Here is a 57,671-nt window from a genome sequence, read left to right on the forward strand (position 1 = left end):
CGGTATCGGGAAGGTCCGTCGCCGGGTCGTCGATCTCGTCGTTAACGTCATAGCCGTCGTTGACATCACTGCCCTCGTAGCCATCGTCAAGACCGTCGTTGTCCGTATCGTTGCCCGTAAAGGCCTGATCAGGGATGCCATCAAAGTTGAAGTCATTACCCTCGTTGTTGTCGGCGACCATGTCGTTGTCACTGTCATCGTCAAGGTAGTCCGGCATGTCCGTACCATCGGTATTCTCCGGTGTCAGTCCGCCGATATAGGCAGAGTTCACACCTTGGTTGGCCTCATAGGTGGCCTCGTCGTCATCGTTCGGGGCGATATAGGTCGCAGTGGGCTGTGCCTCAATATTATCTGGAATTCCATCGTCGTCACTGTCTATGTCCAAATGGTTCGGCCGGCCGTCTCCATCACTGTCCAACGGGTCGGTCAAGGGGTCATCATCCCCATCTATATTGTGGTCCTCGACAGTGTCAAGGATCCCATCGTTGTCGTCATCAAGGTCGACGCTGTCCGGTACCCCGTCATCGTCGGTATCGTCTCCGGGGCCATCGGGGTCCAGGTAGTCGGGGGTGCCGTCATCGTCCGTGTCATCGTTGGTCGGGTCTCCGTCATCATCGATATCCTCATCAGGGGTGTCGATGCCGTCTCCGTCATCATCGAAGTCACGGTAGTTCACATCCTCAGTGCCATCGGTATCGGGAAGGTCCGTCGCCGGGTCGTCGATCTCGTCGTTAACGTCATAGCCGTCGTTGACATCACTGCCCTCGTAGCCATCGTCAAGACCGTCGTTGTCCGTATCGTTGCCCGTAAAGGCCTGGTCGGGTACGCCATCAAAGTTGAAGTCGTTGCCCTCGTTGTTGTCGGCGACCATGTCGTTGTCACTGTCATCGTCAAGGTAGTCCGGCATGTCCGTACCATCGGTATTTTCTGGGTCAATTCCTTCGTCTCCGGTGCCTTCATATGCGTTGTCCAATCCATCATAATCGTCATCAGCTCCAGTTGGAGGTACGTATCCGGCTGTTGTTTGTCCTTCTACATTATCTGGAATTCCATCATTATCGGAATCAATATCTCTAAAATTGGGTAACGGGTCAGTATCACTATTTATAGGAGTGATGCCTTCACCTGCGCCTGGGTAAGACTCATAATGGTCATCCAATCCATTCTTGTCCTTATCTATTCCACAAGGAGTCTGAATATAACCCGGGTCTTGGGCTTCAATGTTATCTAAAATACCATCGTTGTCCGAATCAATATCCTTAAAGTCTTTGATATAATCACCATCCGTATCGATAGGAGTCAAGCCCCCACAGCTACCGGGAGTTTCTTCGTATGCATCATCCAATCCGTTACCATCCATGTCTTTTCCCGAAGGGGGAATATATCCGGATGTGGTTTGTGCTTCAACATTGTCTAGAATTCCGTCATTATCTGAGTCTATGTCCTTATAATCTGGAACGTGGTCATAATCGGTATCCACGGGAATCAATCCTCCACAACTTCCAGGAGTTTCTTCATATGCATCATCCAACCCATTACCATCAACATCCTTACCTGAGGGCGGGATGTATCCATTTGTAGGTTGTGCTTCTATGTTATCGATTATTCCATCATCATCGGAATCTACATCCAAATAATCGGGAATGGTATCTCCATCTGTATCGGTAGGGTTGGTCCAATAGCAATCATCACCGTCCAAATTTTCATCCTCAACGGTGTCGATAATTCCGTCGTTGTCTGAATCTATATCCTTGTTATCGGGAACACCATCACCATCGGTGTCGGTATAATACAATTCATCTGCTTCCGAATTGATTGCACTAACCGGAGTTGCAATACATAGACAAAAGGCAATGAATACCGATGAAAAAAGACTATATGAAAGCTTTTTCTTAAGATTTAAGAAAGTAATTTTTTCCATAATGATAGTTTTGGTCAACTAATCACCATGGCATGAGCGTTCTCGAACATGTAAGAAAATGGGGCTCTTCTTAACTTTTAGTGGTTTTCTTTGGTACTACCGACCACCTTTTGTACGCATAATTAGTGCATTTAGGGTGCATCACCTATTTTAATCGACAAAAAGCGTATTCTTCGTTATTACTTGCCACTATTATTTATACGCACTGTATTACAAAAAGGATTATGGCCTAGTAAAAAACCAAAAATTCCACTGTGCGAAAATTACTCTACTTTTTTGTTTTTAGGGCAAGTTTTTTCCTGTTTTTTGTCATCATAATATCAACAATAGCATAGAATATTCATTATTCATTTAATAAGAGATAATTACGCTATTTTTGCCGAAATTTTGTAGATGGATTTTGACAAGGAAATAGCAAGGCGAAGAACTTTTGGTATTATATCCCACCCTGATGCGGGGAAAACCACGTTAACCGAAAAACTCCTTTTGTTCGGTGGTGCCATTCAGGAAGCTGGTGCTGTTAAAAACAACAAAATCAAGAAATCTGCCACCAGTGATTTCATGGAAATTGAACGACAACGGGGTATTTCTGTCGCGACCTCCGTTCTTGCATTTATCTACAATGACAAAAAAATCAACATTCTTGATACTCCAGGTCACAAAGATTTTGCCGAGGATACATTTAGGACACTTACGGCTGTTGATAGTGTAATTGTGGTCATAGATGTTGCCAAGGGTGTAGAGGAGCAGACTGAAAAATTGGTCGAGGTATGTCGAATGCGTAATATTCCGATGATTGTTTTTATCAACAAATTAGACCGTGAAGGAAAGGATGCTTTTGACTTATTGGATGAGGTTGAACAAAAATTAGGCCTCTCGGTTACCCCACTTAGTTTTCCCATTGGAATGGGTTATGATTTCAAGGGAATCTATAACATTTACGAAAAGAACATAAATCTGTTTAGTGGTAATAGCAAGCAGAATATTGAAGATACTATCGCTTTTGATGACATAGAGAATCCAGAATTGGAGAAAATTATTGGTGAGGCTTCTGCTGAGGAACTTCGTGATAATTTGGAGCTTGCCACCGGGGTCTATCCTGAATTTGATAAAGCGTCTTACTTAAATGGAACTCAACAACCTGTATTTTTTGGCTCGGCCCTGAATAATTTTGGTGTACGTGAGTTGTTGGATTGCTTTGTGGATATTGCTCCACCACCCCGAGCTAAAATGGCTGAAGAACGTATGGTTGAGGCGGATGAGAAGGATTTTTCGGGATTTGTTTTCAAAATCCATGCAAATATGGACCCCAAACATCGTGATCGCTTAGCCTTTATCAAAATAGTGTCAGGAACGTTTGAGCGTAACAAACCGTATCTGCATGTTAGACAAGATAAAAAACTTAAGTTTTCAAGCCCCAATGCGTTTTTTGCTGAGAAAAAAGAAATTGTTGATATTTCGTATCCAGGTGATATTGTTGGGTTGCATGATACTGGGAACTTCAAAATTGGAGATACTTTGACCAGTGGTGAAAAATTGCATTACAGAGGCATTCCAAGTTTTTCCCCAGAACATTTTAGGTATATCAACAATGCCGACCCCATGAAAGCCAAACAGCTTTATAAGGGTATTGACCAACTTATGGATGAAGGTGTTGCTCAGCTGTTCACATTGGAACTTAACGGCAGAAAAGTTATTGGAACTGTAGGAGCTCTGCAGTACGAGGTTATTCAATATCGATTGGAACACGAATATGGTGCCAAGTGTACTTATGAAAATTTTCCGGTCCACAAAGCTTGTTGGGTAGATGCAGAGGACCCAAATGGGGAAGAATTCAAGGAGTTTAAAAGGGTGAAACAAAAGTTTTTGGCCATAGATAAGCGAGGTCAAATGGTGTTTTTGGCAGATTCGGCATTCTCGCTTCAAATGACGCAGCAGAAATATCCATCTGTAAAGCTGCGCTTTACTTCGGAGGTCACGGCGTAACACTAATCTTGATTATTTAGCCGGTATCTAAATCATTGAAAACAAGGTACATTTCTACTTTTTTTGTACTTTATCCCTTATAATCACTAAATAACCATTATTATGACTGCAGATTCTACCAATAAACCACCTGTATGGTTCTGGGTGGTAAGTGTTATTGCTCTTTTATGGAATATTATGGGTGTAATGGCCTATTTGGGCCAAGCATACATTAGTATTGAAGATTTAGAGCAAATGACCCAAGCTCAACGAGAACTTTTTGAAGCTCAACCCGCATGGGTTACCGCGGCATTTGCTATTGCTGTTTTTGGCGGAACGTTGGGTTGTATTGCTCTTTTACTACGAAAAAAATGGGCTAAACCTGTATTTTTAATATCCTTAATAGGGGTTCTTGCGCAATTTGTCTATGGCCTTTTTCTAAGTAATACTATAGAGGTATACGGTAATCAGGCCATTTTTATGCCGATTTTGGTTATCGTGGTTGCAGTATTGTTGCTTCTTATTGCGAAAAAGGGTATCGAAAAAGGATGGTTGTCCTAACTACACAATCTCATTAACAAAAAAAGCCTGACTAAATAGTCAGGCTTTTTTTGTTTTATGCTTCTCCCGTAGGTCCAAAATTCATAGGAATGGGAGGTTGCTCATAGTCCTTAATAGTCCCGTGTGCTTTTTCAAACCTTGAGACATTATCGCTCAAAGCCTTTAAAAATTTCTTGGCATGCTGCGGGGTTAAAACAATCCTGCTCTTCACTTTTGCCTTTGGAGCACCGGGCATCATGCTAATAAAATCCACAACAAATTCGGATACTGAGTGATTTATGATCGCCAAATTGGAATAAATCCCCTCAGCTGTTTTTTCGTCCAGTTCTATATTAATCTGCTTCTGATTTTTATCGTTCTCGGCCATTATCAATTTCGATTTAAATAAAAAAAGAAAACCCTGACAGTTGCCAGGGTTTGTATATTAAAATTTGAATTCCTCTTTTCGGGCCATAATCTCATCGTATTCTTCTTTTGATCCTACAATGATACTATCGTAATCCCTCATACCGGTACCAGCAGGAATCTTATGTCCTACAATAACGTTCTCCTTCAATCCTTCCAAAGTATCTACTTTACCACTTACAGCAGCTTCGTTCAATACTTTAGTGGTTTCCTGGAACGATGCTGCAGAGATGAACGATTTTGTCTGAAGCGAAGCTCGGGTAATACCTTGCAAGATTGGAGTTGCCGTTGCAGCAACTGCATCTCTTGCCGTAACCAAAGTTTTGTCTTCTCTACGCAAAATTGAATTTTCATCCCTAAGCGCTCTAGCAGAAATAATCTGACCAGCTTTAAGGTTTTCGGAATCTCCAGCTTCTTCAACCACTTTTTGTCCGAAAATCTCATCATTCTCACGGATGAAGTCATCTTTGTGCACCAATTGATTCTCCAAGAAAGTAGTGTCACCAGAATCTTCAATACGTACTTTGCGCATCATCTGACGTACAACAACCTCAAAGTGCTTATCGTTAATCTTCACACCTTGCAGTCGATATACTTCTTGAACTTCGTTTACCAAATATTGCTGTACTGCAGATGGTCCTTTAATGGCCAAGATATCTTCTGGCGTAATTGATCCATCAGACAATGGCATACCGGCACGAACGTAATCGTTCTCCTGTACCAAAATCTGGTTGGACAATTTCACCAAGTATTTCTTGATCTCTTCTGTTTTGGACTCGATGATTATCTCACGGTTACCACGCTTGATTTTTCCGAAGGAAACTACACCGTCAATTTCAGAAACAACAGCTGGATTGGATGGGTTACGTGCTTCAAAAAGCTCGGTTACCCTTGGAAGACCTCCTGTAATATCCCCTGCTTTAGCAGATTTACGTGGAATCTTCACCAAAATCTTACCTTCTTTAATCTTATCACCATCGTCCACCATAATGTGTGAACCAACAGGTAAGTTGTAAGAACGCAAGGTTTCTCCTTTACCATCCTTGATCAATAGGGTTGGGATAAGTTTCTTGTTTCTAGATTCAGAAATTACCTTTTCTTGGAAACCAGTCTGTTCGTCAATCTCCACTTGATAAGTAACCCCTTGCTCAATATTCTCATAGGCAATTTGCCCAGTGAACTCAGAAACGATAACTCCGTTATATGGATCCCACTGACAAATTACAGTGCCGGGTTTGATCTTGGCTCCATTTTTCACAAACAACTGTGAACCGTAAGGGATGTTATTTGTACTTAGCGTTATACCAGTATTGGCGTCTACGACCTTGATTTCGGAGGTTCTGGAGATTACAATATTGGCCTTTTCGCCTTCACTGTTTTCGCCAACCACTGTTCTAAGGTCTTCGATTTCCGCAACACCTTCAAATTTGGCTTCAAGTTTGTTATCCTCAGAAATGTTACCTGCAATACCACCCACGTGGAAGGTACGCAAGGTCAACTGGGTTCCTGGTTCACCAATGGATTGTGCCGCAACAACACCAACAGCTTCACCTCGTTGAACCATTTTATTGGTCGCCAAGTTTCTACCGTAACATTTTGCACAAATTCCTTTTGGTGCTTCACACGTTAATGCTGAACGCACTTCAATGCTTTCGATTGGAGCCGCCTCAATTCTTTTCACATCCGCTTCAGAGATTTGCTGACCTGCAGTCAACAACAACTCCTCATTTAATGGATTGTATACATCGTGTAATGAAACTCTACCAAGAATTCTTTCTCCAAGAGTTTCAACTACCTCTTCATTCTTCTTCAATGGCTTCACTTCAATACCTCTCAAGGTACCACAGTCATCAATATTGATGATCACATCTTGCGAAACATCTACCAAACGTCTTGTTAAGTATCCAGCATCCGCAGTTTTCAAAGCGGTATCCGCTAGACCTTTACGAGCACCGTGAGTCGAAATAAAGTATTCCAAAATCGATAATCCTTCCTTAAAGTTGGAAAGAATCGGGTTTTCAATAATTTCACCACCACCTGCAGTCGATTTTTTAGGCTTGGCCATCAAACCACGCATACCGGTCAACTGACGAATCTGCTCTTTGGAACCCCTTGCACCAGAATCCAACATCATATATACCGAGTTGAACCCTTGTTTGTCTTCACGAATTCGCTTCATAGCCAACTCTGTCAACATTGCATTAGTGGAGGTCCAAACATCAATAACCTGATTGTATCTTTCGTTATTGGTGATAAGTCCCATGTTATAGTTCATCATAATACCATCAACCTGCTCATTGGCGTCATTGATCATATCATGCTTCTCTGGTGGAATAATAATATCACCTAGACTGAAGGACAGACCTCCTTTAAAGGCGTTATCATAACCCATGGTTTTGATTTTATCCAAGAACTCTGCGGTTGCAGGAACATCGGTAACAGCAAGTATATCCCCAATAATGTTTCTTAAGGATTTTTTATTCAAAACGGTATTGATGTATCCAGCTTGTTCTGGTACAACACTGTTGAACAATACACGACCAACTGTAGTCTTGATAATTTGGTTTACAAGCTCTCCTTCTTCATTAAAATCCTTAGCTCTAACCTTGATACCAGCATTCAATTCAACTTTTCCTTCGTTGAATGCAATCTCTACCTCTTCTGCAGAATAGAAAGTCAATCCTTCACCTAATACAGGCTCTTCTTTGGTAGATTTTTTCTCCTTGGTCATATAGTATAGACCCAAAACCATATCCTGCGAAGGAACGGTAATTGGAGAACCATTTGCAGGGTTCAAGATATTTTGTGAAGCCAACATTAACAATTGTGCTTCCAAAATAGCTTCAGGTCCCAATGGTAAGTGAACAGCCATCTGGTCGCCATCAAAATCCGCATTAAATGCCGTACATGCCAATGGGTGCAAACGGATTGCTTTACCTTCAATCAGTTTTGGCTGGAAAGCCTGAATACCCAATCTGTGCAATGTTGGGGCCCGGTTCAATAATACCGGATGTCCTTTAAGGACATTCTCCAGGATATCCCAAACTACAGGTTCCTTTTTATCTATAATCTTCTTGGCCGACTTTACTGTTTTTACAATACCTCTTTCAATCAATTTTCTGATTACGAAAGGTTTGTACAGCTCAGCAGCCATATCTTTTGGTAGACCACATTCGTACAACTTCATTTCAGGTCCAACCACAATTACCGAACGAGCAGAGTAATCCACACGTTTACCTAATAGGTTTTGACGGAAACGACCTTGTTTACCTTTCAAGGAATCTGAAAGGGATTTAAGTGGTCTGTTTGATTCAGTTTTTACGGCAGAAGCTTTTCGCGTATTATCGAAAAGTGAATCTACTGCTTCTTGAAGCATACGTTTCTCGTTTCTCAAGATTACCTCAGGAGCTTTGATTTCCATCAATCGCTTTAAACGATTGTTTCGGATAATTACCCTACGGTATAGATCATTCAAATCTGAAGTTGCAAAACGACCACCATCTAATGGAACCAATGGACGCAATTCTGGTGGAATAACGGGAACAACCTTCATGATCATCCACTCTGGGTTGTTTTCCCGGTTATTCTGAGATTCACGCAAGGCTTCAACAACTTGAAGTCTTTTTAAGGCTTCGGTCTTACGTTGCTTAGAAGTTTCAGTGTTTGCTTTGTGTCTTAGACTATAGGAAAGTTCTTCCAAGTCGATTCTTGACAACAAGTCAATCAAACACTCAGCACCCATCTTAGCGATGAACTTGTTAGGATCGGAATCTTCCAAATATTGGTTTTCTTGTGGAAGTGTTTCAAGGATGTTCAAATACTCCTCTTCCGTCAAGAAGTCCATTTTGTTGATTTCTTCTCCTTCAGGGCCTTTGGCTTCACCCGCTTGTATGACCACATATCTTTCATAATAGATGATCATATCCAATTTCTTGGAAGGTAATCCCAATAGGTATCCTATTTTATTTGGAAGTGAACGGAAATACCAGATGTGCGCAACTGGAACCACAAGATTAATGTGTCCAACACGGTCTCTACGTACTTTTTTCTCAGTTACTTCCACACCACAACGATCACAAACAATTCCGCGGTAACGGATACGCTTGTATTTTCCACAGGCACATTCGTAATCCTTTACAGGGCCGAATATACGCTCACAGAACAACCCATCGCGCTCAGGCTTATGGGTTCTGTAGTTAATGGTCTCAGGTTTTAAAACCTCTCCTCTTGACTCTGCCAAAATAGACTCTGGCGAAGCCAATCCAATAGAAATTTTGTCAAACCTTTTTGGTGCGTTATTATCTTTTATTCTAGCCATAATACTATGGAGATGATATGATTAAAAATGCTTAAATTTTGTTCTATTCTTCCAATCTGATATCCAAACCTAATCCCTTAAGTTCGTGCATCAATACGTTGAAAGATTCTGGCAATCCAGGTTCTGGCATAGTCTCACCTTTTACAATGGACTCATAGGTCTTGGCCCTTCCGATAACGTCATCGGATTTAACAGTCAAGATTTCACGTAGGGTAGCTGAAGCTCCATAAGCTTCCAATGCCCAAACTTCCATCTCACCAAAACGCTGACCACCAAACTGGGCTTTACCACCCAATGGTTGTTGCGTGATCAACGAATAAGGTCCAATAGATCTGGCGTGCATCTTGTCATCTACCATGTGTCCTAATTTCAACATGTAGATCACACCAACTGTTGCTGCTTGATCAAAACGTTTACCAGTACCACCGTCATACAGATGCGTGTGTCCAAATCTTGGCACTCCAGCTTCATCTGTATATTCGTTGATTTGATCCAATGTGGCCCCATCGAAAATTGGAGTTCCGTATTTTTTGCCCAGCTTTAAACCTGCCCAACCAAGAACAGTTTCGTAAATCTGACCAATGTTCATACGTGATGGTACCCCCAGCGGATTCAATACGATATCCACAGGTGTTCCATCTTCCAAGAATGGCATATCTTCTTGACGAACAATTCGTGCAACGATACCTTTGTTACCGTGACGACCTGCCATTTTATCGCCAACTTTCAACTTACGTTTTTTAGCGATGTAAACCTTGGCCAATTTCATGATACCTGCAGGAAGTTCATCTCCAACAGAGATGGTAAACTTGTCTCTTCTTAGGTTTCCTTGAATGTCGTTCAACTTGATTTTGTAGTTGTGCAACAAATCGGCAACCAAAGCATTGGTAGTATCGTCAGTTGTCCAGCTTCCACCAATCAAGTGAGCGAAATCATCAACGGAGTTCAACATTTTGATGGTGTATTTCTTTCCTTTTGGAAGTACTTCTTCACCCAAATCGTTCATTACACCTTGTGATGTTTTCCCGTTGATCAATCCAAAGAGTTTCTCAATGAGAACATCCTTCAATTGCTGGAACTTCACTTCATAATCCATCTCCAATCTGGTGATGGCTTCTTTGTCCTCAGAGCGCTTACGCTTGTCCTTTATAGAACGAGAGAACAATTTTTTATCGATAACGACACCTCTTAAGGAAGGTGAAGCTTTAAGTGAAGCATCTTTTACATCCCCAGCTTTATCACCAAAGATGGCACGAAGTAATTTTTCTTCTGGTGTTGGGTCAGATTCCCCTTTTGGAGTAATCTTACCAATTAAAATATCACCAGGCTTTACTTCGGCTCCGATACGAATCATACCGTATTCGTCCAAATCCTTAGTAGCTTCTTCAGAAACGTTAGGGATGTCATTCGTCAACTCCTCAGCACCTAATTTTGTATCCCTTACTTCCAAGGCATACTCATCAATGTGTATGGATGTGAAGATATCTTCGCGAACTACTTTTTCAGAAATCACGATCGCATCTTCAAAGTTGTACCCTTTCCATGGCATAAATGCCACTTTCATGTTTCTACCTAATGCCAATTCACCTTTCTGGGTTGCATAACCTTCACAAAGTACTTGACCTCTTTTTACCTTATCGCCTTTTTGGACAATAGGTTTTAGGTTGATACTGGTACCTTGGTTGGTCTTTCTAAACTTGACCAACTCGTAGGTTTTAGAATCTTCTTCGAAGCTCACCAAACGTTCTTCTTCTGATCTAGAATACTTGATAGTGATTTTTTGAGCATCAACATATTCAACAACACCATCTCCTTCAGCATTGATCAATACCCTAGAATCTGTAGCTACTTGTCTTTCCAAACCAGTACCCACAATTGGAGATTCTGGTCTAAGTAATGGAACGGCCTGACGCATCATGTTTGATCCCATCAAAGCACGGTTCGCATCATCATGCTCCAAGAAAGGAATCAATGAAGCGGAAATGGAAGCAATCTGGTTAGGGGCAACATCGGTGTAGTTTACCTCAGATGGGTCAACAACCGGGAAATCGCCTTCTTCACGAGCAATTACTTTGTCTTCCTCGATTTTCCCTTTGGCATCCATTGGAATGTTGGCCTGGGAAATCTTCATTCCTTCTTCTTCCTCAGCACTTAAATATGTGTATTCTTTAGTATTAACAACACCATTTTCCACTTTGCGGTAAGGTGTTTCCAAGAAGCCCATTGGGTTAACCTTGGCAAATACTGAAAGTGAAGAAATCAAACCAATGTTTGGTCCTTCAGGCGTTTCAATAGGACAAAGTCTTCCGTAGTGCGTATAGTGAACGTCACGAACCTCGAAACCTGCTCTTTCACGTGAAAGACCTCCAGGTCCAAGTGCGGACAATCTTCTCTTGTGTGTAATCTCTGCCAATGGATTGGTTTGATCCATAAATTGAGATAGCTGGTTTGTTCCAAAGAACGAGTTGATCACAGAAGACAAGGTCTTTGCGTTGATCAAATCAATTGGCGTAAACACCTCATTATCACGAACGTTCATACGCTCACGAATGGTACGTGCCATACGGGCCAAACCAACACCAAACTGAGAGGACAACTGCTCACCTACGGTTCTTACACGACGGTTAGACAAGTGATCGATATCATCAATCTCCGCTTTGGAGTTGATCAACTCAATTAGGTACTTGATAATGGTAATGATATCTTCCTTGGTCAAGACCTGCTTGTCCATTCCAATATCCAACTGCAACTTCTTGTTCATTCTGTAACGACCAACTTCACCTAGGTTGTAACGTTGATCGGAGAAGAACAATTTGTCGATAATACCACGCGCCGTTTCTTCATCTGGCGGCTCGGCATTACGCAATTGTCTATAAATATGTTCTACCGCTTCTTTTTCAGAGTTGGTAGGGTCTTTTTGCAATGTATTGTGAATAATTGCGTAATCAGACTGTGCGTTGTTCTCTTTGTGAAGTAGAATCGTCTTCACATCGGCATCGATGATTTCATCCACGTGCTCTTTTTCAAGAACGGTATCACGATCGAGGATGATCTCATTACGCTCGATGGAAACCACTTCACCAGTATCTTCATCCACAAAATCTTCATGCCAAGTGTTCAACACCCTGGCAGCCAATTTGCGACCCAATACTTTTTTAAGACCGGCTTTTGAAACCTTTACTTCTTCTGAAAGGTCAAAGATTTCCAAAATATCTTTATCCCTTTCAAATCCGATGGCACGGAAAAGTGTGGTTACCGGTAATTTTTTCTTTCTATCAATATAAGCGTACATAACGCCATTGATATCGGTTGCAAATTCAATCCAAGATCCTTTGAAAGGAATTACCCTGGCTGAATACAGTTTGGTTCCGTTTGCATGGAAAGACTGCCCGAAGAAAACCCCTGGCGATCTGTGCAATTGGGAAACTACAACTCTTTCTGCACCGTTGATCACGAAAGTTCCACTTGGAGTCATGTACGGAATGGTACCTAAGTACACATCTTGTACAATGGTCTCAAAATCTTCGTGTTCTGGATCAGTACAATATAATTTTAAGCGTGCCTTTAACGGGACGCTATATGTAAGCCCACGCTCTATACATTCTTGAATGGAATATCTTGGTGGATCTATAAAATAGTCTAGAAACTCAAGTACAAACTGATTTCTTGTGTCTGTAATGGGAAAATTTTCCATGAAGGTATTGTAGAGACCTTCATTTCCTCTTTCGTCAGATTTGGTTTCAAGTTGAAAAAAGTCTTGAAACGATTTAATCTGAATGTCCAAGAAATCCGGGTATTCCGGTATGTTCTTAGCGGATGCGAAATTTACTCTTTCAGTAGTGTTTGTGAACATCAATGGACAAGTTTTGATCGTGAAATATTACATTGGGCTGTGTATGACTTTATACACTCCTCTTAAATAGGCTAAGGCCTAACCATTATTATGGAAAGACCTTAACCAAATTTGTATGGTAAAAGCTATTATTTAAGCTCAACTTCCGCTCCTGCTTCTTCCAATGATTTTTTGATACCTTCTGCCTCATCTTTGGCAACACCTTCTTTAACAGCTTTTGGAGCGCTGTCAACGATGTCTTTAGCATCTTTCAATCCAAGACCAGTCAATTCTTTAACTAGTTTTACTACTGCCAATTTAGAACCACCGGCAGCTGTAAGGATTACATCAAATTCTGATTTTTCCTCAGCGGCTTCAGCTTCACCACCACCAGCAGCACCGCCAGCAACAGCTACTGCAGCAGCAGCAGGTTCAATACCGTATTCTTCTTTTAATATGTCGGCCAACTCATTTACCTCTTTTACTGTAAGGTTTACCAACTGTTCTGCAAAATCTTTTAAATCTGCCATTTTTCTATCGTTTAATCAAATTTTTAAAATATACTTAGTTTATTGTGCGCGAATTATTTTTCAGATAATGTTTTTAGGATACCGGCCAATTTACCGCCACCAGATTTAAGTCCAGAAATAACATTCTTGGCTGGTGATTGTAACAATCCGATAATATCTCCAATAACCTCTTCTTTAGACTTGATGTTAACAAGTGAGTCAAGGTTTTCATCACCTAAATAAACAGCTTCTTCTATAAAAGCTCCTTTAAGTAACGGTTTATCTGATTTTTTTCTAAAGTTTTTGATAAGTTTCGCAGGTGCATTTCCCGTTTCAGAAAACATCAAAGATGTATTTCCTTTTAAAACATCAGGAAGTTCACCAAACTCCTTATCAGAAGCTTCCATTGCTTTTGCAAGCAAGGTGTTCTTAACAACTGCAAGTTTTATATTGGCCTTGAAACAAGCTCTTCTAAGATTAGAAGTTGTTGTAGCATCCAATCCTGATATATCCGCCAAATAAATATTGGCGTTATCAGCCAACTGTGCAGTCAAATCTTCTATTACGATTGCTTTTTCTTCTCTTGTCATAATTAAAATATTGAACTACCAGTTACGAAACTGCTTTTGGATCTAGTTGAACACTAGGACTCATGGTACTTGACAAATAGATGCTCTTCATATAAACACCTTTTGCCGCAGCTGGCTTCATTCTAACCAAAGTATCTAACAACTCTTTGGCGTTTCCTGCAATTTTATCTGCAGAGAAAGAAGCTTTTCCTATTGCTGCGTGTACAATTCCAGTTTTGTCCACTTTAAAATCGATCTTACCGGCCTTAACTTCAGATACTGCTTTTGCAACATCCATGGTTACTGTACCGGTTTTTGGATTGGGCATTAAACCTCTAGGACCCAAAACTCTACCGAGTGGTCCAAGTTTTCCCATAACGCTTGGCATGGTGATAATCACATCAACATCTGTCCAACCGCCTTTTATTTTTTCCAAATATTCATCCAACCCAACAAAGTCAGCGCCTGCTTCTTTAGCTTCTGCCTCTTTGTCCGGTGTCACCAATGCTAAAACTTTTACGTCTTTACCTGTTCCATGCGGAAGGGTAACAACGCCACGCACCATTTGATTTGCTTTTCTTGGATCTACACCCAAACGAATTGCAAGGTCAATGGAAGCGTCAAATTTTACATTAGTTATTTCTTTTACCAAAGCTGATGCTTCTTCCAAAGAATACAATTTATTCTTGTCTATTTTGGAGTAAGCGTCTTTTTGCTTTTTAGTCAATCTTGCCATTATAATTGCTTTAAGATTTTAAAAAGGTCTTTTACCAGATACTTTAAGTCCCATAGATCTAGCAGTACCAGCAACCATACTCATTGCAGATTCTACCGTAAAAGCATTCAAATCGACCATTTTGTCTTCAGCGATTTGCTTTACTTGATCCCAGGACACATTTCCTGATTTAACCCTGTTAGGTTCGCCAGATCCTTTTTTAATCTTAGCCGCTTCCAACAATTGAACTGCCGCCGGTGGTGTCTTTACAACAAACTCGAAAGATTTGTCTTTGTAAACGGTGATAACAACAGGTAATACTTTACCTGGTTTGTCCTGCGTACGTGCATTAAACTGCTTACAGAACTCCATGATGTTAACACCAGCAGCACCTAAGGCGGGTCCAACCGGTGGCGACGGATTCGCAGCACCTCCCCTAACTTGTAATTTAACTACCTTATCTACTTCTTTTGCCATTGTTTTTAATTAAATTGAAAGTGTGTTAATTGGAAGCAACACAACTTTATATGTAACAGCTCTTATTATACTTTTTCTACTTGCATATAACTGAGTTCCAATGGTGTTTTTCTTCCGAAAATCTTAACCATCACCTCTAGCTTACGCTTTTCTTCATTGATTTTCTCAACGGTTCCATTGAATCCGTTGAAAGGACCATCAATAACTTTTATGGTCTCACCCAATACAAATGGAATGGCAATGTTATCCGTATTTACGGCCAGCTCATCCACTTTTCCTAACATTCGGTTCACCTCAGATTTCCTTAATGGAACTGGATCACCACCTTTGACCTCTCCTAAGAAACCAATCACATTGGTAATGGAACGGATAATATGCACCATTTCTCCACCCAAATTGGCTTTGATCATTATATATCCAGGAAAGTAAACTCTTTCTTTGTTGATTTTCTTTCCGTTACGGATCTGCACTACTTTTTCGGTAGGAACAAGAACTTCTTCTAGGTAATCGCCAAAGCCATTACGCTCTACTTCACTTTCAATGTAGCCTTTGATTTTATTCTCCTGGCCACTGACCGCTCTTACTACATACCATTTTTTCTCCAGAACCTCAGACATATCCAACTACCCTATTATGTTATCAAAATACAATCGAATCAACTTACTGAAAAGAGAATCCACTCCCCATGTTGCCAAGGCAAACAAAATTGAAAAAACAGCAACAACAACCATAAGGTTTGATGCTCTTTCCCTGTTTAACCAGGTAACATTGCTCTTTAATTCTTCAAATGATTCTTTTATGTATGTGAACATAGTATTATCATATTTTCTTGCACGGGAGGAGAAACTTCTCTTCTCACAATGCTTACTGTTCTTTTTTCCTGCACGGGAGGAGAGACTCGAACTCCCGACACCTGGTTTTGGAGACCAGTGCTCTACCAACTGAGCTACACCCGTTTATATTTACACTGAAAGGTATTCCGCAAAAACGGAACACCCTTTAGTGCAATACTTTATTGTAAATGATTAATCTAAAATCTCGGTAACCTGACCAGCACCTACTGTTCTACCACCTTCACGGATAGCGAAACGTAGACCTAAACTCAATGCGATTGGTTGAATCAAATCTACATTGATAGTCAAGTTATCACCAGGCATAACCATTTCAACTCCATCAGGAAGACCAATGTTTCCTGTTACGTCAGTTGTTCTTACGTAGAACTGTGGACGGTAGTTGTTGTGGAATGGCGTGTGACGACCACCTTCTTCTTTTTTAAGGATATATACCTCAGCTTTGAATTTAGCGTGTGGCTTAACGGAACCTGGCTTACAGATTACCATACCTCTTTTGATATCGGTTTTTTCTATACCTCTCAAAAGGATACCAACGTTATCACCAGCTTCACCTCTATCCAAAATCTTACGGAACATCTCAACACCAGTAACTGTAGAAGTCAATTTCTCAGCACCCATACCAATGATATCAACAGCATCACCTGTATTGGCAACGCCAGTTTCGATACGTCCTGTAGCAACTGTACCACGACCAGTAATTGTGAATACGTCTTCAACAGGCATCAAGAAATCTTTATCAACATCTCTTTTTGGAAGTTCGATCCACTCATCAACAGCGGCCATCAATTCCATTACGGTATCAACCCACTTTTGTTCACCGTTAAGTGCACCAAGGGCAGAACCAGAGATAACAGGTCCGTTGTCACCATCGTACTCATAGAAAGAAAGCAATTCTCTTACTTCCATTTCAACAAGTTCCAAAAGTTCCTCGTCATCAACCATGTCAACTTTGTTCAAGAAAACAACGATTCTTGGAATACCAACCTGACGTCCAAGTAGGATGTGCTCACGAGTTTGTGGCATAGGCCCATCAGTTGCAGCAACAACCAATATAGCACCGTCCATTTGAGCAGCACCTGTAACCATGTTCTTTACGTAATCCGCGTGACCTGGACAGTCAACGTGAGCGTAGTGACGGTTTTCTGTTTGATACTCTACGTGAGAAGTGTTGATGGTAATACCTCTTTCTTTTTCTTCAGGGGCATTATCAATAGAATCAAAGCTTCTAAGCTCTGACAATCCCGCATTAGCCAATACGGTAGTAATAGCAGCGGTCAACGTAGTTTTTCCGTGATCCACGTGGCCAATAGTACCAATATTTAAGTGCGGTTTGGAACGATCAAAAGTTTCCTTTGCCATTTTTAAATAATTTTAATCTTAGTTTATATTAGTGTACAAATCGTTTTGAGCCAATGACGAGATTTGAACTCGTGACCTCTTCCTTACCAAGGAAACGCTCTACCCCTGAGCTACACCGGCGTAAAGTGCTGAATCAACTACTTTAAAATAGTCTTCCATAATATTGGAAGAGATTCTTGCTTTCGCAAGGATGACTTAAGAGCGGGAGACCGGGTTCGAACCGGCGACATTCAGCTTGGAAGGCTGACGCTCTACCAACTGAGCTACTCCCGCATTTTTTTTATTTGGGCAAAAACCCAAAAACACTTCAATATTTCAAAAAAACTTCTCAAAACAAACTTTCTCTCAAAAGCTTGTTTGTGGGGAGAGCAGGATTCGAACCTGCGAAGACGTAGTCAGCAGATTTACAGTCTGCCCTCGTTGGCCGCTTGAGTATCTCCCCGCCTTATTTTCAATATGTTACGAGCCGATGGAGGGACTCGAACCCACGACCTGCTGATTACAAATCAGCTGCTCTAGCCAGCTGAGCTACATCGGCATTTTATGGCCTTTTTTCCATAAAAAAAGCCCGCTATTTCTAACGGACTGCAAATGTATATATTTATTTTTTTAATCAAAATAAATTTACAAAAATTTTACTCAGGCATTTGCCCTCGATTTTTCTTTCTTTTTTACCAATTGTCTTTCCAAAGAACTACAAGCTGAGTCAATCGCTTCTTCAAAAGTTTTACATTGTTTTTTTACAATAAACTTATCACGGGGAACAAGCACTTTGATTTCAACCATCTTATTTTCTTTTGCACTTGTATTATCGACCTTCAAATATACATCCGAACTTATGACCTTGTCATAGAACACCTCCAATTTATCCATTCGCTTTTGGATAAAATCCATTAGCTTACCATCAGCTACAAAATTTACCGATTGTGCATTTACCTTCATAAGATTTAGTTTTTTGGGCTACCTTTTGGCAGACGAGTTATACAATTTAAGGAACTGGCTATTCCTTACTTCTTGGATGGGTCTTTGCATGAACCTTTTTCAGTTCAGCGATGCTATTGTGTGTATACACTTGGGTAGATGCCAAACTAGAATGACCCAATAGCTCTTTCACAGCGTTCAAATCAGCTCCCCTATTAAGCAGATGTGTTGCAAAGGTATGTCTCAGTATATGGGGGCTCTTTTTAACCTTAGGGGACACCAAACTAAAATACTTATTTATAGTTCGATATACAAGTGTTTCATAAATTTTAAGTCCTCCTTTTGTTAAAAACAGATAAGACGAACCCATGGTCTTTTCCAGCTCGCTTCGCTTGTTCAAGTATTGCCCAAGCACTTCAATTGTAGATGGTAGAAGGGGTAGTATTCGCTCTTTATTTCGTTTGCCCAGTACTTTTAAGGTTCTATTGGCTTCATTATAATCCGTTAGTTCGAGGTTGATCAATTCGGCCCTTCGCATTCCTGTGGCATATAATAATTCAATAATAAGTCTGTCCCGAACACCTTCAAAATCATTTTCAAACGGGATTTCTGAAAGTATTGTTTCCATTTCTTGTTCGGAAAATGGCACTTCAACCTTATGATCGGTCTTAAGAGCTTTATGCTTTGCCAAAGGAGAAATAGTAATTTGCTCAATTTTTTGCAAAAACCTAAAATAGGCCCTGAGGGAAGAAATTTTTCTGTTGATGGTCCTATTGGATATGTCTTGCTCAACCAATGAAACGATCCAACTTCTTATAAGGGAATACTCCACATGATCAATGGAGTTAAGTTCAAAAACCTCTATAACATAAGTTGAAAACGCCTTTAAATCCTTTTTATAGGCCTTTATGGTATGCTCCGAGTAGTTTTTTTCGAGTTTTAAATAGGATATGAAAGCTTCTAGGGACATATACCCAAAGTTACCCAAATAAGCCTAGGTAATCCAATAAAAAAATCCCGCTCCAAATGGAACGGGATTTTTATATTTTTTGCTACAAAAACTTAAATCTCTTCTTGATCTCTAAGTCCTTGGATATATTCAGCTTTTTGAACTTCTGCTCTACGTTTTACTGAAGGCTTCGTAAACTGCTGCCTTTTTCTCAACTGACGCATAGTTCCCGTCTTGTCAAACTTTCGCTTGAAACGCTTTAAAGCTCTATCGATGTTTTCTCCTTCTTTTACTGGTATAATTAACATGGGCTACAACCTCCTCTCTTTTAAATTTTGGTGTGCAAATATACAAGTATTAATTAGTAATGGACAAAATTACTTTAGAATATTTCTTGAAATGACCACTTTTTGAATTTCGGTAGTTCCTTCGCCTATAGTACACAGTTTGGCATCTCTATAAAATTTTTCGACCGGAAAGTCTTTGGTGTATCCATATCCACCGTGAATCTGTACAGCTTCGTTGGCAACTTTTACACAAACTTCGGAAGCATACATTTTGGCCATTGCACCATGCTTGGTCATTTTTCGCCCAGCATCTTTCAAAAAAGCAGCTTTATGCAAGAGCAATTCCGATGCCTCTATTTCTGTGGCCATATCAGCAAGCTTAAAAGATATTCCTTGAAACTCGCTTATCGGTTTGCCAAATTGTACGCGCTCTTTGGAATATTTTAGGGCAGCTTCATAAGCTCCCTTCGCAACACCTAAAGACAGCGCTCCAATTGAAATACGACCGCCATCCAACACCTTCATGGATTGGATGAACCCATCTCCTACTTCACCTAATCGGTTTTCATCTGGAATTCGGCAGTCAGAAAATATCAATTCTGCTGTTTCACTGGCCCGCATGCCTAATTTATCTTCTTTTTTACCACTTGAAAATCCAGGGGTTCCTTTTTCAATAGCAAATGCGGTCATCCCATGGCTATCTCCTTTTTCTCCCGTTCTGACAATCACAACGGCAATATCCCCACTCTTTCCGTGGGTGATAAAATTTTTGGCTCCATTTAATATCCAAGAATTTCCATCTTTAACCGCTGTGGTGTTCATTCCGCCCGCATCAGAGCCTGTATTATGTTCGGTAAGTCCCCAAGCACCTAACCATTCAGCCGTGGCCAATTTTGGTATCCATCTTTGTCTCTGCTCCTCATTTCCAAAGGATAAGATATGATTGGTGCACAACGAATTATGCGCAGCTACTGAAAGGCCAATGGCCGGGTCAACTTTTGAAATCTCTTCCAAAATGGCCACATACTCGTGATATCCAAGCCCTGAACCGCCGAGTTCTTCAGGAACCAAAACACCCATAAATCCCATTTCACCAGCTTTCTTAAACACTTGTATGGGAAAGGTTTGCGATTCGTCCCACTCCAAAACGTGTGGTGCAATGTATTGTTGCGCAAACTCTTTTGCCGACTCAGCGACCATCTTTTGGGTCTCTGAGTAATCAAAGTTCATTGTGGACAAAGTATCCGTAACCATTAGTTCAATTTTATAGGGTCAAATATAGCTTAATTCTGTCAATCCTTTCCTTTGGAAATGAGTCGACATTCAACAGTTTATCCAAAGAATCGAACGCCCCATTCTGCTCTCGATAAGAGACTATCCTTTCTGCTAGATTTCGGTTTATATATACCAAACGCGACATTTCTTTAACTGTTGCTTTGTTGATATTGATTTTTTGGATTGAAGGCGAGTCAATAACCTTAAATTGAAGTAACGCACGTTGAACAACTTCTGGCTCTAGGCCATAGACATCGAACAATTGCTCATCGACTAAAAATCCGCCTAGCCTATCCCTAAACTTTATGATTCGTTCGGACAGCTTTTCCCCTATGCCATTGATGACTCTTAAATCTTTGGCTGTGGCCACATTAAGGTCTGTTAACCTTATAGCTTTCTTCAATCCAATTTTGGAATACGTTTTGGTTGCTTTTTTCTTTTGAACCCATTCCGGAAATTTAAATGATGGTGATATAACCTTCAATAGAGAGTCGGATATTTGCGTCACTTGTTGAAATTCTTCTACGGAGTTAACAAACTTTCCTGTTTTACGAAAAGTAAATAGTCTGTCAAGTTCTTCCATGGTCATTCCCAGATTGTAGCCCTTATAATCTGAAATGTAATTTGGGTTGAAAGAAAAAGTCTTGGTGGCATCTTTTTTTAATGCCAAAAGTCGAAGACTGTCCAGTTGTGATTGCACCAAGGCATCAACAACAACTTTTGACTCCTCATTAAATGGTTTTGCTTTGATGTAAAAATATACACCCTGGAGTATTGCTATAAGGAGCAACAAAAAGAAAATCCCACTTCGTTCGTGCTTGTTGAACTTGAAGTGGGATTTGAAATTATTCAATGTTTAGAGTTATTTGCTCTTTACAAAATTCTTTATATCTGTAAGATACTTATCCATCTCTTCCCTTACTCTTGGGAACAAGAATAACAATCCTATCATATTCGGGAATACCAATGCCAAAATCATGGCATCTGAGAATTTAATCACCGCATCCAAAGTGGCACCAGCTCCAATGATTACAAATAATAAGAACATCACTTTGTAAACAATATCAGCTGTTCTTCCTCTTCCAAAAAGGTACTTCCATGACTGTAACCCGTAATAAGACCAAGAAATCATGGTTGAAAAGGCAAAAAGAATTATCGCAATGGTCAAAACATATCTAAATCCAGGTATCACGGAATCATAAGCCATCGACGTTAAATCAACACCGCCAACATATGTTCCTGATTCGTTAAGCAATACCGTGCTGCCAACCGCATTTCCATAATCAAAAGCACCAACATCCATATTGAAGAAAATAATAACCAACGCTGTCATGGTGCAGATGACCACCGTATCAATAAAAGGTTCCAAAAGTGCAACAACACCTTCACTAGCCGGATATTTTGTTTTAACCGCGGAGTGAGCAATGGCTGCAGAACCCGCACCTGCTTCATTGGAAAAAGCTGCTCGTTGGAACCCAACAATAATCACTCCAACAATTCCTCCAAGACCTGCTGCTGGTGTAAAAGCTCCACCTATAATCATTCCAAAAGCATCGCCTAATATATTCAATATTGGCAAATATGATGACCAAAGAGGCTAAAACATAAACTCCTGCCATGAACGGAACTATTTTCTCCGTTACACTGGCAATCTTCTTGATACCACCAATAATTACAATTCCGACCAAAATTGCCAAAACCACTCCAATGATAACACCCGTGGCTCCACCTTCAAGATTAAACATTGTTGTAAGTTGCACGGCTGCTTGATTGGATTGGAAAGCATTACCACCTCCAAAAGAAGCGCCAACACATAAAATAGCAAAAATGACGGCCAGTACCTTTCCAAGACCTTTCAATCCTCTTTCCTTCAATCCTTTTGAAAGGTAATACATGGGTCCTCCATAGACCGTTCCGTCTTCCCCTACATCTCTATACTTAACTCCTAATGTACATTCCACAAATTTGGTGGACATGCCTATTAATCCACAGATAATCATCCAAAATGTTGCACCTGGACCGCCTAAGGCAATCGCCACCGCAACACCAGCAATGTTACCAAGTCCGACCGTACCAGAAACAGCGGTTGCCAGCGCTTGAAAATGGCTTACTTCACCTTCCTTGCTTTCATCTTTAATTGTGCGGGGTAAATCTCCATCAACAACATTCAATTCCGTTTTTTCCACACTATGATGATCTAATTCATCATACTTACCTCTAACCGTGTTAATGGCCAAACCAAATTTCGTGATATTGGGAAATTTGAATCTTATCGTAAAAAATGTTGCTCCAATTATTAAAAGAATTAAAACTACAGGTAGATTATATCCACCCACTGAAATTGGAGTCAAGACAAATCCTTCCCACCACGATGCAAAGGGCATAAAGGCATCATTGACTCTTTCGTCCAAGCCTTTTTCTTGGGCACTAGATACTAATGGAAATAAAAGTGTAATTAACGCAAGAAGTCGATACTTCATAATGTATTATTTGGTTATGTTAATTTGATGTATAGCGGGCAATATCCTAAAAAAATTCAACGGAATCAAATTTAAAAGTTATAAAACTAACCTATTTGAAACATTTGATTCAGTTTTCTTATCTGCTCTGGTCTACCTAAAACAATTACTTTTCCTTTGGGTTCCAATACCAAATCGGCCTCTGGATTTATGATGTAATTTCCATTAGGTTCTATGTAACCAATTATTGTGCATCCAGTTTTTCTTCGTAGGTCCAAATCGCGTAGTGAGTTGCATTCAATCTGATCTGTAAAATCCTCTATTTCCACCTCTTCAAGGTTAGTGGTATGTTCGCCTTCTACGGATAACTTATTAATAAAGGTTACCAAATCGGGCATTACAACCAGCGACGCCATATAATCACCTCCAATTTTATCTGGCATTATGACTTTGTCAGCTCCAGCCAATTGAAGTTTGGACTGCGAAGTAACTTGGGAGGCCCTGGTAATTATAAACAGTTTTTTGTTCAGTTGACGTGCAGATAGTACAATGAACAAATTTGCTGCATCATCAGGAACGGCTGTAATTAGGTATTGCGCTCGTCCAATGCCAGCGGCTAACAAGGTTTCGTCTTCATTAGCATCTCCTTCTACAAACAATACGTCATTTTCATAACGTTCTATGATCTCTTTATCTCTTTCAACAACGACAAAAGGCCTTTTGTACGCCTTCAATTTTTCCGCAGCCTGCATTCCATTTCGTCCATATCCGCAGACCACCACATGGTTGGATAAACTGTCAATTTTTTTCTTCACTTTCTTCTTTTTTAAAATCTGGAGTGAATTGCGTCCCAACAAATATTCGGTTATGACCGATATGGCAAAACCAAAAATAAAAACGCTGGTAACAATTAAAAATACGGTAAAAATCTTTGCATTGGCATCTAACGGTCTAACCTCGGAGAAACCGACAGTGGTTACCGTGATGATGGTCATATAAATGGCCTCTACCCATGTGAAATCTGAAAGCAATTTGTAACCAACCACCCCAAAGAGCAATACCAGCAGCATTAAACAAAAGGCCCATACTATTTTTGAACGCAATAATCTTATCATAATCAGAGGTCAAAAACTGAGGTTCTTTTGGTGTACACCAGATCTTTGATTCGTAGCCAAAATGCGATAAAAAGATAAAGGGCGAAGCCAAAACCCAGGGTGGCAAAGGTTAAATAAATAAATGTGGTTCTCACCACACGTGCCCTTATGCCCAATCGTTCGGCGATACGCCTACAGACCTCAAAACCTCTTTTCTGAAAATAGTAGAGGGTATTGTAAAACAAACTCATGATTTAAAATTATGTATTTCTGTTCAATAAATGGGCTCCCAAAGTGCATTGAAGGCATTTATTTTTTAAACAATAGTTGTTGTATAATTGTAACTTGGCCTGACTCTGCAAAGCATTTTCCGCACTTGAGCCCAAGTTTTTGAACCCTTTCAAAATTGCATTTTTTTCTGGTTTAAGCTGTGAAATCAAGGATAATAAATCAGTTGTCGAATTAATATCCACTTGTTTGGAGTAACAAAACCGTATTGGAATTATCGTATTTATTATCAAAAGATCTATGAAGCTTTTGGAAAGTTTCTTTTTACTGGTTTTGGAAATCTTACCAAAGGTAAAGTGACTTTCCCAGTATGGGCTGGTCTCGGTTTTGAAGATTGCATAAATTTCCTCGAGCTGGTTTGCTCTAAGCAATTTTGCAAACAGATTCTGATGAAAGTGATATAAATGAGCCAGTTGGGACAAACGAATCGTTGGAAAATTTGTAGGACGCAATCCGAAGAATCCTGGTTTCTTCAACGGTGGATGTAAAGAAAACTTTTTGGACAAAAATGCATACTCTTTTTGAAGTCTTAGATAATAGGTGTCTTTACAATCTTCTATGTTGAGTAATCCGAAAAAGCCAAAAAAGAAACTTTCTATTTGCTTTAGATCTAAACTCATTTTCCGAACCTGGGAAAAATTCAACTGCATGGCTCTTTGCGAAAAGAACTCACCATTTATTTTGGATCCAAAATTTTTCATCAGCATTACGAAGAGTGTCCACTCCCAATCGTTGTTGGATTTTTGGAGGAGGTCAAGAATAAGATTGGCCTTTTGTTCCAATCTTTCCACATAAAGCCGCTCAAGAAAATTGTTTACCAAAAAAGAATCTATTTGTGCAAAATCCTTTTCGCAGTTTATGAAAGTGGGATTAAAATGTTGAAACAATTCTTGATACTTTTCTAAAACGGTGGGCGCAATATGGTGTTTTAACTCAAGAGTTGGAATCTGGGTACCATCCTTTCTAAACACCTTAATGTCATCTTCCCAGACTACATGAAGAATGACATTGTCGTAGTTGGAATCAACTTCATGATGGTGTACATACCAATCTGAGGATTTGAGGTGCATTTCTACATTGCCAGCCCATAGCTGACCACCAACCTCTATCTGTGCATTAAAAAAATCCGGCCCTGCATATCGATTTAGGGTTCCTGGGTTCTTAATAACAACATTTTCGGAGGTTGATGTGGTAAGTGGTCGTCCTTGAAGCTTGTCGCACCTCCATATAAAATGGAGTAGGTCTTCCTTCATTTCACTAAAATAAGAAAATGGTCACCATTTTCCAGCATAAGTCAATGGATCTCCTGAATTTTCTTTGTGATAACTATATCTTAAATTATTGATCTGACGAATATGGTGATAATCGTGCGCCAACCAATTGTACAAAAACGAACGAGCTGTTAAATATCCCAAATCTGGATGTTCAACAGCACTTTCCCAATTTGGATTGGATAATTCTTTTAACCATTCAATTGATTTTTGCCGTTCGTGATGCCATTTCTTAACTGAAGCTTCAAAATCCTGCTCCAAGTATTTATTGGTGATGGCCCAACCTGGAGGGTCTATCGGAACCAAAGGTTTTTCAGGATATTCTAATGCGTGTATCACCCGTGCCCTAAAATCCTTTACTTCTTCATCAATTAAATGGCAGACAATCTCTAAAGTGCACCAACCCTTAGGGTTGGATTTCCAACTAACAAAATCGGGAGGTAATCCATATAACATTTCATGGAAAACCTTCCGATTCCGATCAAGCTCATTTATGACTTCAGTAATACTCATTGAATTTATTCGGCTACTTCACCCTCCCAGTTCATAAAACCACCTTCAAGGTTGTTGGTATTTTCAATACCGATACTGTTCATAATGGCACAGGCCTGGGCACTTCTATTACCTGATCTGCAATAGACGTAATAGTTCTTGGTTTTATCAAGTTTTTCAAGTTCATCCAAAAAACCCTGTCCCAAATAAATATCTATATTGGTGGCGTTAGGAATATAACCTTCCTCTACTTCCTCGGGTGTGCGCACATCTAATATAAAGGAGTTGTTATCGTTTTCCAGTTGTTCTTCCCACTCTTGTTGTGATAAATCTGACATCTTTAACATTTTAAGTTTAGCAAAAATAAAAATCCGGAGCATAACCCCGGATCTAAACATATTTAATTTTCTTTTTAAGCCTTTATACTGCATCCAATAGCCCTGGTATTGGTAACCTTTATTTCTTTTCCGGCCAACATAGCATCTACCGCATTTTCAACATATTTTTCATCAACATTCGAAGCATTATGGGAATTATCATCTATAGCTCCAATGTACTTTACCACGTTTCCTTGGCTAGTACTTTCAAGTAAAAATACATGTGGAGTCCTCGTTGCTCCATATTGTGGGTAGATCTTTTGCCCTTCATCCAATACATATGGAAAAGTAAAGTCTTTGTTTGCCGCACGAATCTTCATCTTAGCAAAACTATCCCCTGGTTTCTTAGCAGGATTATTGGGATTGATAGCAATAACAGGTACCCCTTTAGATTTATATTTGGCATCCAACGCGTTAATCCTATCCTCATAAGCTACCGAATACGGACAGGTATTGCATGTAAAAATCACCAAAAAACCTTTGGCCTCACCGTAATCTGAGAGGGAGACCATGGAACCATCTACATTTTTTAAGGAGAAATCGGTGGCGATGTCTCCGATGCTATAACCGTCTTCCCCCGAGGTAAATTTCCCAGAAAAGGCTCCCAGCGAAACCATCAGAGCCAATAGACCTAAGATTTTAAGTATTTTCATACCCTTAGTTTATGTATTTGACCAATTCTTCGTTCAATTCTTCATAGGTAAAACCCCGTTCGTAAAAACCGCGTTTATCCTTATTATAGATCAATGTGGCAGGTATGCCCCCACCCCAGTCTTTGTCAATTTTTGGAATCCAATCATTTTGTTTTGGGTCATCCAGAATGACCACTTTGGATTTTATATCCTTTTTAGCCACAAAAGGTTCTAATCTCGATTTCCACATGGATGGCATATCCAAGCTTACCAGAACCACTTCAACATTGTTATCCTTTTGTTCAGCATTGACCTTCTCAAAATAAGGTAGTTCCTCAATGCAGGGTTTGCACCAAGTAGCCCAAAAATTTATGATGTATGTCTTTCCGTCATCTTTATATAATAAAGGTTCAAGTCCTTCATAGTCATATACCGGAAATTTTACCTGATCATCAGCTTCTTTTTCAAACTTGGCAAAAACTTGCTCCGAAGCGGCCTCCTTATCTTTCTCTTTTGGTTTTTGATTGCAACCTGAAATCAACAATACTATAAAAACCAGAGCAAACAACAAGTGTTTCATTAGCTGCATTTTAGAAGATTAAAAGTAAATAAAGCTGTTACCATAGATTCCTTTTTAACAAAATTTTATCTGTTAAAAATAGATGGGAAATAAATTATCCATTTATATTTGTATATACAATTGTTGTATTGACATGAATGTAGAGCAAATTATAAAAACCGAAAGAAAGCTTCCTCTTAAAATGAGGACCATGATTCATTTTGCATTGGTCAGCAACAAAATCAACGAACAATACGCCGTAGCACTAAAACCTTACGGAATTTCGAAGCAACAATTTAATGTGTTACGGATTTTACGTGGACAAAAAGGTAAACCTGCAAATTTATCCACCATCAATGAACGTATGGTGACCAAAATGAGCAATACCACCCGATTGGTGGATAAACTTATAACCAAAGGTTATGTTGATAGATCGGTTTGCCCTTCCAATCGACGTAAGGTTGAAATTTTGATTACCACAACGGGCAAAAAGGTCTTGGAGAAACTTGATGCCGCAATGCAAGAAACGGAAAATGAAATTCTCAAAGATTTCTCCAAAAAAGAACTCGAAATATTAAACACACTATTAGATAAATTTTAGAATGAGCAATATCCTAGAAAATAGAACATGGCGCTACGCCACCAAAAAATTTGACAGCACTAAAAAAGTTTCCGAAGCAGATTTGGAACTTTTATTGGAGGCGACACGATTGAGTGCTTCTTCCTATGGGCTTCAACCCTATCATGTTTATGTTATTACGGATCCTGAAATAAAAGAAAAACTTAAACCGGTTTCTTGGGGGCAATCCCAGATAACGGATGCATCACACCTCATTGTTTTTGCAAATGTGACCGATTTTGGTGAAGAATTGATGGATGGTTATTTACAGAACGTAAGTGCGACTAGAAATATCCCTACTGAAGGTTTAAAGGGTTATGGAGATTTTATGAAATCCAAATTGCTAGATCTTCCTTCGGAAACCAAAAGTGTTTGGACCACAAGACAAGTATATATCGCATTTAGCAATATGATGCAGGCCGCGGCAGAACTTAAAATAGACACTTGTCCTATGGAAGGTTTTGAATCGGAAGCCTATAACGAAATCCTTGGTTTAGAAGATAAATATCTGAACGCGTCCGTCGTGCTTGCTATAGGATACCGCTCCGATAGCGATGAAACCCAGCATTATGCGAAAGTGAGAAAATCAAAAGAAGAATTATTTACACATATATAAATCCTAATTATTTAAAACGAAGATTAAGCACACAAATCATGAAAAAGACAATTTTAAGCCTTGCATTAACAATGGTATTTGGACTTTCTGCCATTGCAAACCCAATTGATGGAGTAAAGAAATCAGTTAAAACAGACAAAAGCACAGTTACTTGGAAAGCCTATAAAGTAGCCGGATCTCATACCGGGACCATAAAGCTAAAATCAGGGGCTCTGGAGTTTGATGGAGAAAAGTTGGTTGGTGGAGAATTTATTGTTGATATGACCACCATTAACACCACCGATTTAGAGGGTGATTATAAAAACAAATTGGACGGACATCTTAGTTCAGATGATTTCTTCTCCACGGCTTCCAATCCAACCGCTTCTTTGGTGTTTACTGAAGTGAAATCTAGTGGTAATAATTCGCACAAAGTAACCGGTGACCTTACTATTAAGGGAATTACAGAGCCGATAGTCTTTGAAGTTTCCATTTATGGTAGCAAAGCAACAGCTACTTTGAAAGTTGACCGAACTAAATACGACGTAAAATATGGTTCCGGAATCATAGGAACCGCAAAGGACAAGTTGATCTATGATGAATTTGACCTTGTAGTTGATTTGCAGATGTAATCAGCTTTAGTTTAGTGTTTGAAAATCCCGTTCGAGACTTTCTTGAATGGGATTTTTAATTTCACAAAACAATATTTGGAAGTTAGAATTTCCTTTCTATCTTTGAAGCAATGAAATTAAAAACAGTAAATACTTGGTGGTGGATTAACTTACGTCGAATATCGTGAGCTAGTCCCCCATTGTAATCATATAGAGGCTTGTCATCACGACAAGCCTTTTTTAATTATATACGTTTAGATCTCATTTCCGCGCAGGCGGAAATCTTCTAAAGGAATTTGAATAAAAGTGAACATGAATTTTTATGTCTATATCATTTCAAATAAGAAAAACGGTACAATCTATATAGGCTACTCCAACAATCTGGAAAAACGAATGAAAAAACATAAAACTGGAACCGGAAGCAAGTTTGCAAAACGATATAACCTAGATAAACTGGTTTATTATGAAAAATTCAAGTTTCCGATGACTGCATCAGAAGAGAAAAACAATTGAAAAAATGGAACCGACAATGGAAACTAAATTTGATAAATGATTTTAACCCCAATTGGGATGATTTAACATGGTTCTTTGTTTAAAACACAATAAAAAGATTTCCGCCTTCGCGGAAATGAAAACAACAATTTTCGCTCATGAAATATTCGCTCAAAACTACATACAAACAAATCCTGGCCGATACCATCACCCCGGTCAGCGTTTATCTTAAAATAAGGGACAAATTTCCCAACAGCATTCTTTTGGAAAGTAGTGACTATCATGCGAATGATAATAGCTTCTCATACATCTGCTGTAACCCGATTGCCTCAATCAAAGTCGAGAATGAAATAATCACACAAAGATTTCCCGATGGCAGCAAAGATGAATTCCCAATAACACCAGATGTTGATGTGACCGACGTTATTCATCAATTCGGAAAAAAGTTCTCCGTTCCAAGCAATGGCTTTAAATTCATCAACAACGGACTTTTTGGGTATATGGCTTACGATGCGGTTCGCTATTTTGAGGATGTAGAGGTTTCCAAAAAAGAAGATTCGGTCCAAATACCGGATATCTATTATGCAGTGTATCAAAATATAATTGCTATCAACCATTTTAAAAATGAAGCTTACCTATTTGCCCACTGCTATGAAAGCGAAAGTAATGTGGATGAAATTGCACAGCTGTTTCAGGTAAGAAATTTTGCTTCTTACAATTTTTCAAAAGATGGAAAACCTACTTCCAACTTAAAGGATGAGGAGTATAAAGAACATGTGGTCTTGGCCAAAAAACACTGCCAACGGGGCGATGTTTTCCAATTGGTACTGTCACGAAGATTCTCGCAAGGTTTTAAGGGAGATGAATTCAATGTATATCGGGCACTTCGCTCTGTGAACCCCTCTCCGTACTTGTTCTATTTTGATTATGGTGATTTTAAAATCTTCGGAAGCTCACCAGAAGCGCAACTAATTGTAAAAGACGGGAAAGCCGAAATACATCCCATTGCGGGTACCTACAAAAGAACTGGAAATGACGAACAGGATGCCGAGTTGGCCAAAAAACTGGCGCAAGATGACAAGGAAAATGCCGAGCACGTCATGCTTGTCGATTTAGCTCGAAACGACCTTAGCAGAAACGGAAATACGGTAAATGTGGAAACCTATCGCGAGGTGCAATATTTTTCACATGTCATCCATTTGGTATCCAAAGTAACCGGATTAAAGAAAAAAGACAGCCCAACCATGAAAGTGGTTGCGGATACTTTTCCGGCAGGAACATTGAGTGGCGCTCCAAAGCATATGGCCATGCAGTTAATTGAAAAATATGAAAAAACCGGTCGCGCCTACTATGGTGGTGCCATCGGGTTCATGGATTTTAAGGGCAATTTTAACCATGCCATTATGATCCGAACATTTTTAAGTAAAAACCATCAATTACATTATCAGGCCGGAGCAGGTTTAGTTGCCGCCTCGGATCCAGATGCAGAATTACAAGAAACATATAATAAACTAGGAGCTTTGACCAAGGCACTTGAAATTGCAGAAACCATCTAAAATGGGAAGAAAGATTTTAATGATAGACAACTACGATAGCTTCACCTACAATTTGGTGCACTATTTGGAAGATTTGGATTGTGACGTCACCGTAAAAAGAAACGATCAACTGACCCTGGAAGATGTTGAACCGTTTGAGGAAATTGTTTTATCTCCAGGACCCGGAATCCCAGATGAAGCCGGTTTGCTGAAGGAAATCATCAAAACCTACGCACCTACCAAACGTATACTTGGAGTGTGTTTAGGTCAACAAGCCATTGGGGAAGTATTTGGAGGGAATTTGGTTAACCTGGATCAGGTTTATCATGGTGTAGCAACAACAATTACGGTAACCAAAGAAGATGTGATTTTTAACGGTCTGCCAGAAAAAATCGAAGTAGGTCGCTATCACTCATGGGTGGTTCACCCTGATTTACCAGACAGTCTAGAGGCTACCTCTGTGGATGAAAACGGTCAAATCATGTCCCTAAAACACAAAACATACGATGTAACTGCTGTACAATTTCATCCAGAATCTGTACTGACACCGGAAGGAAAACAAATACTAAAAAATTGGCTTGAAAATGGGAAGTGAGAATGCAGTAGTGAGTAATGAGACTAACCACTCATTACTCCATACTCACATCTAAACACTATAAAAACATGAAAGAGACACTCAACAGACTCATAAACCACGAAATCCTATCAAAGAGCGACGCCAAACAAATCTTGGTCAACATCGCCAAAGGAGATTATAATACCTCTCAGATTGCCGCTTTTTTAACGGTATATATGATGCGAAGTATTACCATTGAGGAGCTGGAAGGTTTCCGCGATGCCCTTTTGGAGCTATGCTTGGCTGTGGACTTGGCCGAGTTCAATCCCATTGACCTATGCGGTACAGGTGGTGATGGAAAAGATACCTTCAACATCTCCACCTTGGCGTCTTTTGTTACCGCAGGTGCTGGAGTTAAAGTCACCAAGCATGGGAATTACGGAGTCTCTTCAAAATGTGGAAGTAGTAATGTAATGGAATTTCTGGGAATCAAATTCAGTAACGAGGCCGATTTTTTAAAGAAATCCATTGATGAAGCAGGAATCTGCGTATTGCACGCTCCTCTATTTCATCCAGCCATGAAAAATGTGGCACCTATCCGAAGGGAGTTGGCCGTAAAAACCTTCTTCAATATGTTGGGACCCATGGTAAACCCAGCGTTTCCTAAAAACCAGATGGTTGGGGTCTTTAATTTGGAATTGGCTAGAATGTATGGATATCTCTATCAAAACACGGATAAAAACTTTACCGTACTCCATGCCTTGGATGGCTATGATGAAATTTCCTTGACCGGCGATACCAAAACCATTTCCAATAATTCTGAAGGTATTTTGTCGCCCATTGATTTTGGAGTACAACGGATTACTCAAACCGAAATTACAGGTGGAGATGATATCGCCCAATCAGCTCAAATTTTTATGGACATTTTACAAGGAAAAGGGACTGAAGCCCAAAACAACGTGGTCTGTGCCAACGCGGGAGTTGCAATTGCAACTGTAAATGAGGTTACCCCAAAAGAAGGGTTTGAAAAAGCCAAAGAATCACTTATGGGTGGAAAAGGATTGGAAGCATTGAAAAAACTTCAAAAGCTTAGTGCTTAATGAACATACTAGACAAAATAGTAGCCGATAAACGCAAAGAAGTCGATTTAAGAAAATCGCTGATTCCAATTTCCCAATTGGAAGCCTCCGTGCTTTTTGAAAGAAAAAGCCCTTCTTTAGCAACTGCTTTGAAACAAAGCCAAACAGGAATCATTGCCGAACATAAAAGGCGTTCTCCTTCTAAATCGGTCATCAATCAAAGTTTAAATGTTCAAGATGTAGCCAAAGGCTATGAAAATGCAGGAGTCTGTGGAATGTCTGTACTTACAGACGGCAAATACTTTGGTGGGTCTTTAGACGATCTGTTGTTGGCTAGAGCGATTGCAAGCATCCCTTTACTTCGTAAAGAATTTGTTATCGATGAATATCAACTTCTGGAAGCAAAAGCACATGGCGCAGATGTTATTTTGCTCATTGCAGCAATCTTGACCACAGACGAAATCAAAACACTTTCAGAAACAGCTAAAGGTTTAGGTTTAGATGTTCTTCTAGAAGTTCATAATGAAGCTGAATTACTTAAATCCATCATGCCCTCTTTGGATATGTTAGGAGTGAACAATCGAAACCTGAAAACCTTTGAGGTAAATCTGGAAACCAGTAAATCTCTTTCGACCCAAATTCCAGATGAATTTGTAAAAGTTTCCGAAAGTGGTATCAGTTCTATTGAGGCTATAAAGGATTTAAAACAATACGGATACCAAGGCTTTTTGATTGGAGAAAATTTTATGAAAACCGACAACCCCGGTGAACATGCCTCCACCTTTATAAAAAACCTGGAATTATGAAGTTGAAAGTCTGTGGCATGAATCAAAATCCATCTGAGGTAGCCCAATTGCAACCGGATTACTTGGGTTTTATTTTTTGGGAACCCTCTACACGATATTTTGAAGGAGAAATGCCAACTTTACCAGCATCCATCAAAAAAGTGGGCGTGTTTGTCGATGCTTCGATTGAAGAGGTTTTGTCATCAATTGAAAAGTATGGTTTAGCAGCTGTTCAACTCCATGGAAATGAAAGTCCCAAGTTTTGCAAAACCTTAAAGAAAAATAATCAGTCGATTGACATTATCAAGGTCTTTTCCATCAAAGACGATTTTGATTTTTCCATTTTAGAGGAATACGAAGAAGTATGCGATTATTATTTGTTCGACACCAAAGGAAAACTTCCGGGAGGAAATGGTTATGCTTTTGATTGGTCCGTTCTGAACAATTACCTATCCACAAAACCATATTTCCTAAGTGGCGGTATTGGATTGGATTCTGCTTCCAAGCTTCAAGCTTTTTTGGATAGTACAGCCTCAAGATATTGCCATGTAATCGATGTCAATAGCAAATTCGAAATGGAACCTGGATTAAAGAACATTGACCAACTGAGAGAATTTAAAAAAATACTAACCCAAGATACATTATGAGTTATCACGCTAATGAAAAAGGGTATTATGGAGAGTTTGGAGGGGCATTCATCCCCGAAATGCTCTATCCAAACTGTGAGGAATTACGACAAAAATATATCCAGATTATGGAAGAGCCTTCCTTTAAGGAAGAGTTTGACCAACTGCTAAAAGATTATGTGGGACGTCCTTCCCCGCTCTATTTTGCGGAAAGGTTATCCAGCAAATACAACACCAAAATTTACTTGAAACGGGAAGACCTCAACCATACCGGTGCTCATAAAGTAAACAATACCATAGGTCAAATTCTTATGGCAAAACGATTGGGCAAAAATCGCATCATTGCCGAGACCGGAGCAGGTCAACATGGGGTTGCCACTGCTACCGTTTGTGCTCTTATGGGAATTGAATGTGTGGTTTATATGGGTGAGATTGATATAGCCCGACAGGCTCCAAATGTTGCCCGAATGAAAATGTTAGGTGCAGAGGTTCGTCCAGCCTCATCTGGTAGTAAAACCTTAAAGGATGCCACCAATGAAGCTATTCGCGATTGGATAAACAATCCTGTGGACACTCATTACATTATTGGTTCTGTGGTTGGGCCACATCCCTACCCTGATATGGTAGCACGCTTCCAATCTGTGATTTCTAAAGAAATCAAAGCACAATTGTTAGAAAAAGAAGGACGCGAAAATCCTGACTATGTTGTGGCCTGTGTTGGTGGAGGCAGTAATGCCGCCGGAGCCTATTATCACTTTTTGGATACTCCACAAGTTGGAATTATTGCAGTGGAAGCAGCCGGAAAAGGTATCCATTCAGGTGAAAGTGCCGCCACTTCGGCTTTAGGCAAAGTGGGAATAATCCATGGAAGTAAAACCTTGTTGATGCAAACTGATGATGGTCAAATTACCGAACCTTATTCCATTTCGGCAGGGCTGGATTACCCCGGGGTTGGGCCTTTGCATGCCCATTTATTCAAATCCGGACGAGGAGAATTCATCTCCATTACCGATGATGACGCCATGAAAGCGGGTATGGAGCTTTCAAAGCTGGAAGGTATTATTCCGGCCATAGAATCGTCTCATGCCTTTGCCATTTTGAAACAGAAAAAATTCAATCCTTCGGATATTGTTGTCATCAACTTATCAGGAAGGGGTGATAAAGATTTACAGAATTATATTGACTATTTTGATTTATAGAGGTGAGATGCTAGTATTGAGTAATTGGAAATACCAAGTCCCTCAATACTAAATACTCAAATCCAATACCAAAAGTATGAACAGAATCAATAAAAAATTACAAGAAGATAAAAAGCTGCTTTCCATATACTTTACGGCTGGATATCCCAACCTGAACGACACGGTTAAGATTATCCAAAACTTAGAAGAAAGCGGTGTGGATTTGATAGAAGTTGGACTCCCATTTAGTGATCCTTTGGCTGATGGACCCACCATACAAGAAAGTTCTACAACGGCTCTAAAAAATGGAATGCAAACGGAACTGCTCTTCAAGCAGCTCAAAGACATTCGAAATACCGTTTCCATTCCCTTGATCATTATGGGCTACTTCAACCCGGTATTGCAATATGGAGTGGAGGCTTTCTGTAAAAAATGTCAAGAGGTGGGAATAGATGGTTTGATTTTACCAGATTTGCCCTTGGATGTGTATCAGGAAGAATATGAATCTATCTTTAAAAGATATGGGTTGATCAATGTGTTTTTGATTACTCCACAAACTAGTGATGAACGTATTCAAGCCATTGACAAAGCTTCTGATGGTTTTATATACATGGTAAGTTCAGCAAGTACCACTGGTGCAAAAGAAGGTTTTGGAACTGAACAAAAGGCCTATTTTGACCGACTTGCAGCAATGCAATTGAAAAATCCACAAATTGTCGGTTTTGGGATAAGCAATTCACAAACTTTTGAGCAAGCCACCGCAACAACAAAAGGCGCTATTATTGGCTCAGCCTTCATTAAGCACCTTACTCAAAACGGAACCGATAAAATAGCCGATTTTGTAAAGGGAATTCGTTAAATTCGATACCGCAACTAACGAAATCATATCATGAAAAGACTCATTTGTTTTTTTGCCTTAATATCAACCATTTCAATCTTTGGTCAAGATTCTATCGCTGTTAAATCGCAAGTGGCCAAGGCCATAGATGAACTTAGGGAGTTCATATCCATTCCCAATGATGCATTAAATGCGGATGATATTGATGACAACGTTCTTTGGTTAAAACGAAAGTTTAGCGAACGGGGTTTCAATACTGCTGTACTCGAAACGGAAAATCTACCGCTTTTTTTTGCTGCTTTGCCCATGGAAGATTCCAAACCGACCATGCTCATTTATATGCATTTTGATGGGCAGTCAGTAGATCCATCTAAATGGAATCAGCCTAATCCATATCAAACAGTATTAAAAGCCCGGGAAGGGGATGATTTTAAAACCATTTCTTTTGAAGAGCTGAATGACGACATCAACTATGATTGGAGATTGTTTGGACGCTCAACTTCGGACGATAAAGGTCCTATTGTAATGTTTCTCAATACCATTGATCTTTTGAAAAAAGACGGAAAGGAAATCCCATTCAACATCAAAGTAATATTGGATGGTGAGGAGGAAAAAAGTAGCAAACCGCTTCCAAAGGCAGTAAAACAATATCGTGATTTGCTACAAGCAGATTTTTTGGTGATTGCAGACGGACCTGTACATCCATCGGAAAATCCAACCGTGGTCTATGGATGCAGAGGCATCACAACATTGACATTGACCACCTACGGCCCCATTAAACCGCAACATAGTGGCCATTATGGCAACTACGCTCCAAATCCGGGATTCCAGTTGGCTCAATTATTGGCAACCATGAAAGATGCTGAGGGGAGGGTTACCATTCCTGGATATTATGATGGAATTTCATTTGATGAATCTATAACGGAAGTGCTTAAAAGTGTTCCAGATAGCGATAAAGCCATTGCTGAAAAGCTACAATTTAAATCCGCAGAAAAAGTGGGCGGTTTTTATCAAGAGGCATTACAATACCCCTCGTTAAATATAAGAGGGATTGGTTCTGGCTGGGTAGGTCCAAAAAGAAGAACAATTGTTCCTGAAAGTGCAACAGCTGAACTGGATTTGCGTTTGGTTCCGGAAAGTAATGGTCATCGCTTAAAAAAATTGGTCAAAGCACATATCACCAAACAAGGATACCATGTGCTGAATCATATTCCTTCTAAAGAAGAACGAATGTCTTTCGACAAAATCGTGACCGTTGAGGAAGGAAGTGTGACAGATGCATTTCGTACTAATTTGGACAACCCTTATGGAAAGTTCTTAATTGAAACTTTGCAATCTGCCTTTGAAAAAGATGTTGTTCAAATCCGAATTATGGGAGGTACCGTGCCCATCTCACCTTTTATCAACGAATTACAAATTCCTGCCTTTATTGTTCCCATGGTAAATCCGGACAACAATCAGCATAGTCCGAACGAGAATCTGAAAATTGGACAGTTGGCTTATGGAATAAAGGCTTTGTATGCCATTTTATCTTCAAAAATGGGTGAATAGATTGTCTTTTCATCCTCAAAAGTTCAATTTAATCGAACATTCAAAAGATTGATTATCAAAGAAATTGACAGAATCATAGTTTCATCCCAATGAAACAGTAGTACATCCCTATTTTTTTTGGCTAACTATTAGTGAAGCTAAATTTATTGTACCCAAACCGCTCACTATGAAATATTCTACACTTATTATTGATGATTCTTCCATTCAGCGATTAGCTACCTCAATCTTGATTAAGAATCATCCCGATTTAGAGTTAATCGGTTCCTATGAAAATCCATACGAAGGGATCAAAGCCATTTATGACCACAAGGTAGATATGGTTTTTTTGGATGTTTTGATGGACAAGGTCAACGCTTTTGAGCTGCTGGACAGTATAGAAATCAATACTGCGGTAATCATGAATTCAACCTGGGCCAGTTTTGCCAAAAAAGCCTTCGATTATGGTATCAATGACTTTTTAATGAAACCCATACGCAGAACCAGATTCGAGCGAGCCGTATCCAAAATCATTAAAGAAATCGAAGTAAAGCGAATAAAACCGGTTCAGACATACACCGTTTTACAACGATTTTCGACCTTCAAAAATTAGTTATTCAAAAAACTTACGGTACTGCATCACCCTAAAATCAAAAGTATTGAATTCAGGATTGGCAGTTTTTAAATCTTTGTACAATTGAAGACTGCCCACAGCCCGATTGGCCGCACCTGAAGGCGCTGTTAGTGAAACTGTTTTTACTATTCTTGGTTTTTCGGTGGTATAGCTCTCGATTGCGCTCGAGGTGGTAGGCAGTACAAGTTGATGGATTCTTGGCACTTTGTCATTAAGCACATCCAATTTTAATCCATATTCCTTTAATTGTCTGCGGAAGAAGTATTCAGGACCGTTTTTGCTGTTACCGCCCATAAACAAGATTGTTTCAATCTTTGGAAATTCTTTTAAATAGTTTACTAAATCGCGAAGTTGTACATTTTGCATTCCCAAATCGGAAGCATCTATTTTTTGACGCTCAGCACTAGCCACAATATCACAGACCCCTATTTTTTGCGCGAACAGAAAGTTTTTGCGCTGTTCGGTCGCCTCTTTGGTGGTTTCATATTTTAATTGAAGTCCGAAAATTTCGTTCAAAATGGGCCATAACATCCCGTTTCGGCTACCATAGCAGAAATCTACATCGTCATCCTTAAGCTCTCTTGAAGTAAATCGAGGTGGTGGTAATGTCCCGACAATCAATTTTGTAGCCTCTGGAAATATAAAAGGCTGATATGGATGGGTATGCAAAAATGGTTTTACGTTCAAGATTTTAAGTTAGGCCGAATTCCTACTTGCATTAATGTTACCATACAAGGAACGGGTCACAATTTTTTCATAGACTTCCTTGAACTTGGAATTCTTGGTGATATTGTACAATGCATTCTGCTGAATAACAAGCAGTGGTAATACAATTTCTTCCCTAATCTTCACTGATTCACGGGAGACTTCCTCGTCCTCCATCAAAATTTTAAGTCCCGAAATCTGTAAGAGCATTTTCTTTGATAGCTGATACTCTTCATGCAGTATGGTCCAAAACGCTCCAAACTCGGCATCCTCCTTCATATAACTGGTCAGGTCAAAATTGGTTTTGGCCAAGGACATCATACTGTTGTGCATTAAAGTTTTAAAGAAGGGTACTTCGTTATACAACTTCTTCACTTGGGTCAGCTTACCATCATCTTTTAGTTTTTGAATGGCCGTTCCGATCCCAAAATATCCTGGTACGTTTTGTTTTAATTGACTCCATGAGCCCACAAATGAAATGGCTCTTAAATCGGAAAGTTCCAATTGTTTTTTATTGCCACGTTTACCGGGGCGGCTCCCAATATTGGCTTTGGTATAGTATTTTAATGTACTCCTATGTTCTAGATATGGAATAAACTTTTCATGCTGTTTGAGTGCGTCATATTTTTCGAAACTCAATTCGGATAGTTCCTCAATCAATTTTCGCTGTGCGTCAGAAATCTCATGTTCTTCTCCATATAGATTATTGCTCAATCCAGCTGTAAGCAACTGTTCTGAGTTGTGAATAAACTGCTCTTTGGTACCATAGGTACTGGTAATGGTCTGTCCCTGAATGGTGAGCTGTATTTCATGGTTGGCCACATCTTTGGTCTGGGCTGCATAAAAACGGTGGGTTTTTCCTCCGCCTCGCGCAGGTGGACCTCCCCTACCATCAAAGAAAATAGCCTTAATCCCATTTTTCTTACACACTTTACTAAGGGTCTCTTTGGTTTTTAGAATGGACCAATTAGCTTTGAGGTAACCTCCATCTTTTGTTCCATCAGAAAAGCCCAACATTATGGTATGCGTATTTTTTCTACGTTCTAAATGTTGACGGTATTGAGGTGTATCGAACAAAGTTTGCATAACTCCTTCAGCTTCCTCCATACCCTTCATGGTCTCAAACAATGGAATTATGTCAAAAGTGATTTCATCTTCCTTCCATCCACACCATCTAAACAATCCAAATACAAAGAGTACGGAATAAATATCTTCTGAATTGCTGATGATATATCTATTACATCCATCCTCACCATTATTCTTTTGAATCTCCTTTAATTGACCAATATTTGTAATGGTGTCCTTTACAATATCCTCATCAAAGTCACTTGGATTCAATTTCAAATCTTTTTTCAACAGCCATTGTTGCAGTTCTGCATCAGACAGTTCTTCCAAATTATCTTTTATAGCTCCTTGTTGTTTAAGAATAGTGGTAACGGCCAACTTATGCTTACTATGGTCCTGTCTAACATCCAAGGTGGCAAAATGTGTTTTGAAAATATGGACCTTATTGATAAACCGATCAAGGCGTTTTAAATACAACCTGTGGTATTTACCTTCCAACTTTTCGCGGGTTTGCAACAACTGTTCTATTATTTCCTCGTATGAAATAACGGCCTTGGCATCAAACATAGACTTGTAGAGCTTATTGCTAAGTTCATTCAAATCATCCTGCATATCCTTAAAGGTCAGTTTTTTACGAAGCATTTTAAGCTCGTTGTAGTAACATTTCATCAACGTAAGTCGAAGTTCATCAGCCACTTGCTGTGTAATTTTGGCGGTGACAAAAGGATTTCCATCTCTATCCCCTCCGGGCCAAAAGCCAAGTTTGATAATATTATAATTATCAAACTCCTCGTTGTGAATTTTGCCTTTCACATACTGAAACAGCTCACCCACGGCATCATAATAGGTGTTTCGAAGGATATAGATGATATTTTTAGCTTCATCCAAGGGCGTTGGTTTTTTTACATTTACCAAAGATGTAAGTCCTAACTGCTGTAAAGTCAAATCGATATCATCCACCTTGTTTTCATCAATTAGCGAACGTAATTCGGCAATGATGTCCAACACCGCTGGGGTATAAAACTGTGTAGGGTGGGCCGTAAGCACAATCCGAGCACTAAAGGTTGAAAGTGAATTGGATATTTCATCCCAATTTTTGGTGCGATTTACCAACGCAAAGTAATCCTTTATAGAAAGGGATTTGGTATATTCTTGCAGTTTTGGAAAGGCAGAATCCTCCACACTATCGTACAATACCACCTGACGTTCTACATACTGGATGACCTTGAACATAAAATCCAATCGCTCGCGTTCGTCTTTTATATCAACAAAGTTGGTAAAGAACGTTTCCAATATTTCCTGTGGATTTTTACCCGCTTTCAATCCTTTTTCGCATTGATCAAACAAAAGTGGAATCAATACCCCCACATTTTCTATGTTTTGATAGGGCAAGCTTAAAAACAGACTATTATATATATTGAATTTGTTGGTGACCGATTTTCTAAACTCTTCTAAACGTCTTGACTGCTGCATGGTTTCCTCGGTATGGTTAGTTTACGAATATAATTAATGGACAAAGATCGTGATAAATGCCGAACATCACCTACTTATTTAGGCACATCACAATTTTAAGAATTCGAATCCACAAACCTAACAATGCCGGATTAAACTGGGAATTTTATCTAACGAAAACGGGTTGATTTTCTTTTAGTGTATGTTCTGCACTAAACACATATCCATCGTAGTTAAAGCCTTTAAGGTTCTCCATTGTATCCACATCATTATCCAAAATATAACGTACCATTGAACCTCTGGCCTTTTTGGCAAAAAAACTGATTACTTTCAATTTATCATTTTTCCAATCTTTAAAGATTGGTGTAATCACAGGAACCTTTAGACTTTTTTCATCAATAGCGCCAAAATACTCGTTACTTGCCAGATTTATAAACAACTCGTCGTCTTCCAATTCCCCATTCAAATGATCTGTCAGTTGTTTTTTCCAAAATTCATAAAGGTTCTTTTTTCGGGCTACTTTTAATTGTGTTCCCATTTCCAACCGATAGGGTTGAATCAAATCCAAGGGTTTTAGAATACCGTATAATCCGGAGAGGATTCTCAAGGTGTCTTGCAATCTATCCAATTTTTCTTCTGGAATGGTGTAAGCGTCAAGGCCTTGGTACACATCGCCATTAAAGGAATATACTGCCGGCCGTGCATTCTCCGTGGTGAAAGGGGTGGAAAATTGTTGGTTTCGTTGCCAGTTAAGCTCAGCTAAATTATCGGATATGGACATCAATTTAGACAACGCTTTTGGTTTTTTCTTTGCCAAAACAGCATTCAATTTTTCCGATGCTTGCAAAAACTGTGGTTGACTATATTGTGATGTTGGCAATTCCGATTCAAAATTGAGCGATTTGGCAGGTGAGATAACAATCTTCATAAATCAAATTTTAAGTAAAAATAAGGATGTAATTGGATTTATGACAATTGTGTCAAAAGGTGTTTTCAATCTAAAGATTGAAGAAATCTATTGATCGTGGTGTTTGGCATACGCTCGCCATTTTTCAATACAATTTACCATATCGTCCGGAAGCTCGGAATCGAAACGCATAAACTTTCCGCTGACCGGATGTTCAAAGCCCAAGGTTTTTGCATGCAACGCCTGTCTGGGTAAAATCTTAAAAGCGTTTTCAACAAACTGCTTGTACTTGGTAAAGGTTGTTCCCTTCAATATTTTTTCTCCACCGTAGCGTTCGTCATTGAAAAGTGTATGGCCAACATACTTCATATGAACCCTAATTTGATGGGTTCTTCCGGTTTCAAGTTTGCATGATACCAGGGTAACATATCCTAAACGCTCAACCACTTTATAATGGGTTACAGCTTCTTTTCCTTGATCACCTTCAGGAAAAACCATCATCTGCAAACGATTCTTCGGATTTCGGGCAATATGTCCTTCAATGGTTCCTTCATCTTCATCAACATTACCCCAAACCAATGCCAAATATTCGCGTTCGCTGCTTTTATCAAAAAATTGTTTTGCCAAATGGGTCATTGCCAACTCCGTTTTGGCAATCACTAAAAGTCCTGAGGTGTCTTTATCTATCCGATGTACCAAACCCGGTCTTTCGGAACTGTTTGTTGGTAGATTATCAAAATGGTACACCAAAGCATTTATCAGGGTTCCTGAATAATTGCCATGTCCAGGATGCACTACCATTCCGGCAGGTTTGTTGACTACCAACAGCGTTTCATCTTCATAAACAATGTCCAGTGGAATATTTTCAGGGGTAAGTAAAAACTCGTACGGGGGATGTTCAAACATCACTTTGACCTCATCACCAGCCTTTACCTTGTAATTTTGCTTTACAATTGCTTCATTCACCCAAATATGACCTTGTTTGGCAGCTTGCTGAATCTTATTTCGGGTGGCGTTTTCAATGAAATTCATCAAAAATTTATCCACTCGTAATGGCTCCTGCCCTGCTGAAGCAACAAATTTGTGATGTTCAAAAAGTTCGTCTTGGGAAAGTTCGGGGTTTTCTGATGGACCCATAATTATTCGGAATCTGCTTGCACACGGGCCCTACCAGGAATGGTGCCATTTCCACAAATCAGCTCAACTTTCGAGGTTTTGGGCAATTTATCCCCAGGCTTAATATGTTTGCCTTTATATTTCATGCGATACACCATGTCCTTACCCAACTCATCAATATAGGTAACCCGCTGAACTTCGAGCCCAACAGCCCGCAACATTGAAGTTGCATTTCTTTGGGTAACTTGAATGATATCGGGGACGGTGACTTTTTTATAGCCTGATGGGTTCACGGTAAAATAAATCTTCCTATTTGATTTGACCTTGTTACCAGCTTGTGGGTTTTGCTCAAGAATGGAGAACCTGGGGTATTCAGGGTTGTAGTTGGATGAATCCAAGACCTGATATCGTAGTCCTGCATCTTCAACGGCCTCTCGCATTTCCATCACCGACATTTTGGAAAAATCGGGAACTTCTACAAACTCACCATGATTTGTAGAGCTTTTTAACCACCTTAAAATCAAGAAAACAATAAGTATGGAAGCTAGCAATGCCAGACCCAATTGAATTAGGAACACCTTGCTTCTAATGAAATTAAAAAAATGTTTCATGTACAATGCCTTATCGGAACAAATATAGGAAAGCCAGTCCTTTTTTCTTTACTTTGACAAAGCGATTCGACAAGCCGATGAAAAAAAACATCGCCATCATCATGGGTGGTTACTCCAGTGAGTACGAAATCTCCATTAAAAGTGGGAACGTGGTCTATAAATACCTTGACCGTAAAAAATACAATCCGTACCGAATTATTGTCCAAAAAGAAAAATGGTTTTATCCAAATAATGAAGGCCAGGAATTTCCTGTGGACAAATCGGATTTCAGTGTTGCATTAAATGGAGAAAAAATTCAATTTGATTGTGTTTTTAATGCTGTACACGGTACTCCTGGAGAGGATGGATTGCTTCAGGCGTATTTTGAACTCTTGAACATACCACAAACATCCTGTAGTCAATATCAAGCCGCTCTTACATTCAACAAGCGGGATTTGTTGAGCGTGTTAAAACCATACAATATACTATGTGCTACCTCCTATTATATAAACAAAGGGGATGCTATAGATGAAGATGCGATTGTAGAAAAGGTAGGACTTCCCTGTTTTGTAAAAGCCAATAGGGCCGGAAGCAGTTATGGCATCAGTAAGGTTTATAAAAAAGAAGAATTAAATGCGGCCATCGACAATGCTTTTACAGAAGATGATGAAATTATCATAGAAACCTTTTTGGACGGCACTGAAGTATCTGTTGGCGTCATCACCTACAATAATGAAGTTACTGTGCTGCCCATAACCGAGATTGTTTCTGAAAATGATTTTTTTGACTTTGAGGCAAAATATTTGGGTAAATCGCAAGAAATAACCCCAGCAAGAATCTCAAAGGAGCAGCATGAGAGCGTTGCCAAATTGGCCAAATTCATTTATGAAGTTTTGGGACTCACGGGGTATAGCCGAAGTGAATTCATTTTTGTAGATAGTGAACCCTATTTGTTAGAAGTCAACACCACCCCTGGCTTGACTGAAGAAAGTATTTTGCCAAAACAAGCCAAAGCCGCCGGTATTTCACTTGAAGCTTTGTTTGGCAGTGCCATCGAAGAAGCAATGCGATAGAAAATCAGTATTTTTAAAAAAACACCAACAATGAGACGTGCTATTTTTCCAGGTTCATTTGATCCCTTGACATTAGGTCATTACGACATTATTAAAAGGGGTATCACCTTATTTGATGAACTTTTGATTGCCATTGGTATCAACGCTGATAAAAAATACATGTTTTCACTAGAAGAGCGCACCAAATTTATTGAAGATGCATTTAAGGATGAGCCCAAAATTAAGGTGGTAACTTACGAAGGTCTCACCGTTGACTTCTGCAAAAAAGTAGATGCTGATTTCATTTTGCGGGGGCTTCGAAATCCTGCAGATTTTGAATTTGAGAAAGCTATAGCGCATACCAATAGAAAACTGTCTGAGATTGAAACTGTGTTCTTATTGACCTCTTCCGGTAAATCTTATATCAGTTCATCTATTGTGAGGGACGTGATTAGAAATGGAGGTGATTTTACCGGTCTGGTACCCGATACCGTTGTGATAAAATCATAGCCATTCTTATCAAAGTGCGGGTAGTGACATCTTCATTTTGGGGAGATCGGTCTTCAAAAAACTGCCGTTCATCGATAAAACAACATATTTTGGTCGATTCACAACAATAAATTATGTATGTAGGTTAACACTTTTATTTTAGTAGGAAATTTCTTAATCCCAAATCTAGACCTACATTTTGAAAGCAATTGAAACCTCACCCCATACCTACCTGATAAAGCAATTACCCAAACCAACAGTTTTCATAGATCGTCATCATAATTTAATTACGGCTTCAGATTCATGGTTCTCCGTTTTTAACTTGCAACCTGATACCAGTGAAAACCAGCCAATAACCAAACTCTTTGCTTCCCATGAAGGATTTCAGGCAAATGAGCTAAAACAATGCCTAAACGAAAATAAAACAAACCGACTTCACCACACAAGTATTTCGGATTCGCAACTAAATTGGTTTGAAAGCACCTTCACGCCTTGGTTTGATGAAAAAGAGAATTTGCTGGGCACCATAATACAAACTGACAACATTAATCAAGAAGTGGCCAATGAAGCCGAACTTAAACGCATCAATACACTCTTAAAGGCAAAATCAGAGGTTGCCAAGGTTGGGAGTTGGGAATACGATATTGCCAACGATAAGATCACTTGGTGTTCCATGACCAAAAAGATTCATGAAGTATCCTCTTCATATGAGCCCAATGTTACTGAAGGTCTTTCCTTTTACAAGCAGGGCTATAGCCGTAATCGAATATCCATGTTGTTTCACAAGCTATTGGAAAAAGGTGTGCCGTTTAGCGAGCGATTAGTTATTGTTACCCATAAGGGGGACGAACGTTGGGTCGCTGCTGGTGGAAAAGCCATAAAAAAGGATGGAAAAGTAATAAAACTGTTTGGCACTTTTCAAGATGTACATGAGCAAGTATTGGCCGATATTAAAACTAAAGAAAGCGAACAATTATTGACTACCCTGATAGATAATCTTCCTTTGAATGTTTTCATCAAGGACAAAGATTCAAGAAAGCTCTTGGTCAACAAATCAGAATGTGAGTACCTGGGAGCAAAACCTGAAGATCTAATCGGAAAAACCGATTTTGATCTATATAATAAAGATGTTGCACAAATTTCAAGAGATGAAGATCTTGAAGTCATGCGAACTCAAAAATCCATGGTAGGGGTAGAAACCATTAATGTTAGAAAAGATGGAAGCGCTACTAATTTTCTTACTTCCAAAATACCCCTCTTAGATTTGAACGGCAAAGCCTATGGTCTTATCGGCATGAGCATGGATATTACCCATATGAAACAAAAGGAGGATCAGCTGAGAAACCTGATCAATGTGACCGCAATTCAGAACAAGAAATTAATCAACTTTGCCCATATCGTTTCCCACAACCTAAGATCTCATACCGCCAATTTTTCCATGCTGCTCGATTTCCTAATCAAAGAGAAAGATGAGTCTGAAAAAGAACGCATCATGGGTATGTTGTCCCATGCCTCTGATAATCTTTTGGACACCTTGGAAAATTTAAATGAAGTGGTAGATATTAGCACTAACATCAACATGGACAAAAAATCCTTGAATTTAAATGAGAATATCATCAAAGTGCAGCAAAACCTTTCCGCCTTTTTGGAAAGAAACAAAGTGGAGTTTATTAATTCGGTACCAGACAATCTAACAGTAATGAGCGTTCCTGCCTATTTGGAGAGTATTATTCTAAACTTGGTCACCAATGCTGTAAAATATCGTCAGCCCAATACAAGTCCCATTATTTCACTAAATGCAAAAAAGCAGGAGGACAGTGTCATTTTCAGCATATCGGACAATGGGCTTGGAATTGACCTAAACAGGTACGGAAACAAAATTTTTGGCATGTACAAAACGTTTCACAACAATAAAGATGCGAGAGGCCTAGGACTTTATATTATCAAAAATCAAATCGAAGCCATGGGAGGTGGCATCACGGTAAACAGCGAAGTGGACAAAGGGACCACGTTTAACGTTTATTTCAACGAGGAAAGTCAATAAACCACAAACGATCAATGAAGGAAATCAATAGCATATACATTATTGATGATGATCATATTACGGTTTTTGGCATAAAAAAGATGCTTAAAACCATTGTAAGCTGTAATGACATCGAAGCTTTTGAAAATGGAAGATTGGCCTTGGACAGTCTGCGCGAAAGAATACAAACAGGTGTTCCCGCTCCCGAGGTCATATTCTTGGACATCAATATGCCCATTATGGATGGATGGGAGTTTTTGGAAGAATTTGTGACCTTAGATCTAAAGGATAAAATCATTATCAATGTTATCACTTCGTCCATAGACCCTTCCGATTACCAAAAGTGGAACGACTTCAGGCTTAAATGCTGGCACTATCTAAATTTCAAAAACAAACCAATTTATAGGATAGAGGTAACAGATCTTAACAGAATCAATATCACTTCATTACCATAATATTCCCTATTTTTATCCTTGGGAGATTTAGGTTTCCCATTTTTTTAACAAGTTACGCCAACTATTGAAGAACATTATTTTCCCCACGGTACTGTTGCTTTTGCTATCATGTGAATCAAAAACACAAGATGAAGTTGTCTCTTACCAAACGTTTTATGAAGCCTCCCAGGGCACCGAGACAGCCACATACCAAGAAACCATTGATTTTTATATTACCCTTGCCAAGGATTTTCCTGAAATCAATATTCAGACTATAGGCGAAACCGATAGCGGGCATCCTTTGCATATGGTGACTTTTAATCCTGATGGGGATTTCAATTTTGAAAATGTTAGACAGGAAAAGGCAATTGTGTTGATAAATAATGGCATTCATCCAGGTGAAAGTGATGGAATCGATGCCACCATGTTACTCTATCGTGATTTGGCCACAAAAATACTGTCACATCCAAAAAATACAGTGCTGGTCACCATTCCAATATATAATATTGGCGGAGCGCTTTATCGAAATTCCAATACCAGGGCCAATCAAAATGGACCAAAGGAATATGGTTTCAGAGGCAATGCACTGAATTACGATTTAAATCGTGATTTTGTAAAAATGGATACCAAAAATGCAAAGACGTTTTCGCAGATTTTCCATTTGGTAAAACCCGATGTTTTTATTGACAATCATGTAAGCAATGGAGCAGATTATCAATATACACTGACGCATTTGTTTACCCAGCACAACAAATTAGGAGGAAAACTTGGAACATATCTGAACAAAGAATTTAGACCACAGGTTGAAAAATCACTTATTGAAAAAGATTGGGACATAACCCCATATGTCAATGTTTTTAATAGACCGCCCGAATTTGGTTTCAGTCAGTTTATGGATTATCCCCGATATTCCACCGGCTACACAACACTCTGGAACACATTAGGGTTAATGGTGGAAACCCATATGCTGAAACCATACAAAAAAAGGGTTGAAGGCACCTATCAGCTCATGGAAAGTGTACTGGGAGTGGTTGAAAAGGAGTACGACACTATTCGCACATTACGAACACAAAGCGCAGAGGAAAATCTAGAGCTGTCCAAATACTATTTTAACTGGAAGTTGGACACCTCGCAACATTCAACCCTAAATTTCAAAGGGTATGAGGCAACACAGGTTACAAGCGAAGTAACTGGTTTAGATCGATTAAAATATGATCAGAACAAACCTTTTACCCAAGAGACCACATATTATAATTATTATGTGCCGATGGATACTATAATTGTTCCCGCTGCTTATGTAGTTAAAAGCAGTTGGGTTGATATTATTGAACGTCTGCAAGCAAACGATATTGAATACTTTAGTTTGGACCAGGACACCACCCTTACGGTAGAATCCTATCAAATTTCGGATTACGATACCAGGAAAACCCCATACGAAGGTCATTACCCCCATTCAGACGTGAAGGTCAAAAAAAGTAATATAAAAGTTGCATTCCAAAGTGGGGATTATGTTATTCCGACCGGTCAAACCGGCGTGCGATATCTTTTGGAAACGTTGGAGCCCCAGGCTACGGATTCTTTTTTTAATTGGAATTTCTTTGATATGATTCTTCAACAAAAAGAAGGTTTCTCTCCTTATGTTTTTGAGGATGTTGCTCTGGATCTTTTAAAAAAGGATTCTACACTTCGAGGCAATTTTCTGCTTAAAAAAGAATTGGATGAGGACTTTTCCCAAGATTGGTACGCCCAGTTAGATTGGATCTATCAACGATCAAGATATCGCGAGGCCCCCTATTTAAGATATCCCGTATATCGTATTGCAAAAGGGAGTAGTGCGGCTACTTTGCTTCAGGAATAAGCCAGCCTTCGAACAGCACTCTAATATTGTGATAAGAGTTTTTTAGTGCTTTCTTTATTTTCTTGGGACCTTTCCATTTCACTTTTTCAATACCTTCCTCCTGCTGTCCGACCAACTTGCCAGAATAAGTGGTGTACATAGAAAACCAATGTACCAACTTTAACCTGTATTCACCGTTCCTTCTAAAAACATGATAGGTAGTACGCAGAAATTTATCTATAACAAGATTTTTTACCCCAGTTTCCTCTTCCACCTCGCGTATGGCCGCTTTTTCAATAGATTCACCCTTGTCTACTTTGCCCTTGGGTAAATCCCATTTATTATTTCTATAAATGAAGAGCACCTTTCCCTTAGGATTGGTCACAAATCCACCACCAGCAACTACAACCGGGATTTTATGCATAAAAACATCAAGCATTTTCTCTTCATCAGGATGGTAGATATAGGCTTCCTTTAACCTTCCTTTTGCCAGTGAATCTATGGCCATCAAAATAGAATCCCCATCTAAAGAGAAGAGGTTTCCATTTGAGTTATCTTGAGGCTTATTTGTTAAGATGAGTGGAGACTCATTAACAAAAACTTTATACATTTGCGCAATGGTTTTAAACAAAGATACCGCACGAAAAACTGCCGAACTTCTGCTACAAATTAATGCAATTAAGTTGGAACCAGAAAATCCATTTACATGGGCCTCTGGGTGGAAATCCCCAATTTATTGTGATAACAGAATTATGCTCTCCTATCCTGAAATACGAAATTTTGTTCGGGAAGAAATGGCAAAACAAGTCGAAACCCTATATGGGAAACCGGATGTTATTGCAGGAGTGGCAACTGGCGCTATTGGTATTGGAGTCTTGGTGGCTGAAGCTATGGGGCTTCCGTTTATATATGTTAGACCAGAACCAAAATCCCATGGCAGGCAAAACCAAATTGAAGGTCAATTGGAATCGGACCAAACTGTCGTGGTCATCGAAGATTTGATAAGTACTGGAAAAAGCAGTTTAAACGCGGTAAAAGCACTACGAGCCCAAGGTGCCAATGTTAAAGGCATGGTGGCTATCTTTACGTATGGTTTTGCAATTGCGAACACCAATTTTGAGACAGAAAATGTCGCCTTAAATACCTTATCTGACTACGACCATTTGATTGAACTGGCTTCAGATACCAATTATATTAAAAAATCACATCAACAAACCCTATTGGAGTGGAAAACAAATCCACAACAATGGAAACAATAGAACAAAATGCACATTGAAACTCCCAAAAAGAAAGTAGCTAAAAGTGATAAAGAAGTTTTCGACTTCTTGACTGACATTAAGAATTTTGAAACGCTTATGCCTGACAATATTGACAAATTTGAGGTTTTGGATGATACCACCTTCCGATTTGCGCTAAAAGGTATGCCTGAAATTGTACTTCGCTTAAAAGAACAAACACCCAACAGTAAAGTGGTTCTTGGTGCCGCAAGTGACAAATTACCGTTTACGCTAACTGGAGATATAACTTCCTTGGGAGATAACGAGAGTGAGGTTGCTTTAAATTTTGAAGGAGAATTCAATGCCATGATGGCCATGATGATCAAATCGCCAATCACCAACTTTATGGAAACCCTTTCCGCTAACATGGACAAGATTTCTTAATATAAAAGCGAGACTTCTTTTAGATCAAACTCCTTGAGGATTTCATCTTCAAGTTCTACCACAAGCTTGCCCTCTGCTGAAATACGCCGTATAAAGCCCATAAACAATTGGTCTTTTGTATCTCTAAACGTGGATGGCTTATCCTTTCTGAATAACAATCTTTCGTAGGAAGGCAACAGTTGATGTATCGTTTTGGTTTCAATATCATCCAGATAAAACCTGAGCCTTGCCAATAATTTCGACAAGAGTTCGTCCAAATCAAAAAATCTACCCGTTTGTGATTTTAACGAAGCTACTTTGTCTAGATTTTCAAAGGAAATTTGGTTCACATTCAGCCCAATTCCAATAATAGAGCTTTGAATTTGTTTTCCTTTCAAAATATTTTCGATTAAAATGCCACAAATCTTGCAAGAACCTGACATAATGTCGTTGGGCCATTTCACTTTTAAATCAGGTATATCCAAAGCCTTTAAAACATCATAAACTGCTAGGGAAACACCAATGTTCAAATTGAACTGATGCGTAATCTGCATAGCCTCAAATCTCTTCAAGACACTAAACGTCAGGTTTTTACCCGGCTCAGCTTGCCAAGCAGCCCCCATTTGTCCCCTTCCTTTGCGTTGCGATTTTGTTATCACGGTGGTATAATCCCTTACAGAATTAGACTGCATCAAACCCTTTAAATAAAGATTCGTAGAGTCCGTGGCATCAAGTTTGATTATTTGTGATAGTTCTCCCAAAGTGGTGCGTCCAATGATATGTTAAAATCTAGGGCTAAGAAAACAAAAAAAATATAACTTTGTAGAAACTAAAATTTTTGAATGCAGAAAACGAAAGCTAGCGCGGATGAACTGATTGCCTTAATTTTACACGGAATAGAAGAAGTTAAAGGAGTAGATGTAAATCTACTGGATCTTAGGGAAATAGAAAATACAGTTTGTGACTACTTTATAATCTGCAACGGTACTTCAAATACACATGTAAACGCAATTGTCTCATCCATTCAAAAAACGGTCAGCAAAGCCATACAAGATAAACCTTGGCATGTTGAGGGTTCGGAAAACGCAGAATGGGTTTTAATGGATTATGTTAATGTTGTTGTGCATGTATTTCAAAAACATATTAGGGAATTCTACGACATTGAAGGACTTTGGGGTGATGCCAAAGTGACCATGGTGGAGAGCAGCTACAATTCTTAAACAAAATGGCAAAAGAGAACAATTCAAATACCCCTAAAAAACCTCGTTTCAGTTCCTGGTGGATCTACGGCGTGGTCATTGCTTTGATCATAGGATTCCAATTCTTTGGTGGAAACAGTTTGGCTAGTACCGAAAAAACCACAACCTCTGAACTACAGGAGTTTTTAAGAAATGGGGATATCAAAGAAATATTGATTATCACCAATGCCCGTCAAGCCAAGGTTTTCTTGACAGAAGAAGCGCTTCAAAAAGATGTGCACCGTAATGTTTCTGACAAACCTTTCAACTTCTCGGCAGGTAAAATTCCGCAATACATTTTGGATTATGGTGATCTTCAAAATTTTGAAGACGAAATAAAAAGCATCAAAAAAGAGAACAATCTTGACACAGTGGTCGATTTCGATACCGAATCCAACGTTTTGGGTGAGTTATTGCTTTCATTGCTACCATTTGCGTTGATTATTGGAATCTGGATTTACCTAATGCGCAGAATGTCTGGTGGTGCCGGTGGTGGTGCTGGCGGGCAGATTTTCAACATTGGAAAGTCCAAAGCAAAACTTTTTGACGAGAAAACGGATACCCGCACATCTTTTAAGGATGTAGCTGGACTAGAAGGTGCCAAGGAAGAGGTGCAAGAAATTGTAGAATTCCTTAAAAATCCTGATAAATACACTTCTTTAGGTGGGAAGATCCCAAAAGGAGCATTGTTGGTAGGCCCTCCAGGGACCGGAAAGACCCTTTTGGCAAAAGCTGTTGCAGGAGAAGCGCAAGTCCCATTCTTCTCATTATCGGGTTCCGATTTTGTTGAAATGTTTGTAGGTGTTGGAGCTTCAAGAGTACGTGATCTTTTTAAACAAGCAAAAGATAAATCTCCTGCCATTATTTTCATTGACGAAATTGATGCTATTGGCCGGGCAAGAGGTAAAAACAATTTTACCGGTTCCAATGATGAAAGAGAGAATACGTTAAATCAGCTTTTGACTGAAATGGATGGGTTTGGAACCAATACTAATGTGATCGTAGTGGCTGCCACTAACCGAGCTGATGTTTTGGACAAAGCATTGATGCGGGCTGGGCGTTTTGATCGTCAGATCTATGTGGATCTACCCGATATAAGAGAACGTAAGGAAATTTTTGAAGTCCATCTTCGCCCAATAAAAACAGCAGAAACATTAGATCTTGATTTCTTGGCAAAGCAAACTCCTGGTTTTTCTGGAGCTGATATCGCCAATGTTTGTAATGAAGCAGCGCTTATCGCGGCCCGTAAAGAAAAGAAAGCAGTAAACAAACAAGATTTCTTGGATGCAGTGGATAGAATCGTTGGCGGTCTTGAAAAGAAAAATAAAATCATTACACCCGGAGAGAAAGAGACTATCGCATATCACGAAGCGGGTCACGCCACAGTGAGTTGGATGTTGGAACATGCGGCTCCTCTGGTTAAAGTTACAATAGTTCCCAGGGGACAATCGTTGGGTGCAGCATGGTACTTACCTGAAGAACGCTTGATTGTTCGCCCAGAGCAAATGCTGGACGAAATGTGTGCCACTATGGGTGGACGGGCGGCCGAAAAGGTGATTTTCAATAAAATATCAACAGGTGCCTTGAGTGATTTGGAAAAAGTAACCAAACAGGCGCGGGCCATGGTAACCATTTACGGTTTAAACGATCAACTCGGAAATATCACCTATTATGATTCTTCCGGGAACAACGAATATGGTTTTACCAAGCCCTATAGCGAAGAAACGGCCCAGAAAATCGATAAGGAAATCTCGAAGATGATAGAGGAGCAGTATAAACGCGCTATCAAACTTTTAGATGACCATAAGGATAAATTGAAGGAGCTAGCGGATCGCTTGTTGGAAAAAGAAGTTATCTTTAAGGATGATTTGGAGAAGATTTTCGGAAAAAGACCTTTCGAAAAAGAGGAATTGGAGACTGAGACAGCAGAATAATTTGAAGTTTTCATTATACAGTATCATATCGGACAACTATTCTTGATACCATAAATGGGAGTTTTTGACAAACTTTTTGGAGGTGGTAAAAAGGTTTCCAAGGAAACCCTGGAAACACGTGGGGAGCACATGCCCGACTTAAAAATTCCGGTTGATGAAAAATTCACCATCTACTTCAAAAAAAATGGTGGAAAGTTCATTTACTGCGAGGACGACGCCGAAGTTTCCGAAGCTTTACAGAACATTATTTCCGAAAACGATTGGCAAAGCCATCTTTTCTATGTGATGGACCCAAGGCTAAAGAGCCGATTTTCATCAGAAAAACTTGAATTCACCGAAAATAGAAAAGAGAGCGATATTTTCTTTACCACTTGCGAACATCTTATTGCCCATAACGGTTCCATATTGGTCTGTTCCAACCAAATCAAGGAAAAGAAACTCGATGAACTTCCTACCAATCTCATTGTTTTTGCCACCACAAGTCAATTGGTAGATTCTATTAGTGAAGGACTCAAAGTCATCAAAGAAAAATATGGGAAGAATATACCCAACAATATCACTACACTAAAGCATTTTCAACCCACACCTGAAAATAAAAATGATTTTCTTTCATACGGTAGTGCCTCAAAAAATGTATATCTTTTACTGCTAGAAGACTACTAACTAAATGAAAGAAATCCTAAGGCGCTCTATTACAGGGGTAATCTATGCAGTACTCCTTTTGGGCACAGTATTTTTGAGCTCCGATGCCTTTGATTTTCTTTTTATGGTATTCGGCTTGGCCTGTTTGTATGAATTCAAAAAAATAGTCCGCTTAAAACATTACTATATTTTTGTAGCCTATTTAGCTCTATGGTGGGTGTTTATCTACCTGATACAAGATGGCATCCTGATCACCATCCTAATGCTTCTTACCATTACCGTTGACTTGGCATTGTTAGTCTTTTTATTCTCTAAAAAAGAAAAGTATTTCACTAGTTTTCAAAAGTTTATCATAGCGGTTTTTTACATCGGAGGCGGGTGCATCTTCTTGACCATGATACCGTACAAACAAAATTCCTTTGCCCAATTTTTAATTATGGGCATCTTTATTTTGATATGGGTGAACGACACTTTTGCCTATTTGGTGGGTCGAACATTGGGTCGTACAAAATTATTTCCTTCAGTTTCTCCAAAAAAAACAGTGGAAGGTTCTTTAGGAGGTCTTATTTTTGCAATTATTGCAGCTTATATTCTAGCAAAATATGAGACCAGCTTAACACTTTTTCAGTGGATGGCGTTGGCCACAACCATTGTGGTCGCCGGGAGCTTAGGTGATTTGCTGGAATCTAAATTCAAACGAGTCGCCGGTGTTAAGGATAGTGGCGCTATTTTGCCGGGTCATGGCGGAATTTGGGACCGTTTGGACAGTCTAGTATTTGCTGCTCCTTTTGCTTATTTGATACTTAATATATTTTCATATGTTTCATAGAGAAGGCCAAAAAATCATAATTATCACATTTTTTGCTGTGGTAGCTATTGTCCTTTCTGCACATTTTTACATCGGTATTCAATGGATACGGATTGCCGTGCAAGTTGCCGCACTTATTCTTTTGATATTGATTTTGCAATTTTTTAGAAATCCGAGGCGGTTGGTCACCCCGAACTTTGATGAAATTTTGGCGCCGGTCGATGGCAAGGTCGTAGTGATCGAAGAAGTAGAGGAAAACGAATATTTTAAAGGCAAACGTAAGCAGGTGTCCATTTTTATGTCACCGTTGAACGTTCATGTTACGAGATACGCCGCCAGCGGAACGGTGACTTATTCAAAATATCATCCAGGTAAATATTTAGTGGCTTGGCATCCCAAATCAAGTACTGAAAATGAGCGTACCACGGTGGTATTGCATACACCGAAATTTGGAGAAATAGGGTATCGCCAAATTGCAGGGGCTTTAGCACGTCGGATAGTAAACTATGCCGAAGAAGGTGAGCAAGTAACCCAAGGGCAGGATGCTGGCTTCATAAAATTTGGATCAAGGGTAG

Annotated in this window: 56 protein-coding genes, 5 tRNA genes and 2 pseudogenes (1 of these 63 running past the window's edge); 27 read left to right on the forward strand and 36 right to left on the reverse strand. The window is 39.4% G+C overall.

The features are described 5' to 3' along the window. Positions 1-1,921, reverse strand: a pseudogene (locus IAG46_RS16695) (gliding motility-associated C-terminal domain-containing protein); the annotation flags it as partial. Between the two features lie 393 nt (positions 1,922-2,314). Between IAG46_RS16695 and IAG46_RS16700 the strand changes: the two are divergent. Both IAG46_RS16700 and IAG46_RS16705 read left to right on the forward strand, forming a co-directional pair. Continuing rightward, on the forward strand, positions 2,315-3,907 hold the full coding sequence (locus IAG46_RS16700; RefSeq protein WP_190811537.1) for a peptide chain release factor 3: 1,593 nt from the start codon (positions 2,315-2,317) through the stop codon (positions 3,905-3,907). Positions 3,908-4,009: 102 nt separating this feature from the next. Next, positions 4,010-4,447: a hypothetical protein gene (locus tag IAG46_RS16705; RefSeq protein WP_190811538.1), complete on the forward strand. Its 438-nt coding sequence runs from the start codon at positions 4,010-4,012 to the stop codon at positions 4,445-4,447. 55 nt (positions 4,448-4,502) lie between these two features. On the opposite strand, the gene IAG46_RS16710 is transcribed toward IAG46_RS16705, so the two are convergent. The 28 genes and pseudogenes from IAG46_RS16710 to IAG46_RS16845 all read right to left on the reverse strand — a co-directional run bounded on the left by IAG46_RS16710 (position 4,503) and on the right by IAG46_RS16845 (position 28,110). Next, entirely contained in the window at positions 4,503-4,814 is a 312-nt protein-coding gene (locus tag IAG46_RS16710) for a DUF3467 domain-containing protein (RefSeq protein WP_190811539.1), read from the reverse strand. A gap of 57 nt (positions 4,815-4,871) precedes the next feature. After that, positions 4,872-9,170: a DNA-directed RNA polymerase subunit beta' gene (rpoC, locus tag IAG46_RS16715; RefSeq protein ID WP_190811540.1), complete on the reverse strand. Its 4,299-nt coding sequence runs from the start codon at positions 9,168-9,170 to the stop codon at positions 4,872-4,874. A gap of 43 nt (positions 9,171-9,213) precedes the next feature. Next, positions 9,214-13,023 (reverse strand): DNA-directed RNA polymerase subunit beta, encoded by a 3,810-nt coding sequence (gene rpoB, locus IAG46_RS16720; protein ID WP_190811541.1) that lies wholly within the window; start codon positions 13,021-13,023, stop codon positions 9,214-9,216. A 128-nt stretch (positions 13,024-13,151) separates the two neighbouring features. Next, positions 13,152-13,532: a 50S ribosomal protein L7/L12 gene (gene rplL, locus IAG46_RS16725; protein ID WP_190811542.1), complete on the reverse strand. Its 381-nt coding sequence runs from the start codon at positions 13,530-13,532 to the stop codon at positions 13,152-13,154. 53 nt (positions 13,533-13,585) lie between these two features. Then, on the reverse strand, positions 13,586-14,101 hold the full coding sequence (rplJ, locus tag IAG46_RS16730) for a 50S ribosomal protein L10 (RefSeq protein ID WP_190811543.1): 516 nt from the start codon (positions 14,099-14,101) through the stop codon (positions 13,586-13,588). Positions 14,102-14,123: 22 nt separating this feature from the next. Beyond that, complete coding sequence (rplA, locus tag IAG46_RS16735) at positions 14,124-14,816, reverse strand: 50S ribosomal protein L1 (protein WP_190811544.1); 693 nt, start codon at positions 14,814-14,816, stop codon at positions 14,124-14,126. A gap of 18 nt (positions 14,817-14,834) precedes the next feature. After that, entirely contained in the window at positions 14,835-15,272 is a 438-nt protein-coding gene (gene rplK / locus IAG46_RS16740) for a 50S ribosomal protein L11 (RefSeq protein ID WP_055393631.1), read from the reverse strand. Between the two features lie 65 nt (positions 15,273-15,337). Beyond that, a complete protein-coding gene (nusG, locus tag IAG46_RS16745) occupies positions 15,338-15,889 on the reverse strand; it encodes a transcription termination/antitermination protein NusG (RefSeq protein ID WP_190811545.1) in 552 nt (183 codons plus the stop codon). Between the two features lie 6 nt (positions 15,890-15,895). Continuing rightward, positions 15,896-16,084, reverse strand: coding sequence for a preprotein translocase subunit SecE (secE, locus tag IAG46_RS16750; protein WP_190811546.1), 189 nt, complete (start codon positions 16,082-16,084; stop codon positions 15,896-15,898). Positions 16,085-16,155: 71 nt separating this feature from the next. Continuing rightward, a tRNA-Trp gene (locus tag IAG46_RS16755) sits at positions 16,156-16,228 on the reverse strand. Between the two features lie 69 nt (positions 16,229-16,297). Further along, entirely contained in the window at positions 16,298-17,485 is a 1,188-nt protein-coding gene (gene tuf, locus IAG46_RS16760; RefSeq protein ID WP_190811547.1) for an elongation factor Tu, read from the reverse strand. A 48-nt stretch (positions 17,486-17,533) separates the two neighbouring features. After that, positions 17,534-17,605: transfer RNA gene (locus tag IAG46_RS16765), tRNA-Thr, on the reverse strand. 80 nt (positions 17,606-17,685) lie between these two features. Then, a tRNA-Gly gene (locus IAG46_RS16770) sits at positions 17,686-17,758 on the reverse strand. An 87-nt stretch (positions 17,759-17,845) separates the two neighbouring features. Beyond that, positions 17,846-17,927 (reverse strand) — tRNA-Tyr (locus IAG46_RS16775). A 22-nt stretch (positions 17,928-17,949) separates the two neighbouring features. Then, positions 17,950-18,023, reverse strand: a tRNA-Thr gene (locus IAG46_RS16780). Between the two features lie 101 nt (positions 18,024-18,124). Next, positions 18,125-18,427 carry a ribosome-associated translation inhibitor RaiA gene (raiA, locus tag IAG46_RS16785; RefSeq protein WP_190811548.1) on the reverse strand — a complete coding sequence of 101 codons (303 nt, stop codon included), beginning with the start codon at positions 18,425-18,427 and terminating at the stop codon, positions 18,125-18,127. A 58-nt stretch (positions 18,428-18,485) separates the two neighbouring features. Beyond that, positions 18,486-19,376 carry a tyrosine-type recombinase/integrase gene (locus IAG46_RS16790; RefSeq protein ID WP_190811549.1) on the reverse strand — a complete coding sequence of 297 codons (891 nt, stop codon included), beginning with the start codon at positions 19,374-19,376 and terminating at the stop codon, positions 18,486-18,488. A 92-nt stretch (positions 19,377-19,468) separates the two neighbouring features. Beyond that, positions 19,469-19,663 (reverse strand): 30S ribosomal protein S21, encoded by a 195-nt coding sequence (rpsU, locus tag IAG46_RS16795; RefSeq protein ID WP_190811550.1) that lies wholly within the window; start codon positions 19,661-19,663, stop codon positions 19,469-19,471. 69 nt (positions 19,664-19,732) lie between these two features. After that, positions 19,733-20,872, reverse strand: coding sequence for an acyl-CoA dehydrogenase family protein (locus IAG46_RS16800; protein WP_190811638.1), 1,140 nt, complete (start codon positions 20,870-20,872; stop codon positions 19,733-19,735). Between the two features lie 34 nt (positions 20,873-20,906). Then, the gene (locus IAG46_RS16805; RefSeq protein WP_190811551.1) at positions 20,907-21,770 is read right to left on the reverse strand and encodes a helix-hairpin-helix domain-containing protein; all 864 of its coding nucleotides are present in this window, start codon (positions 21,768-21,770) and stop codon (positions 20,907-20,909) included. 9 nt (positions 21,771-21,779) lie between these two features. Further along, a pseudogene (locus IAG46_RS16810) lies at positions 21,780-23,397 on the reverse strand (alanine/glycine:cation symporter family protein). A gap of 86 nt (positions 23,398-23,483) precedes the next feature. Beyond that, on the reverse strand, positions 23,484-24,491 hold the full coding sequence (locus tag IAG46_RS16815) for a TrkA family potassium uptake protein (protein WP_190811552.1): 1,008 nt from the start codon (positions 24,489-24,491) through the stop codon (positions 23,484-23,486). 2 nt (positions 24,492-24,493) lie between these two features. Further along, positions 24,494-24,721: a PspC domain-containing protein gene (locus IAG46_RS16820; RefSeq protein ID WP_163416073.1), complete on the reverse strand. Its 228-nt coding sequence runs from the start codon at positions 24,719-24,721 to the stop codon at positions 24,494-24,496. Between the two features lie 9 nt (positions 24,722-24,730). Beyond that, a complete protein-coding gene (locus IAG46_RS16825; RefSeq protein WP_190811553.1) occupies positions 24,731-26,011 on the reverse strand; it encodes a DUF2851 family protein in 1,281 nt (426 codons plus the stop codon). Between the two features lie 21 nt (positions 26,012-26,032). Next, a complete protein-coding gene (locus tag IAG46_RS16830; protein ID WP_190811554.1) occupies positions 26,033-26,542 on the reverse strand; it encodes a DinB family protein in 510 nt (169 codons plus the stop codon). A 5-nt stretch (positions 26,543-26,547) separates the two neighbouring features. After that, the gene (locus IAG46_RS16835) at positions 26,548-26,859 is read right to left on the reverse strand and encodes a rhodanese-like domain-containing protein (RefSeq protein WP_190811555.1); all 312 of its coding nucleotides are present in this window, start codon (positions 26,857-26,859) and stop codon (positions 26,548-26,550) included. Between the two features lie 74 nt (positions 26,860-26,933). Next, entirely contained in the window at positions 26,934-27,551 is a 618-nt protein-coding gene (locus IAG46_RS16840) for a thioredoxin family protein (protein ID WP_190811556.1), read from the reverse strand. Positions 27,552-27,555: 4 nt separating this feature from the next. Next, the gene (locus tag IAG46_RS16845; protein WP_190811557.1) at positions 27,556-28,110 is read right to left on the reverse strand and encodes a redoxin domain-containing protein; all 555 of its coding nucleotides are present in this window, start codon (positions 28,108-28,110) and stop codon (positions 27,556-27,558) included. Between the two features lie 190 nt (positions 28,111-28,300). On the opposite strand from IAG46_RS16845, the gene IAG46_RS16850 reads away from it, so the two are divergent. The 13 genes from IAG46_RS16850 (at position 28,301) to IAG46_RS16910 (ending at position 39,143) form a co-directional block, all read left to right on the forward strand. Further along, positions 28,301-28,690, forward strand: a complete 390-nt coding sequence (locus IAG46_RS16850) for a MarR family winged helix-turn-helix transcriptional regulator (protein ID WP_368668191.1) — start codon at positions 28,301-28,303, stop codon at positions 28,688-28,690. 1 nt (position 28,691) lies between these two features. After that, entirely contained in the window at positions 28,692-29,324 is a 633-nt protein-coding gene (locus IAG46_RS16855) for an NAD(P)H-dependent oxidoreductase (protein ID WP_190811559.1), read from the forward strand. A 38-nt stretch (positions 29,325-29,362) separates the two neighbouring features. Next, the gene (locus IAG46_RS16860) at positions 29,363-29,935 is read left to right on the forward strand and encodes a YceI family protein (protein WP_190811560.1); all 573 of its coding nucleotides are present in this window, start codon (positions 29,363-29,365) and stop codon (positions 29,933-29,935) included. Positions 29,936-30,226: 291 nt separating this feature from the next. Next, a complete protein-coding gene (locus tag IAG46_RS16865) occupies positions 30,227-30,427 on the forward strand; it encodes a GIY-YIG nuclease family protein (protein ID WP_368668192.1) in 201 nt (66 codons plus the stop codon). A 137-nt stretch (positions 30,428-30,564) separates the two neighbouring features. Continuing rightward, complete coding sequence (locus IAG46_RS16870) at positions 30,565-31,962, forward strand: anthranilate synthase component I family protein (protein ID WP_190811561.1); 1,398 nt, start codon at positions 30,565-30,567, stop codon at positions 31,960-31,962. Position 31,963: 1 nt separating this feature from the next. Then, on the forward strand, positions 31,964-32,536 hold the full coding sequence (locus IAG46_RS16875; protein WP_190811562.1) for an aminodeoxychorismate/anthranilate synthase component II: 573 nt from the start codon (positions 31,964-31,966) through the stop codon (positions 32,534-32,536). A 68-nt stretch (positions 32,537-32,604) separates the two neighbouring features. Continuing rightward, entirely contained in the window at positions 32,605-33,597 is a 993-nt protein-coding gene (gene trpD, locus IAG46_RS16880; RefSeq protein ID WP_190811563.1) for an anthranilate phosphoribosyltransferase, read from the forward strand. Continuing rightward, the gene (trpC, locus tag IAG46_RS16885; protein WP_190811564.1) at positions 33,597-34,382 is read left to right on the forward strand and encodes an indole-3-glycerol phosphate synthase TrpC; all 786 of its coding nucleotides are present in this window, start codon (positions 33,597-33,599) and stop codon (positions 34,380-34,382) included. Before trpD ends, trpC begins: the two co-directional genes overlap by 1 nt. After that, complete coding sequence (locus tag IAG46_RS16890) at positions 34,379-35,008, forward strand: phosphoribosylanthranilate isomerase (protein ID WP_190811565.1); 630 nt, start codon at positions 34,379-34,381, stop codon at positions 35,006-35,008. Before trpC ends, IAG46_RS16890 begins: the two co-directional genes overlap by 4 nt. Beyond that, positions 35,005-36,186, forward strand: coding sequence for a tryptophan synthase subunit beta (gene trpB / locus IAG46_RS16895; RefSeq protein ID WP_190811566.1), 1,182 nt, complete (start codon positions 35,005-35,007; stop codon positions 36,184-36,186). Before IAG46_RS16890 ends, trpB begins: the two co-directional genes overlap by 4 nt. Positions 36,187-36,262: 76 nt before the next feature. Further along, complete coding sequence (gene trpA / locus IAG46_RS16900) at positions 36,263-37,024, forward strand: tryptophan synthase subunit alpha (protein ID WP_190811567.1); 762 nt, start codon at positions 36,263-36,265, stop codon at positions 37,022-37,024. A 30-nt stretch (positions 37,025-37,054) separates the two neighbouring features. Continuing rightward, on the forward strand, positions 37,055-38,554 hold the full coding sequence (locus IAG46_RS16905; protein WP_190811568.1) for a M20/M25/M40 family metallo-hydrolase: 1,500 nt from the start codon (positions 37,055-37,057) through the stop codon (positions 38,552-38,554). 166 nt (positions 38,555-38,720) lie between these two features. Beyond that, positions 38,721-39,143: a LytTR family DNA-binding domain-containing protein gene (locus IAG46_RS16910; protein ID WP_190811569.1), complete on the forward strand. Its 423-nt coding sequence runs from the start codon at positions 38,721-38,723 to the stop codon at positions 39,141-39,143. Here IAG46_RS16910 and IAG46_RS16915 read toward each other — a convergent pair whose 3' ends face one another. The 5 genes from IAG46_RS16915 to IAG46_RS16935 all read right to left on the reverse strand — a co-directional run bounded on the left by IAG46_RS16915 (position 39,144) and on the right by IAG46_RS16935 (position 45,020). Next, positions 39,144-39,851: a uracil-DNA glycosylase family protein gene (locus IAG46_RS16915; protein WP_190811570.1), complete on the reverse strand. Its 708-nt coding sequence runs from the start codon at positions 39,849-39,851 to the stop codon at positions 39,144-39,146. It abuts the gene before it with no gap. 9 nt (positions 39,852-39,860) lie between these two features. Further along, the gene (locus IAG46_RS16920) at positions 39,861-42,407 is read right to left on the reverse strand and encodes a phosphoenolpyruvate carboxylase (RefSeq protein WP_190811571.1); all 2,547 of its coding nucleotides are present in this window, start codon (positions 42,405-42,407) and stop codon (positions 39,861-39,863) included. Positions 42,408-42,552: 145 nt separating this feature from the next. Then, a complete protein-coding gene (gene yaaA / locus IAG46_RS16925; RefSeq protein WP_190811572.1) occupies positions 42,553-43,314 on the reverse strand; it encodes a peroxide stress protein YaaA in 762 nt (253 codons plus the stop codon). Between the two features lie 87 nt (positions 43,315-43,401). Next, on the reverse strand, positions 43,402-44,430 hold the full coding sequence (locus IAG46_RS16930) for an RluA family pseudouridine synthase (protein ID WP_190811573.1): 1,029 nt from the start codon (positions 44,428-44,430) through the stop codon (positions 43,402-43,404). Positions 44,431-44,432: 2 nt separating this feature from the next. After that, positions 44,433-45,020 (reverse strand): PASTA domain-containing protein, encoded by a 588-nt coding sequence (locus IAG46_RS16935; protein ID WP_190811574.1) that lies wholly within the window; start codon positions 45,018-45,020, stop codon positions 44,433-44,435. 77 nt (positions 45,021-45,097) lie between these two features. Between IAG46_RS16935 and IAG46_RS16940 the strand changes: the two genes are divergently transcribed. The 5 genes from IAG46_RS16940 to IAG46_RS16960 all read left to right on the forward strand — a co-directional run bounded on the left by IAG46_RS16940 (position 45,098) and on the right by IAG46_RS16960 (position 50,855). Then, positions 45,098-46,072, forward strand: coding sequence for a D-alanine--D-alanine ligase (locus IAG46_RS16940; protein ID WP_190811575.1), 975 nt, complete (start codon positions 45,098-45,100; stop codon positions 46,070-46,072). A gap of 30 nt (positions 46,073-46,102) precedes the next feature. After that, positions 46,103-46,561 (forward strand): pantetheine-phosphate adenylyltransferase, encoded by a 459-nt coding sequence (gene coaD / locus IAG46_RS16945; protein ID WP_190811576.1) that lies wholly within the window; start codon positions 46,103-46,105, stop codon positions 46,559-46,561. 178 nt (positions 46,562-46,739) lie between these two features. Beyond that, complete coding sequence (locus IAG46_RS16950; protein WP_223826743.1) at positions 46,740-48,584, forward strand: PAS domain-containing protein; 1,845 nt, start codon at positions 46,740-46,742, stop codon at positions 48,582-48,584. A 14-nt stretch (positions 48,585-48,598) separates the two neighbouring features. Further along, entirely contained in the window at positions 48,599-49,018 is a 420-nt protein-coding gene (locus IAG46_RS16955) for a response regulator transcription factor (protein ID WP_190811577.1), read from the forward strand. 64 nt (positions 49,019-49,082) lie between these two features. Beyond that, the gene (locus IAG46_RS16960) at positions 49,083-50,855 is read left to right on the forward strand and encodes a M14 family metallopeptidase (RefSeq protein ID WP_190811578.1); all 1,773 of its coding nucleotides are present in this window, start codon (positions 49,083-49,085) and stop codon (positions 50,853-50,855) included. On the opposite strand, the gene IAG46_RS16965 is transcribed toward IAG46_RS16960, so the two are convergent. Continuing rightward, positions 50,836-51,444: an NUDIX hydrolase gene (locus IAG46_RS16965; RefSeq protein WP_190811579.1), complete on the reverse strand. Its 609-nt coding sequence runs from the start codon at positions 51,442-51,444 to the stop codon at positions 50,836-50,838. The two genes, IAG46_RS16960 and IAG46_RS16965, sit on opposite strands and share 20 nt — an antisense overlap. A gap of 7 nt (positions 51,445-51,451) precedes the next feature. On the opposite strand from IAG46_RS16965, the gene pyrE reads away from it, so the two are divergent. Beyond that, complete coding sequence (gene pyrE, locus IAG46_RS16970; RefSeq protein ID WP_190811580.1) at positions 51,452-52,093, forward strand: orotate phosphoribosyltransferase; 642 nt, start codon at positions 51,452-51,454, stop codon at positions 52,091-52,093. A 6-nt stretch (positions 52,094-52,099) separates the two neighbouring features. After that, positions 52,100-52,495, forward strand: coding sequence for an SRPBCC family protein (locus IAG46_RS16975; RefSeq protein WP_190811581.1), 396 nt, complete (start codon positions 52,100-52,102; stop codon positions 52,493-52,495). On the opposite strand, the gene IAG46_RS16980 is transcribed toward IAG46_RS16975, so the two are convergent. After that, positions 52,492-53,235 (reverse strand): biotin--[acetyl-CoA-carboxylase] ligase, encoded by a 744-nt coding sequence (locus IAG46_RS16980; RefSeq protein ID WP_190811582.1) that lies wholly within the window; start codon positions 53,233-53,235, stop codon positions 52,492-52,494. The genes IAG46_RS16975 and IAG46_RS16980 overlap by 4 nt on opposite strands. 81 nt (positions 53,236-53,316) lie before the next feature. Here IAG46_RS16980 and rsfS point away from each other — a divergent pair, with 81 nt between their 5' ends. The 5 genes in view from rsfS to IAG46_RS17005 are tightly spaced (at most 54 nt apart) and all read left to right on the forward strand, a layout consistent with a single transcriptional unit that may run on beyond the window. After that, the gene (gene rsfS / locus IAG46_RS16985; protein ID WP_190811583.1) at positions 53,317-53,694 is read left to right on the forward strand and encodes a ribosome silencing factor; all 378 of its coding nucleotides are present in this window, start codon (positions 53,317-53,319) and stop codon (positions 53,692-53,694) included. Positions 53,695-53,699: 5 nt separating this feature from the next. Continuing rightward, positions 53,700-55,646: an ATP-dependent zinc metalloprotease FtsH gene (gene ftsH / locus IAG46_RS16990; protein WP_190811584.1), complete on the forward strand. Its 1,947-nt coding sequence runs from the start codon at positions 53,700-53,702 to the stop codon at positions 55,644-55,646. Positions 55,647-55,700: 54 nt separating this feature from the next. Beyond that, a complete protein-coding gene (locus tag IAG46_RS16995) occupies positions 55,701-56,309 on the forward strand; it encodes an LUD domain-containing protein (protein ID WP_190811585.1) in 609 nt (202 codons plus the stop codon). Positions 56,310-56,313: 4 nt separating this feature from the next. Next, the gene (locus IAG46_RS17000) at positions 56,314-57,117 is read left to right on the forward strand and encodes a phosphatidate cytidylyltransferase (protein ID WP_190811586.1); all 804 of its coding nucleotides are present in this window, start codon (positions 56,314-56,316) and stop codon (positions 57,115-57,117) included. Further along, positions 57,107-57,671: the 5' portion of a phosphatidylserine decarboxylase family protein gene (locus IAG46_RS17005; protein ID WP_190811587.1), read on the forward strand. It continues 101 nt past the right edge of the window; only the first 565 of its 666 coding nucleotides appear in the window; it begins with the start codon at positions 57,107-57,109; its stop codon lies beyond the right edge, outside the window. Before IAG46_RS17000 ends, IAG46_RS17005 begins: the two co-directional genes overlap by 11 nt.

This window comes from Flagellimonas sp. S3867, from assembly GCF_014698935.1.
In the GTDB taxonomy this organism is placed as follows: domain Bacteria; phylum Bacteroidota; class Bacteroidia; order Flavobacteriales; family Flavobacteriaceae; genus Flagellimonas.

Coding starts and splice junctions, on each gene's coding strand:
- IAG46_RS16700 (WP_190811537.1), top strand. CDS start 2,315: ATGGATTTTGACAAGGAAATAGCAAGGCGAAGAACTTTTGGTATTATA.
- IAG46_RS16705 (WP_190811538.1), top strand. CDS start 4,010: ATGACTGCAGATTCTACCAATAAACCACCTGTATGGTTCTGGGTGGTA.
- IAG46_RS16710 (WP_190811539.1), bottom strand. CDS start 4,814: ATGGCCGAGAACGATAAAAATCAGAAGCAGATTAATATAGAACTGGAC.
- rpoC (WP_190811540.1), bottom strand. CDS start 9,170: ATGGCTAGAATAAAAGATAATAACGCACCAAAAAGGTTTGACAAAATT.
- rpoB (WP_190811541.1), bottom strand. CDS start 13,023: ATGTTCACAAACACTACTGAAAGAGTAAATTTCGCATCCGCTAAGAAC.
- rplL (WP_190811542.1), bottom strand. CDS start 13,532: ATGGCAGATTTAAAAGATTTTGCAGAACAGTTGGTAAACCTTACAGTA.
- rplJ (WP_190811543.1), bottom strand. CDS start 14,101: ATGACAAGAGAAGAAAAAGCAATCGTAATAGAAGATTTGACTGCACAG.
- rplA (WP_190811544.1), bottom strand. CDS start 14,816: ATGGCAAGATTGACTAAAAAGCAAAAAGACGCTTACTCCAAAATAGAC.
- rplK (WP_055393631.1), bottom strand. CDS start 15,272: ATGGCAAAAGAAGTAGATAAGGTAGTTAAATTACAAGTTAGGGGAGGT.
- nusG (WP_190811545.1), bottom strand. CDS start 15,889: ATGTCTGAGGTTCTGGAGAAAAAATGGTATGTAGTAAGAGCGGTCAGT.
- secE (WP_190811546.1), bottom strand. CDS start 16,084: ATGTTCACATACATAAAAGAATCATTTGAAGAATTAAAGAGCAATGTT.
- tuf (WP_190811547.1), bottom strand. CDS start 17,485: ATGGCAAAGGAAACTTTTGATCGTTCCAAACCGCACTTAAATATTGGT.
- raiA (WP_190811548.1), bottom strand. CDS start 18,427: ATGAAGGTAAATGCACAATCGGTAAATTTTGTAGCTGATGGTAAGCTA.
- IAG46_RS16790 (WP_190811549.1), bottom strand. CDS start 19,376: ATGTCCCTAGAAGCTTTCATATCCTATTTAAAACTCGAAAAAAACTAC.
- rpsU (WP_190811550.1), bottom strand. CDS start 19,663: ATGTTAATTATACCAGTAAAAGAAGGAGAAAACATCGATAGAGCTTTA.
- IAG46_RS16800 (WP_190811638.1), bottom strand. CDS start 20,872: ATGAACTTTGATTACTCAGAGACCCAAAAGATGGTCGCTGAGTCGGCA.
- IAG46_RS16815 (WP_190811552.1), bottom strand. CDS start 24,491: ATGATAAGATTATTGCGTTCAAAAATAGTATGGGCCTTTTGTTTAATG.
- IAG46_RS16820 (WP_163416073.1), bottom strand. CDS start 24,721: ATGAGTTTGTTTTACAATACCCTCTACTATTTTCAGAAAAGAGGTTTT.
- IAG46_RS16825 (WP_190811553.1), bottom strand. CDS start 26,011: ATGAAGGAAGACCTACTCCATTTTATATGGAGGTGCGACAAGCTTCAA.
- IAG46_RS16830 (WP_190811554.1), bottom strand. CDS start 26,542: ATGAGTATTACTGAAGTCATAAATGAGCTTGATCGGAATCGGAAGGTT.
- IAG46_RS16835 (WP_190811555.1), bottom strand. CDS start 26,859: ATGTCAGATTTATCACAACAAGAGTGGGAAGAACAACTGGAAAACGAT.
- IAG46_RS16840 (WP_190811556.1), bottom strand. CDS start 27,551: ATGAAAATACTTAAAATCTTAGGTCTATTGGCTCTGATGGTTTCGCTG.
- IAG46_RS16845 (WP_190811557.1), bottom strand. CDS start 28,110: ATGAAACACTTGTTGTTTGCTCTGGTTTTTATAGTATTGTTGATTTCA.
- IAG46_RS16850 (WP_368668191.1), top strand. CDS start 28,301: ATGATTCATTTTGCATTGGTCAGCAACAAAATCAACGAACAATACGCC.
- IAG46_RS16855 (WP_190811559.1), top strand. CDS start 28,692: ATGAGCAATATCCTAGAAAATAGAACATGGCGCTACGCCACCAAAAAA.
- IAG46_RS16860 (WP_190811560.1), top strand. CDS start 29,363: ATGAAAAAGACAATTTTAAGCCTTGCATTAACAATGGTATTTGGACTT.
- IAG46_RS16865 (WP_368668192.1), top strand. CDS start 30,227: ATGAATTTTTATGTCTATATCATTTCAAATAAGAAAAACGGTACAATC.
- IAG46_RS16870 (WP_190811561.1), top strand. CDS start 30,565: ATGAAATATTCGCTCAAAACTACATACAAACAAATCCTGGCCGATACC.
- IAG46_RS16875 (WP_190811562.1), top strand. CDS start 31,964: ATGGGAAGAAAGATTTTAATGATAGACAACTACGATAGCTTCACCTAC.
- trpD (WP_190811563.1), top strand. CDS start 32,605: ATGAAAGAGACACTCAACAGACTCATAAACCACGAAATCCTATCAAAG.
- trpC (WP_190811564.1), top strand. CDS start 33,597: ATGAACATACTAGACAAAATAGTAGCCGATAAACGCAAAGAAGTCGAT.
- IAG46_RS16890 (WP_190811565.1), top strand. CDS start 34,379: ATGAAGTTGAAAGTCTGTGGCATGAATCAAAATCCATCTGAGGTAGCC.
- trpB (WP_190811566.1), top strand. CDS start 35,005: ATGAGTTATCACGCTAATGAAAAAGGGTATTATGGAGAGTTTGGAGGG.
- trpA (WP_190811567.1), top strand. CDS start 36,263: ATGAACAGAATCAATAAAAAATTACAAGAAGATAAAAAGCTGCTTTCC.
- IAG46_RS16905 (WP_190811568.1), top strand. CDS start 37,055: ATGAAAAGACTCATTTGTTTTTTTGCCTTAATATCAACCATTTCAATC.
- IAG46_RS16910 (WP_190811569.1), top strand. CDS start 38,721: ATGAAATATTCTACACTTATTATTGATGATTCTTCCATTCAGCGATTA.
- IAG46_RS16920 (WP_190811571.1), bottom strand. CDS start 42,407: ATGCAGCAGTCAAGACGTTTAGAAGAGTTTAGAAAATCGGTCACCAAC.
- yaaA (WP_190811572.1), bottom strand. CDS start 43,314: ATGAAGATTGTTATCTCACCTGCCAAATCGCTCAATTTTGAATCGGAA.
- IAG46_RS16930 (WP_190811573.1), bottom strand. CDS start 44,430: ATGGGTCCATCAGAAAACCCCGAACTTTCCCAAGACGAACTTTTTGAA.
- IAG46_RS16935 (WP_190811574.1), bottom strand. CDS start 45,020: ATGAAACATTTTTTTAATTTCATTAGAAGCAAGGTGTTCCTAATTCAA.
- IAG46_RS16940 (WP_190811575.1), top strand. CDS start 45,098: ATGAAAAAAAACATCGCCATCATCATGGGTGGTTACTCCAGTGAGTAC.
- coaD (WP_190811576.1), top strand. CDS start 46,103: ATGAGACGTGCTATTTTTCCAGGTTCATTTGATCCCTTGACATTAGGT.
- IAG46_RS16955 (WP_190811577.1), top strand. CDS start 48,599: ATGAAGGAAATCAATAGCATATACATTATTGATGATGATCATATTACG.
- IAG46_RS16965 (WP_190811579.1), bottom strand. CDS start 51,444: ATGTATAAAGTTTTTGTTAATGAGTCTCCACTCATCTTAACAAATAAG.
- pyrE (WP_190811580.1), top strand. CDS start 51,452: ATGGTTTTAAACAAAGATACCGCACGAAAAACTGCCGAACTTCTGCTA.
- IAG46_RS16975 (WP_190811581.1), top strand. CDS start 52,100: ATGCACATTGAAACTCCCAAAAAGAAAGTAGCTAAAAGTGATAAAGAA.
- rsfS (WP_190811583.1), top strand. CDS start 53,317: ATGCAGAAAACGAAAGCTAGCGCGGATGAACTGATTGCCTTAATTTTA.
- ftsH (WP_190811584.1), top strand. CDS start 53,700: ATGGCAAAAGAGAACAATTCAAATACCCCTAAAAAACCTCGTTTCAGT.
- IAG46_RS16995 (WP_190811585.1), top strand. CDS start 55,701: ATGGGAGTTTTTGACAAACTTTTTGGAGGTGGTAAAAAGGTTTCCAAG.
- IAG46_RS17000 (WP_190811586.1), top strand. CDS start 56,314: ATGAAAGAAATCCTAAGGCGCTCTATTACAGGGGTAATCTATGCAGTA.